Consider the following 57671-nt stretch of genomic DNA (forward strand, 5'->3'; position numbering starts at 1 on the left):
TCCACCACCGAACCCCCATCGACCCTGCTGGCCGCCACGGCCGCCAGCGATCAGTGCGCGGCCTGGAGCGCCGCTGCCGTCTACACGGCGGGCCAGTGCGCCGTGTATGACGGCAAGGTCTACCGCGCCAAATGGTGGGTGCAGGGCACGGCGCCGAACAACGACCAGTGGGGACCGTGGAGTCTCGATAGCAGCACTCCCACCCCGACGCCCACCCCGACACCGACGCCAACGCCAACGCCAACGCCCACCCCGACGCCCACCCCGACGCCAACGCCCGGCATCCCCACCAAGGCCCAGGCCGAGGCCAACGAGGCGGCGCTGACGAACAACGATTTCTTCCGCAAGGTCAAGGCGTCGATCCGCACCCTGGGCAACACGGCCGTCGAGGCCGTGCAGCCTGGTCTGGCCAGCAATCCGCTCAACGTCAAGCGGGTCGAGCGCCTGCTGCCGGCGGCAAAGTGGGATTACTATTTTGCCGCGCGCGACACCAGTTATACCTATCAGCGTTTCCTGCAAGCCGTAGCCAAGTTCCCCGCCGTGTGCGACGACTACAGCGACGGGCGCAATGCGGACGCCATCTGCCGCCACAGCCTGGCCACCATGTTCGCCCATTTTGTACAGGAAACGGGCGACCATAACGCCAGCAGCCCGCTGCCGCAATGGCGCCAGGGCTTGAAGTATTTGCGCGAGCTGGGCTGCGACGAGACGGGCGCCGGCTGCGGCTACAACGTCGAGTGCGCCGATCCCGTCTTCAACAAGGTCTGGACCTGCGGCAAGAACGCCGATGGCAGCTTCAAGAAGTATTTCGGCCGCGGCGCCAAGCAGCTGTCGTACAACTACAATTACGGCCCATTCTCGCAAGCCATGCATGACGGCGACCAGTCCGTGCTGCTGAAGAACCCGGACCTGGTGGCCTCGACCTGGCTGAACCTGGCCTCGGCCACGTTCTTCTTTGTCTATCCGCAACCGCCGAAGCCGTCGATGCTGCATGTGCTTGACGGCACGTGGGTGCCGAACGCGGCCGATACGACGGCTGGCGCGGGCAATAATTTCGCCACCACCATCATGATCATCAACGCCGAATGCGGGCAGGGCACGGAAAAGCAGGCCGCGCAAAACCGCATCGATTACTACAAGCAATTTGCCGCCGACATGGGCTGGGATTATTCCGGCGAACAATTGTCTTGCGCCAACATGCAACGCTTCACCCCGGCCAGTTCCGCTTCCTACAACATCTATTGGGAAAAGAACTGGAGCGCCGGTGGCGACAACCAATGCCAGCTGGTCAGCTATCAAACCCCGTACAGCGCCTTGCTGGCCGGGAACTACGTGAAATGCGTGGAAGCCAACTGGAATGTGAAGTTGCAGTAGCAGTAAATGCAGGAATAGCCGGCCAGGGATAACAGTTGACAAGAGCCCCTTCAGGGGCCTGCAACAGCTCACAACGTACAACCTGTACAACCATAACGGAGACCAATACAACATGAAATCGAATGCATTATTGATGGCCCTGCTCAGCGGCGTACTCGTCGCTTGCGGCGGCGGTGGCCAAGACGGTACGACCGCCACCCCGAACACCTTGCTCGCCGCCGTAGAAGCGTGCGCCGTCTGGGACGCCGCCACCGTCTACACGGGCGGCCAGTGCGTGCTCTACCAGGGCGTCACTTACAAGGCCAAGTGGTGGACGCAGGGCAATGTCCCCAGCGCCGCCGACCAGTGGGGCCCATGGGCCGTGACGGATACGCCAACCCCGACACCGACCCCTACGCCAACACCGACGCCGACGCCGACGCCGACGCCAACGCCAACGCCAACGCCAACGCCAACACCAACACCGACGCCGACCCCTACGCCAACCCCAACCCCAACGCCAACCCCAACGCCAACCCCGACGCCAACCCCGACGCCCACGCCCACGCCTTGCCGCCCGGATGGCTTGATCTCAGCCGTGCCGAATGTGCCGTATTGCAAGGTGTACGACGCGAATGGCCGCGAAGTGCTGAGCAATGGCTTGAACCGGCGCATCGTCGGCTACTTCGCCAGCTGGCGCACCGGTGTCGACGGCAGCCCCACCTATCTGGTAAACAATCTGCCGTGGGACAAGATCACCCATCTGAACTATGCGTTCGCTTCCGTCGATCCGGCAACCTCGAAAATCGCCATCGGCAGCGGCGCGGCCAATCCGGACACGGGCCTCACGTGGCCGAACGTGCCAGCCGCCGCCATGGACCCATCCTTGCCGTACAAGGGGCACTTCAACTTGCTGTCGCAATACAAGAAGAAGTATCCGGGCGTGAAACTGATGATTTCCGTGGGCGGCTGGGCCGGCAGCGGCGGCTTCTACACGGCCACGACGAATGCGGACGGCAGCATCAACACGGCCGGCATCAACACCCTGGCCGATTCCATGGTGGCCTTCGTGCGCCAGTACAACTTCTTCGATGGCGTCGATGTCGATTACGAACATCCGACCACCAATAATGAAGCGGGCAATCCGAACGACTTCGCCGTCTCGAAGCCGCGCCTGGCGGGCCTGATGACGAGCTACAACCTGCTGCTGAAAGTGCTGCGCCAGAAGCTCGACGAGGCGGCCGTGCAGGACAATAAATACTATCTGCTCACCATCGCCGGTTCCGCCTCGGGCTGGGTCTTGCGCGGGGAGGAAAACATGTCGGGATTGAAATATCTCGATTACGCCAGCCTGATGAGCTACGACTTGCACGGCGCGTGGAACCAGTATGTGGGGCCGAACGCGGCGCTGTTTGACGACGGCAACGATGGTGAATTGCGTGCCGGTAACGCCTACCAGTTCCAGAACATCGGCTACCTGAACACGGACTGGGCCTACCGCTACTACCGCGGTGCCATGCAGGCGGGGCGCATCAATATCGGCGTGCCGTTCTACACGCGGGGCTGGAAGGATGTGACGGGTGGCACGAATGGCTTGTGGGGCACGACGCCACTGATCAGTTCCACGGTCACCTGCGCCGGCACCAAGACGTGCGGCACGGGCGCCACCGGCATCGACAACGTCTGGTACGACCTGGACTCGCAGGGTAAACCCACGCCAGGCGGCGGCAACCCGATCTGGCATGCGTTGAACTTGCAGAACGGTATCGTGCCGAGCTACCTGGACGCCTATAAAGTCACGGACAAGGCCCTGGTGGGCACTTATGTGCCGCATTACAGCAGCACCATGGTGGCGCCGTGGCTGTGGAATGCGACCAAGAAAGTGTTCATTTCCACGGAAACCACGCAGTCGATCGCGGCCAAGGCCCAGTACATCGTCAACAACAATATCGGCGGCGTGATGATCTGGGAAATGGCGGGCGACTATGCCTGGGATGCCACGCGCAACGGCGGCAAGGGCGAGTATTTCATGGGCACCACCCTGACGGACGTGCTGTACCAGGCCTTCCGCACGGCTGGAGTGTATGGCAACAAGCGCGCCGAAATCGCCATGCCGGGCACGGCGGCCAACGTCAGCATCACTTTGGGCGGCTGGAAGCTGGGCGACAACAACTTCCCCATCAACCCGGTGATGACGGTGAAGAACAACACGGCCTCGACCCTGCCAGGCGGCACCGTGGTGGAGTTCGACTATCCCGTCTCGGCACCATCGGACATGAGCGACCAGTCAGGCTTCGGTTTGACGGTGATCAATGCCGGCTACACGGGGCCGAACAATATCGGCGGCTTCACGAAGAACTACAACCGGGCCCGCTTCGCGATTCCCGCCTGGCAATCGCTGGCGCCGGGCGGCTCCGTGGCGCTGACCTTGAATTACCGTTTGCCGATCTCGGGACCGGCCAACTACACGGTCACCGTGGGCGGCACCAAGTATGCGCTGACGCAGGAGTATCCGGAATTGCCGGTAGCCTTGCCATAAGTTGAATCCGGTAGTGTAAACAGCGAAGGGCGGAACCGTGGTTCCGCCCTTTTTAGTTTCTGGCGTTAGCTAAGCTGGCTTAAAACCAGGTTTCCACCTGGAAACCGTAAGATGTTCCGCTGGTATTGTTGTTGTAGATCGGGCCGCCGTTGTTCGACGCGTTGACCGAGGCGGTGGCCGCATCGTTCCATTTGCCGTAGGTCACGAAAGCGCGCAGTTCAGGACGCGACCACAGGCCAGGACCGGCCGAGATCGTCGGCGCGATGGTCAGCTTGGTCAGGCGCTTGGCTGGCTGGCCGCCCGACTGCGTCACGCGGTCCGTGCCCAGTTCGCCCACCAGCTTGAAGTTGTTGGTGAATGCGTACACGGGACGCACGCCAACGGAGGTCCAGGTCGAGGAACCGGTGGCTTTCGACTCGTCTTTTTGCCACAGGGCGACGAACTCCATGCCAAAGTTCGGCAACGGCTGGATCGCCATGTCATTGAACACGCGCGTGCGTTTCACGTCCGAACCGAAACCGGTGTCGCCCGAGGCGCCGAACTGCGCGCCCTTGCCCGTGCCGGGACCGACGCCGTACTGCACGCCGAAGGTATTGCCGCCACCGAAGACTTTGCCTTGACGGTGGAATGCCGACAGCTGCCAGCCATTGTGCTTCTGGCCATTCGCATCGTTGTCCTTGCCTTCACCGATGATGTAGGTCGCGGCCAGGTCCAGCGTGCCGTTTTCATTGACGGGAATTTCGCCGTAGATGAAGTTCTGGCGCACGGCAGACTTGGTGCTGACGACGCCGGTCGGCGACACGGTGTTGATGTCGTTGTCCTTGAAGAAGGCATACGAGAATTTACCGGGCCCCGCAGGAATGCGGTCCAGACCGGCGCCGGTGCCGTTCATGTTGATGTATTGCAGATCCAGCATGTGGATGTCAGGACGGTAGTAGAAGCGTTTACCGATCCAGGCCGTGCCGCCGTTCAGGAAATCTAGTCCCTGCGCTTCGACATAGGCCTTGACGATGCCCAGCTTGTTGTCGCCGAAATCCGAGTTTGGCGCGTAGGCGTTGACCCAGATGGTGGCCAGGTAGTTCACGCCGCCGGACTTGGCAACAGACTTGGTGTAGCCGAATTCCGTGTAGGCGTCGCACTCATTGCCCAGACGATATTTCATGGTATTGCCACCCAGGCCGAAGCAGCCTTGCGAACCGCCGTCGCCCGAAGTATTGCTGCCGGCGCCAGCGCGCAGGTAGCCATGGAAGCCTTCGGCGTCGCTTGGGTACATGGGGTCGGCCATGGCGGAAGCGCTGGCGATGGCCAGGATCAGGGCAGGTAAAGTTTTCAATGCAGTACGGTTCATGCGGTCTCCAGAAGAATGTAAGTGGTAGCGGTGGCGCCCCTGAAGGCGACCACCGCACGCGGTCTAATGCCGAAAACCAAGTCTAGCAGCGCTTTTTTAACCACCCTGATACAAAACGTGCAAGTGCTGATACTTTCTTTCAGAGTGTTGTTTTTGCTACATATCGATACTCTTGCGCATAGCGGGCTTGCAAAAGAGTATCGAATTGCGGTTTTGGAGTATCAGAAAGTATCAAAGTCCGGTGCTACATTGTGGTCGTGGTGCCAAGTACCTGAGCATTGCCAACGACAAAAACACTGGAGACATACAATGAAACGTTACGCCATCGCCGCGCTGTTCGCCGGCTGCCTCAGCTCGTCCGCTTTTGCCGCCACCGACCTGGTCATCGCGACTGTCAACAACGGCCACATGATCGAAATGCAAAAGCTCAGCAAGTTCTTCGAGCAAGCCAATCCTGACATCAAGCTCAAATGGGTGACTCTGGAAGAGGGCGTCTTGCGCCAGCGCATGACCACCGATATCGCCACCAAGGGCGGCCAGTTCGACGTGATGACCATCGGCCTGTATGAAACGCCTATCTGGGGCAAGAAAAACTGGCTGCTCCCCATCAAGCCGGACGCCAAATACGATATCGACGACTTGCTGCCGGCCATCCGCGAAGGGCTCTCCGGCGACGGCAAGCTGTATGCGTCGCCGTTCTATGGCGAAAGCTCGATGATCATGTACCGCAGCGACCTGGTCAAAAAGGCGGGCGTGACGATCGAGGACCGTCCGTCCTGGAACCAGCTGCGCGACGTGGCGGCCAAGCTGCACGATCCGGCCAACGGCGTGTACGGCATCTGCCTGCGCGGCAAGCCGGGCTGGGGCGACAACATGGCACTCATCACCACCATGGCCAATTCCTATGGCGGCCAGCTGTTCGACATGAAATGGAAGCCGCAATTTACCAGCAAGCCATGGAAGGACGCGGTCACCATGTATGTCGACCTGATGAAGAAATACGGCCCGCCGGGCGCGGCCGCCAACAGCTTCAATGAAAACCTGGCGCTGTTTAACCAGGGCAAATGCGGCATCTGGATCGATGCGACGATTGCCGCCTCCTTCATCACGGACCCCAAGCAAAGCAAGGTGGCCGACAAGGTGGCGTTTGCCCAGTCGCCTATCGGCGTGACGGAGCGGGGCGCGAACTGGCTGTGGATCTGGTCGCTCGCCATCCCCGCGAGTTCCAAGCACCCGAATGAAGCACAGCGCTTCATCAACTGGGCCACGTCGCCCGACTACGTGAAACTGGTAGCCAAGGAAACGAGCTGGGCCAACGTGCCGACCGGCACGCGCAAGTCGACCTATGCCAGCCCCGAGTTCCAGAAAGTGGCGAAATTTGCCGCCGCCGAAGGCAAGGCCCTGGCCACCACGCGCGCCGTGCAAAGCACCTTGCCGCCGTCGCCTTACGTGGGCGTGCAATTTGCCTCGATTCCCGAATTCCAGGTGATCGGCGTGGCAGCCGGCCAGCAGATGGCGGCAGCGCTGCTGGGCAAGGTGACGGTGGATCAGGCGCTGGAGTTGTCGCAGCAGACGGCGGAGCGGGAGATGCGCAAGGGCGGGTACTACAAGTAAGCCTGCTGCATAGTTTGCGTACCCCAACGGCATAAATCTGGGGTCGGACCCTGAGGGTCCGACCCCGGTACTTTAGCTTTGCGGGTTATCGGTTCACCTGTCCCAAGAGAACATTATGAAACGCATTATCCCCCGGACTTTGCTGACGCCGGCCGTGGTCGCCGTCTCCGTCATTTCCGTGATCCCCTTATTGATCACCCTGTATTACTCGTTCGTGCGCTATTCCATGCTCGATCCGAGCGGCCATCCTTTCCATGGCCTGGCCAATTTCCACTTTTTCTTTACGGATGCCTCGTTCCTGCCGGCATTGCAGAACACGTTTACCCTGCTGTTTTCCGTCATGCTGGTCACGGTGGTGCTGGGCACGGCGCTGGGCTTGCTGATCAATGAAGCGTTCCCGGGACGCGCCATCGTGCGCGTGCTCCTGATTTCGCCGTTTCTCATCATGCCGGCCGTGAATGCCCTGATGTGGAAGAACATGCTGCTCAATCCGATCTACGGCCTGTTCGCGCAAATCAGCATTTTCTTTGGCGCCACGCCCGTCGACTGGCTGTCGGCCCATCCCCTGTTTTCCATCATCATGATGGTCTCGTGGCAATGGCTGCCGTTCGCCTGCCTGATCTTCATGACGGCCCTGCAGTCGATGGACCGGGAACAGCTGGAAGCGGCGCGCATGGATGGCGCCACCTATCTGCAACAGCTGCGCTACCTCTATATTCCCCACCTGGGCCGCGCCGTCTCGGTGGTGCTGATGATCGAGATGATCTTTTTGCTGTCGATCTTTGCGGAAATCTTTACCACCACGGGCGGCGGTCCCGGCTTCGACACGACCACCATCACCTTCATGATTTACCAGCAGGCACTGCTGTCCTATGACGTGGGAGCGGCCTCGGCCGGTGCCCTGTTCGCCGTGCTCATCGCCAACATCGCCGCCTTCTTCCTGATGCGCGTCATCGGCAAGAATCTGTCGAAATAAGGAGACCTTGATGCATAGCAAACTCAATCTGTATGGCCGCACGGCCGCCGCCTGGCTGTTCGCGCTGCTGCTGTTCTTTCCCATCTTCTGGCTGGGCCTGATGGCCTTCAAGACGGAAGGACAAGCCATTTCCACGCCGCCGCTGCTGTTTTTCACGCCCACGCTCGACAGCTTCCGCGAAGTGCTGGCACGCGACAATTACTTCGGTTACGCGTGGAACTCGCTGTTTACCAGCGTGCTCTCGACGGCCATCGGCCTGTTGATCGCCATCCCGGCCGCCTATTCGATGGCCTTCTTTCCCACGGGCGGCACCATCGGCTTGCTGAAATTCATGCTCAGCTCGCGCTACATGCCCGGCGTGGGCGCCCTGATGCCGATCTATATCTGCTATCAGTACTTCGGCCTGCTCGACACGCGCATCGGCCTGACCATCATGTTCATGCTGATGAACCTGCCCATCATGATCTGGCTCCTGTACACGAGCATGAAGGAGCTGCCGCGCGAAATCCTGGAGGCGTCGCGCATGGATGGCGCCACCGTGTGGGACGAATTCCGCCACGTCGTGCTGCCCCTGTCCGTGGGCGGCATCGCTTCCACGGCCCTCGTGTGCATGGTGTGGTCGTGGAATGAGTCGTTCTGGTCGCTGAACCTGGGCGCCTCCAACGCGGGCACGCTGGCCTGGCTCATCGCCTCGTATTCCAGCCCGGAAGGCTTGTTCTGGGCGAAATTGTCGGCCGCTTCGCTGATGGCCATCGCGCCCATCATGGCGCTGGGCTGGTTCTGCCAGAAGCAGTTAGTCCAGGGTATGACCTTTGGCGCAGTCAAATAAACTACAGAATAGAGACACACATCATGGCTTACCTTCAACTGAGCAATATCGAAAAATTCTTTGGCGAGCACCGCGCCATCAAGGGCATCGACCTGGAGATCCGGCAGGGCGAATTCGTCGTCTTCGTGGGTCCGTCGGGTTGCGGAAAATCCACCTTGCTGCGCCTGATCGCGGGCCTGGAACCGATCGACGGCGGCAAGCTGTCGCTCGACGGGCGCGACATCACGGCGCTGCCATCGTCCAAGCGCGATCTGGCGATGGTGTTCCAGTCGTATGCGCTGTATCCGCACATGACGGTGTTCCAGAACATGTCGTTCGCGCTGAAACTGGCCGGCGTCGATCCGGCCATCATCCGCGAAAAAGTCGACAAGGCGGCCGCCATCCTCGACCTTGGCAAGTACCTGGAACGCACGCCCAAAGAATTGTCTGGCGGGCAGCGCCAGCGCGTGGCCATCGGCCGCGCCATCGTGCGCGACCCGAAAGTGTTCCTGTTCGACGAACCGCTGTCGAACCTCGATGCGGCCCTGCGCGTGCAGACGCGCATCGAGATCGCCAAGCTGCACCGCGAACTGGGCGCCACCACGATTTATGTGACCCATGACCAGGTGGAGGCGATGACCCTGGCGGACCGCGTGGTGGTGCTGCGCGACGGCCAGATCGAGCAGCATGGCTCGCCATTGGAACTGTATGACCGTCCCGCCAACCGCTTTGTCGCGCAATTCATCGGCACGCCCAGCATGAACGTGGTGCCCGCTGACGCGGCGCCGCAGCTGCTGGCACAGGCGGGCAGCGCGGCGCAGGCGGACGGCTTCGTCGGCATCCGCCCCGAACACGTGCACCTGGGCGCGGCGCAGCCGGGCAGCGTGCCCGTCACGGTCGACCTGGTGGAGTCCTTGGGCGTGGAAACCCTGACCTATGTGCGCTTGCCGAACAATGTGCAGGTGGTGTCGCGCGGGGCGGAGCGCAGCAGCCTGCAGCCGGGCCAGCAGACGCATTTGACGTTCGAGCCGGGCTTCGTCCATTATTTTGACCGCGCCGGCAAGACCTACGCGGCGGCGAAAGGAGCGCTGTAATGGACGCCATCGCATTGAACCAGGCGAACCTGGCCAAGCTGCCGGTGGACGCAGCCGTGCCCGCGTATGCGCGCGGCGCGCTCGTGCCCAGCATCGTGCACATCGGCGTGGGCGGCTTTTTCCGCGCCCACCAGGCCGTGTATCTCGATGATTTACTCGGACTGCAGGGCCAAGGCCAGCAGCACGCGCAGTGGGGCTATTGCGGCGTGGGCTTGCTGGCGCATGACGCGGCCATGCGCGACGCCATGCGGGCGCAGGATGGCTTGTACACGGTGGTCGAGCGCAGCGCGGCCGGCGACAGCGCGCGCATCATCGGCTGCGTCGGCGAATACCTGTATGCGCCCGACGAGCCGCAAGCCGTACTGGAAAAGCTGGCCGACCCTGGCACGCGCATCGTCGCGCTGACCATCACCGAGGGTGGTTACTATGTGAACCAGGGCACGGGCGAATTCGACGCCGGTCATGCCGATATCGTGTATGAACTGGCGCACCCGCAGGCGCCGCGCTGCTCGTTCGGCTATCTGGCGGCGGCGCTGGCCGTGCGCCATCAGCGGGGCCTGGCGCCGTTTACCATCATGTCCTGCGATAACCTGCAAAACAATGGCGACGTGACGCGCAAGATGTTGCTGGCCTTTGTCTCTCTGCGCGACGGGGAGCTGGCGCGCTGGCTGGCCACGCATGGCAGCTTCCCCAACAGCATGGTCGACCGCATCACCCCGGCCACCACCGATGAACACCGGGCGCTGGTGCGCGACAGCTTTGGCATCATCGACGCCTGGCCCGTCGTGTGCGAGCCGTTCCGCCAGTGGGTCATCGAAGACGACTTCCCGCAGGGGCGGCCGGCCTGGGAGCTGGTGGGCGCGCAGATGACGCACGACGTGCTGCCATATGAAAAGATGAAGCTGCGCCTCTTGAATGCCAGCCACCAGGCCCTGTGCTACATCGGCATGCAGCTCGGTTACACGTTTGCGCACGAAGCGATGAACGATCCTGGCATCCGCCTGCTCGTGCGCCAGATGATGGATGAGGAAGTGACGCCCTTGCTGGATGAAGTGGAAGGCATCGACCTGGAGCGGTACAAGGCCACCCTGATCGAGCGCTTTTCGAATCCGGCCGTGCGCGACCAGCTGGCGCGCATCGGCACGGAAGGTTCGGCGCGCATCCCGAAATTCGTGCTGCCATCCGTGCGCGAAGCGCTGGCCCGTGACGGCGCCATCAAGCTGCTGACGTTTACCGTGGCGTGCTGGTTTCGCTACCTGGAAGGCCACGACGAGCAGGGGCGCGAGATGCCCTTGAACGACCCGTATGCGGCGCGCCTGCGCGCACTGGCGCTGCAGGGCGGGGCGGACGCGACGGCCTTGCTGTCGCTGCGCGAGCTGTTCGGCGAGTTGAGCGACACGCCAGCCTTTACGCAGGCGGTGGGGCAGTCGCTGGCCAGCCTGTACGGGATGGGTGCGCGCGCGGCGCTGGAACAGATCGTCGCCTGACGGGGGAGGGCGCGCCATGCCACGCAAAGCCGATGCCTCACTGCCGCAGATGGAGCTGGAACAGCAGCGCGACGCCACGCCAGGCTTCGAGCCGAAAGGCAGTTTTGGCTTCATCCGCTACCTGGAGCACGGCTTTCCGAATTCGCTGGTGCGCTGGCATTACCACGACGAGTATGAACTGCACCTGATCGTCGAAAGCAGCGGCAAGGTCTTTGTCGGCGACTACATCGGCCAGTTCACGCCCGGCCACCTGGTGCTGACGGGACCGCGCGTGCCGCACAACTGGGTCTCGCTCGACACGCCGCCGGAAGGCGTGGCATTGCGCGACATGGTGGTCCAGTTTTCGCATGCGCCGCTGGCGTCGATGGCCACCGCCATTCCCGAATTGAAGGATATTTTTCCGCTGCTGCAGCGCGCCTTGCACGGCGTGGAATTTTTTGGCGTCAGCGAACAGTCGCTGCGGCGTTTCCAGCGCATCCGCGACAGCAATGGCCTGCCGCGCTTCATCGAATTTTTGACACTGCTGGGCGAACTGGCGCAGACCAGCGATTACCAGCTGCTGTCGACGGTGCCGATGCAGTCGAGCGACGACGACGTGGCCCTGGCGCGCATCAGTTCGGCCATCAACTTCATCGTGCACAATTACAGCAGCCAGTTTTCGCTGAAACAGCTGGCCGAGCAGGTGGACATGCCCGAGCGGACGTTTTCGCGTTTTTTTCGCAGCGCCACGGGCAACAGCTTTACGGACTTCGTCAACCGCCTGCGCATCAACAAGGCGTGCCAGCTGCTGATGGAGACCGAGCGCTATGTCAGCAACATCTGCTACGAGGCGGGATTCAATAACGTGGCCAATTTCAACCGGCGCTTCCTGGAATTGAAGGGCATGACGCCGAAGGAGTTTCGCCAGCAGGCGCTGGGCCGTTTTGGCGCCTGAGGCTTTTTGAGGTACATTGGATGGCACAGGCGGGGACAGCCTGGGAGAGACAAGCATGGAACACCTATGGCAGAAGGACAGCGAGCGCAAGGCGCCCGAGCTGGAACGGGAAAGCTATGATGGCATCATCAATTACCTGGAACACGGCTATCCCAGCTCGCGCGTGCGCTGGCACTGTCACGAGGAATATGAGCTGCACCTGATCGTCGCCACCAGCGGACGATTGTTCGTGGGCGACTATATCGGCGAATTCTCGCCTGGCCACCTGGTGCTGACGGGCCCGCGATTGCCGCACAACTGGATTTCCAACGTGATGCCCGAAGGCGGCGTGGCCTTGCGCGACATGATCGTGCAATTTGCCCATGCGCCGCTGGCCGGTGCCGCGCGCGTCATCCCCGAACTGCGCGAACTGCTGCCGCTGCTCGAGCGCTCCAGCTATGGCGTGGAGTTTTTCGACATGGGCCACGAGGCCGAGCAGCACCTGGCGCGCATCCGCGCCACGCATGGCGCCGAACGCTTCGCCGAATTCGTCCAGCTGATGAGCAAGCTGGCGCGCACGGCCAATTACCGTTTGCTGTCGACCGCCTCCCTGCGCTCGTACGACGATGACGCCACCCTGGCCAAGGTCAACTCCGTCCTCAACTACATCACGGACAATTACCGCGAGCCGATTTCGGCGGAAATGCTGGCCGATCAGGTGGGCATGTCGCTGAGTAAGTTCTCGCGCTTCTTCCGCAAGGCGACGGGTAACAGCTTCACGGATTTCATCAGCCGCCTGCGCATCAACAAGGCGTGCCAGTTGCTGATGGATACGGATCACTATGTGTCGAACGTCTGTTACGACGTGGGTTTCCAGAACGTGGCCAATTTCAACCGCCGCTTCTTGCAGGTGAAGGGCGTCACGCCCAAGGAATTCCGGCGCCAGGCAGATGGCCGCTTTGGCGGCATCGGCGGGCCCGTGGCGGATATGCCACAGGCCTGACGACTGTCACGGGCTTGTCACTTTGACTGGTTATGCTCCACGGTTATCCCACCCACCTTAGCCGAGGAATGCATGAACACTGCTGTAACGTCGATCCCGAAACTGACCCTGTTGGCCATCGCCGCCGGCCTGACCCTGGCCGCGTGCGGCGGCAGCGACAATCCGCCGGCGGAGCCTTCCAAGCCCGTGGCGCAGACGGGCGTGTTCCTCGATGGCGCGGTGGAAGGACTCGATTACGTGGCGGGCAGCGCGGCCAAGGCCAGCACCAATGCCAAGGGCGAATTCATGTGCAACCCGGGCGATACTGTCGCCTTCAGCGTGGGCGGCCTGGCCCTGGGTTCGGCGCCATGCGGCGCCGTCGTCACGCCGCTGGCGCTGGCCGCCAGCACCAACGTGGCGGACGACAAGGTCGTCAACCGCCTGCTGGCGCTGCAATTGCTCGATGACGACAGCGATCCGTCGAACGGCATCAAGCTGACGGCCGAAGTGAAGGCGGCGCTGGCCGGCAAGACGCTGGACTTTGCCGCCGCCCCGGCCGGCTTCAACGCGGCGCTGGCCGCGCACCTGGCAGCGGTGGGCGGGAAATTCGCCGGCCGCACGGTCGATGCGGAGCGCCGCGCCCTCGTGCGCGAGCATTTCGAAGACACCCTGGCCTCGAAAGCGGGCGCGCCCGTCAACGAGGCGCTGACGCAAGCCAATCCGGTTGGCGAAGTGAAAGTCACCGTGACGCGCTACCAGATACAGGCGGCCGATAAATTCTATGTGCCGTACGAAGGCGCCAACGCCAAGATCAAGAGCGAATTCCCGAACGGCTTCCTGCCGTCGTACGGCTCGGGCCTGGCTTACAAGGGCAAGAATGCGGCCGGCGACCTGGAATTCTATGGCTTGACGGACCGCGGCCCGAACGGCGACGGCCCGCTGGTGCCCGATCCATCAGGCAAGGGCACCATCGGCAGCAAAATCTTCCCTTCGCCCAGCTTCACGCCTTCGTTCGGGGTACTCACGGTGGGCAAGAACGGCGCCGTGCTGGCGTCGAGCACGCCCATCAAGGTGTCGGCCACCGTCAACAGCTCGGGCTTGCCCGTGCCCGTGGGCGCGGTCGGCAATTCGGCCGAGATTCCCGTCATGGATGCGATGAAGTTCGATGCAGCCGGCAAGGCTGTCTTCAACGCGGGCGGCCTCGATTCGGAAGCCATCGTCGTCGATGCGAAGCGCAATGCGCTGTGGGTCTCGGACGAATACGGCCCCTTCATCATCAAGATTGATGCGGCCACCGGCATCATCCAGGCCAAGTACGAACCGGGCAAGGGCTTGCCAACCCTGTTCGCCAAGCGCCGCGCGAACCGCGGCATGGAGGGCATGACCTTAGATACGAGCAACGACAAGCTGTACGCCTTCCTGCAAAGCCCCCTGTCCGACGGCACCGCGCCATACACGGTGACGAAGAAGAATGAGCAGGTCGAGCGCTTCGCCCGCTTCACGCGCTGGATCGAATTCGACCCGGTGACGGGCACCAGCGGCAAGATGTTCGCCTATCCGCTGAATGCGGCCGACTACCAGGATGGCCGCACGGGCAACGCCAAGCTGGGCGACATGGTGGCGCTGGGCGGCGGCAAGTTCCTCGTCATCGAGCAGGGCGCCGCACCGTCGGGCAAGGTGTTCAATAAATTGATGCTGGTCGAATTGAAGGGCGCCACGGACATTGCGGCCGCTGCCTTCAACGCGACGACCTCGGACCTGGAAAAAAGCAGCATGGGCGGCGCGGCCGTGAATGGCGCCGACTGGGCGGCCGTCACGCCGCTGAAGAAAACCCTGCTGCTGGACTTGAATGCCATCGGCTGGGCGGCGGAAAAGGCGGAAGGCCTGACCCTGATCGACGACTCCACCATCGCGCTGGCCAACGACAACGACTTCGGCCTGAAGACGAAGATCTTTGACGCGAACGGCGTGGAAGTGGCGGATGCCGACGTGACCAAGTGCACGGTCGATGCCAGCGGTACTATCGTCACCAGCGCCGCCGCCGGCTGCAATGCCGCCAACACCATCCGCGTGGCGCGCGGCGACGACCGCGAACGCCCAAGCCGCTTGTGGATCGTGAAGTTTGCCAAGGCGCTCACTGCGTATTGAACGATGGTGGATGTGTCGGATTACGCGGCGCGCGCGCCGCTAATCCGACCTATGCATGGAAAAAGCCGCGCGGTACTGGGATGCACCGTGCGGCTTTTTTGTTATGAAGAGCGAACGTAGGTCGGATTAGGCGGGGCCGCCGAGGCCAAAGGCCGTAATCCGAGATTCATCCGATTACTTCTTGGTGTAGGTATTGAGCCAGTCCAGCACCGTGTGATGCCACAGCAGCGAGTTCGCCGGTTTCAGCACCCAGTGGTTCTCGTCCGGGAAGACCAGCAGCTTGCTCGGGATGCCCTGGCGCTGCAGTGCCGTGAAGGTGCCCAGGCCTTGCGCGGTGGGGATGCGGAAATCCAGGTCGCCCTGGACCACCAGCATCGGCGTCTTCCAGTTCTTCACGAAGTTGACGGGATTGAACTGCTCGTGCTTGGCTGGCGCATCGTAGTACGGGCCGCCGTTTTCCCATTCCGTGAACCACAGCTCTTCCGTTGCGTAAGCCATGCCGCGGTTGTCGAACACGCCGTCGTGGTTGACCAGGCACTTGAAGCCGTCCGGCCAGTTACCGGCGATCCAGTTCATCATGTAGCCGCCGTACGACGCGCCCAGCGCGCAGCTGCGCTCGCGGTCCAGCCACGGGAACTTCTTGGTGGCCGCTTCCAGGCCCTTCTGCAAGTCGACCAGCGGCTTGCCGCCCCAGTCGCCGCTGATGGAATCCGTGAATTTCTGGCCATAGCCGGTCGAACCGTGGAAGTCGATGAAGACGGTGGCGTAGCCGGCGCCCGCATACACTTGCGGGTTCCAGCGGTAGCTCCAGCTATTGCCAAAGCTGCCTTGCGGGCCGCCGTGCACCAAAAAGGCGACCGGATACTTTTCGCCGGCCTTGGCGTTCCACGGCTTCATCACGTGGCCGTAGACGGTTTCGCCATTCGCGCCCGCGAACGAGAACTGTTCATATTCGCCGAAACGCACGTCGGCCAGGGCCGCCGCATTCTGCTTCGTCAGCTGGACCATCGGCGCGTTTTCCGACTTCGCGTCGAGCTTGCGCGTGTACAGCTGCGCGCCCGAGGCCAGGTTGGCTTGCGCCAGCACGATGGTATTGCCGCGCACGTCGAAGTCGCCCACGGCGCCCTTGCCCGTCAGCGCAGCGACCTTGCCGCTGGCCGCGTCGATGTGGAACAGGCGGTGCTGGCCCACGTCATCGGCGGCGACGAGGAAAGCCTTGCTGTCAGGCGTCCAGCGGAAGTCGGCCACGGAACGGTCCCAGTCGTCGGCCACGGTGCGCTTCTTGCCGGTGGCGACATCCATCAGCACCAGGTGGAAACGGTCTGCTTCGAAGCCAGGCTTTGTCATGGCGACATAGGCCAGGGTGCGGCCATCGGGCGAGTAGGTGGCTTTGGCATCCCAGGCCGGATTGTCGGCGGTGAGATTGCGCGGCGCCTGGCCGCCGGCGGCAGGAATCGTGTAGACGTCGAAGTTGGTCGACCACGATTCCGTGCGGCCGGCCACGCGCACGGAGAAGGCTACCGTCTTGCCGTCCGGGCTGAAGTGGTATTCGCCATTGTCGCCGAACGGTTTCGATGGGGCGTCGCCGTCGAGGGTGCCGCTCAGGCTCACGGGCGCGGCGCTGACCTTGCCGGTGGCGTCGATCGGCGCCGAGTACAGCGCATTGCGGCGGCCATCGGCCCAGGTATCCCAGTGGCGCACGAACATCTGGTCGTAGACCATGCCGGTCGCCTTGTTTTTCGCTTTTTCATCGAGGCGCTTCTTCGTGCAGGCGATGTCCGCGCAATCGAGGAAGACGCCCATGCTGAAGGCCAGGCGGTCGCCCTGCGGCGACAAGCGGTAGGTGTCGACATCCAGCGCCAGGTCGGTGACCTTGGCCGCTTCGCCGCCGGTCAGGGGCAGTTGCCACACTTGCGAGGAGCCGGAGCGGCCGGACAGGAAGTAGATGGCGTCGCCGTTCGGCGACCATTGCGGGTCGCTGGCGCTGGCATCGCCGCGCGTGAGCTGGCGCGGCGCCGCGTTCGGCGCGCGCAGGTCGATCATCCACAGCTGCGTGTTGCCGCGGTTTTTGTCCAGGTTGGTGGTGCGCACCGTGTAGACGACGCGCGTGGCGTCCGGCGACAGCACGGGGCTGCCCACCCGTTCCATGGCCACCATGTCTTCCACGGTGAAACCGCGCGGCGCGGCCAGGGCCGGCACGGCGGCGGTGGTGGCCATGGCGGCACTGAATGCTCCCAAGAGCAGCAGACGTAAACTCATTCAAACTCCCGATTCTTATGACGACGTTATCGATATGGTATTGACGTGGCCGGCTGTACCGCCGGCAGCCCGACATCATAGCAATAAAGACGCGCTTGCTGCGGGAGTTGACCGCCGGTTAGCCGGCCGGCAGTGCCAGTTGGTCGAGCGCCACATGGCCCAGGAAGCCGCCCTGGCTGGCGGCCGGCAAGCCCGCCTCGATGGCGTGGGCAAAGCGGATGCCGGGGTCTTGTTCCAGCGCGGCCAGCAGGCGCGCCACGTGCGGATAATCGGCCAGGCTGGCCAGCTGCAGCGGTTCGGCCCAGCGCGCCGTGGCGGCCAGGTAGGCGTCGGCGATGGTCGGTGCCGTGTCCGAGGCCAGCCAGGCGCGGCCGGCGAGCAGGCGCTCCAGGTGCGCCAGGCTTTTGCTCACCTTGTCGACGGCCATCTCGCGCCACACGGCTGCGCGCGCATCTTCCGGTGCCGCGCGCGATGCCTGGAAGGCCGGCATGAAGGCGGCGTGAAACGTCGTGTGCAGGAAAGAGAGCACGCTGTTCAGGCGGTCGTATTGCGGCGTGCCTTGCGCAAAGCACAGGCCTGTGTGCGGAGCGCGGGCGGCGATGTGCAGCAGGATCGCCATGCTTTCCAGCAGCGGCACGCCCGCGTGCGTGAGCAGGACCGGCGTCTGGCCCAGCGGATTGATGGCGAGAAAGGCCGGATGCTGCTTGCTGGCCGGGTCGCGCGCTTCCACGCGGGCAAGTTGGTACGGCAGGCCGCTCCATTCGAGGGCGGCGATGGCGGCAAACGAGCAGCCGAACGGCACGCTGTAGATCAGGGTGGTTTCCATGCTGGAGCTCCGGTGAGAGGAAAGAAGGGGAGTCTAATCGTGATGGTTCCTATTTGGAAGAAGGCAGAATAATGTGATATAGGTACATTTTTTATACCGAGTGGGAAGCCAACCATGAAAGACAATGTCTCCGGCTGCGCCGTGGAAGAAGCCATGCGACTGCTGGGCGGGCGCTGGCGCATCGTGCTGCTCAGCTATCTGATGGCGGGGCCGAAGCGCTTCAGCGAAATCCGCCGCGCCGTGCCGAATATCTCGCAGCGCATGCTGACCCTGGACTTGCGCGCGCTGGAAGAGGCGGGCTTGCTGACGCGCACGATCTACGCGGAAGTGCCCGTGAAGGTCGAGTACCAACTGACGGACGAGGGTCTGCGCTTGCGCGAGCTGGTCGAAATGCTGCGAACCATTGGCTTGCGGCTGCGCGGACAGGCGGACGCGGGCGGGGCCTTTCTCGCACCCGATGCCGTGGATAATTCCCTATAGAAACAGCTGATTTGATGCAAAGTGCTAGACTGCCGGCCTTTGATCACTACTCTCGACACCCATGCGCCTGACTTCCCTCGCCCTGACCGCCGCCGCCCTGTTTGCCGCCTTGCCGGCCCAGGCGGCCACCATGCCGACGCTCGAACAAATCCACGCCGCCGTGCAGGCGGGCGTAGCCAAGACCCAAGCCAGGATGCAATCGACTGTGCCGGTACCGATCGCCGTCAAGGTGACCAGCTTGACCGGCTGTCAGGATTCGCAGGAAGTGCCGGGCGAAGTGGTGTGCCTGGTCGCCATGAGCGCCGGCATGCGCGATGCTTTCATGGTGCTGCCGCTGCGTAACGAGAACGGTAGCTGGGTGGGCGTCGAGCGCAAGGACGCCAAGTTCGCGGGACCGTCGCCGGCCGAGGCGCAAGCCATGATCCGAAGCTGGGCCAAGGACGAAGTGGCGCGCAATCCGGAAGCGGCCAAGGATGTGCAGATGCAGGAAGCGCAGAGCACCATGCAGGTCAAGGCCATCAACGAGTGCGAGGTCAGGCGCAAGACGGGCTATCTCGTATGCGATACGGAATTGAGCGTGCCGAGCCGTCCGGAAGGCATCAAGACGGAACTGACCTTCATGCTGGAAAGCACCGGCTGGCGCTACGTGCCCCGCTAAACGCCGCCCTGTTTGCCGCCGGGACAGTCACGCTGTTCCGGCATCGCTCCCGCCATTCCCCAGCGGCCACGCCGCCATCTGCAATCTTTGCAGATTCGCAAGGCAATTTCGCCAGTAAAAATTGCCCATTTAAATTAATAATTAAATATTAAAATTAATGTATCGATGCGGACTGCCGCCGGCGCGGCGTTGTCCGGCGTTTTGCTTCTTTCCCGCTCCCGCACGGGCTACAGCCAAGGATACGACCATGCGACTCAATCTTCCCGTCAGTGATACCGAGATCAACCTGAGCGATACCGAGACCATCGTCTCGACTACCGACTTGCAAGGCAATATCACGTATGCGAACCCGTATTTCATCGCCGTCAGCGGCTACAGCGCGGAAGAATTGATCGGCGCGCCGCAAAATATCCTGCGCCATCCGGACATGCCGGTCGAAGCGTTCGCCGATTTCTGGGCCACCATCCGCTCGGGCCGCTCGTGGAGCGGCATGGTGAAAAATCGTTGCAAGAATGGCGATTACTACTGGGTGCTGGCGAACGTGACGCCGGTGGTGGAAGACGGCGTGGCCGTCGGCTACATGTCCGTGCGCACCAAGCCCACGCGCCAGCAGGTGGCGCAAGCGTCCGCCCTGTACGCGCGCATCAAGGCGGGGCAGGCCGATGGCATCGTCATCAGCCAGGGCGCTGCCGTGCGGACTGGCTGGCTGGCCGGGCTGGCCAGCTTGCGCGACCTGCCGCTGGGCAAGCGCATCGGCTGGAATTTGGGCTTGCTGAGCCTGGTATTGCTGCTGCAACTGGCGTGGAATGCGGGGGCGTTGCCGGCCGGCGCGGGCGGCTGGCTGACGGGCCTGTCCGTGGTGGCCCTGTGCGCGAGCTTGTATTTCTGGCACAGCTTGCACCGTGCCGTGCTGCAACCCTTGCAGCGGGCGCGCCAGGCCTGCGACGTGATGGCGGGCGGCGACCTGACGGGCGAGCTCGACACCACACGGCGTGACGAAATGGGGCAGTTGCTGCGCTCGCTGCGCCAGTTGCGCGTGAACCTGCATTCCATCGTTGGCGACGTGCGCGGCAATTTCTTGCGCATCAGTATGGCCAGCCAGGAAATCGCGGCCGGCAATATGGACTTGTCGGGCCGCACGGAAGCGCAGGCGTCGGCCCTGCAGCAGACGGCGTCGAGCATGGAGCAACTGGCGGCCACGGTGCAGCAAAACAGCGGCAACGCCGTGCAGGCCAGCGACATGGCGGGCAAGGTCCACGGCCTGGCAGGGCGCGGCGGCGAGATCGTCGGCCAGATGGTCAACATGATGGCGGACATCGACGCATCATCGAAGAAGATCGGCGACATCACGGGCATCATCGAAGGCATCGCCTTCCAGACGAATATCCTGGCCCTGAACGCGGCCGTGGAAGCGGCGCGCGCGGGCGACCAGGGGCGCGGCTTTGCCGTGGTGGCGGGCGAAGTGCGCAGCCTGGCGCACCGCAGCGCGGCGGCGGCGACGGAAATCAAGCAATTGATCACGGCGTCGCTGGCGCAGGTGCAGGCGGGCGCGAAGCTGGCGCAGCAGGCGGGCGCCAGCAGCGCCGAAATGCTGGGTGCCGTGCAGGGCGTGCATGGCATCATGGAAGAGATCGCCTCGGCTTCGCGCGAGCAAAGCCACGGCATCGGCCAGGTCAACATGGCCGTCACGCAGATGGATGAAGTGACGCAGCAGAACGCGGCGCTGGTCGAGGAATCGGCGGCCGCCTCGGCCTCGCTGCAAGACCAGACCTTGCAGCTGGAGCAGGCGATGGCCCTGTTCAAGCTGGAGCGGCGGCGCGGCGGCCCGGCTACGCCCGTGCGGGCGCCGGAGCGTCGCGTCGCCACCGCGCTACAGCAGCCGCTCTGACAGCGCCTTGAAGGGAACCTTGGGGACGAGAAAGGCGAACGGCTTCGAGACGGGTGGCAACTGCCCCAGCAAGCCGCAGTCGGCGCGCAAGGCCGTCAGCGCTTGCACTTGATCCACATCAACGGGCAAGTCGATTTCGCCGAAGACCAGCTTGCCGTTGCGCGGCACGTGCGCAATGGCCGCATCCTGGCAAGCGAGGAAGGCGACGGCGTCGCGCCAGTTGCTGAACAGCGCTTGCCAGTCGGCATCGAGGGTATGGTCGGTCACGATGTCCGCCTGCACGTCCAGCGATGGCGCGCTGCCGGCGCCGCCTGCAATGCTGCAGCGGGCTTGCGTGGGCGTAACTTCCAGCGTCATGCCGTCGGCCAGGTGGGTCGGCAGGATGTCGCTGAACAGCCGCGTGCCAAGTGCATGCGGCAAGCTGTCCATGATGTTTTTCAAAAAGTACACGCAGGGCACGGCCGGCGCGCCTGGAGGCGTGTGGTCCAGGTACAGGCGCCAGTTGCTTTGCAGGGGCGATGGCAGCAGCTTGCGCAGCGGACCCGGCAGGGCCGGACCGAAATGCCCGTGACGGTAGGTCAGCACGGTAAATGGCGTCTTGCCGTCGCGCTCCCACAAGGTTGCGCCGGCGGGCAGCAGTTGCTGCGCGGCAGCGGCGTCGACCAGCCAGCTCACGTAGACGACGTCGCGCACGTCGCTGTGCAGGGTCAGGAAGGGCAGGCGCGACATGACGGCCTGGCGCAGGTTGGCGAAACGCGTGGAATTGGCGAGCGCCGCAAACAGGCGCCCCGGCCAGCCCGTGCGTGGGTGGCGGTAAGTGTTGTCTTGCAATTGGGAACTTTCAGATGCGGTGGATGCAGGCGGACGGCGCCGCCTGCCGGAGACGCTACGTCTTATTGCATGTGCCAGCCGTGACTCACTACTATTGACTGGCCGCTCAGGGCGTTCGACGGGAACGCCGCCAGGAACACGGCCGTTTGCGCCACGTCGTGCGTCGTGGTGAATTCGCCGTCGATGGTGTCTTTCAGCATGACTTTCTTGATCACGTCTTCTTCGCTGATGTTGAGCTGGGCCGCCTGTTCGGGGATTTGCTTGTCGACCAGCGGCGTGCGCACGAAGCCGGGGCAGATGACGTTGGCGCGGATGCCGTCTTTCGCACCTTCCTTGGCCACCACCTTGGCCAGACCCAGCAAGCCGTGCTTGGCGGCCACGTAGGCGCTCTTGAATGGCGAGCCTTCGTGCGAGTGCACGGAACCCATGTAGATGATGGCGCCGCCGCGGCCGGCCTTGATCATTTCGCGCATGCAGGCGCGCGTGGTGAGGAAGGCGCCGTCCATGTGAATGGCCAGCATCTTTTTCCATTGATCGAACGGGTAGTCGACGACGGGGCTGATGATCTGGATGCCCGCATTGCTGATCAGGATATCGATGCCGCCGAAGTGGGCCGCCGCATCCGCCACGCCCTTGTCGACTTGTTCTTCGCTGGAGACATCCATGGCGACGGCAAACGCCTGGCCGCCCGACTGCTTGATTTCCTCGGCCGTCTTGCTGGCCGCTTCCAGGGCCAGGTCGGCGATGACGACCTTGGCGCCTTGTTTCGCGTATTCGATGGCCATTTCCTTGCCGATACCACTGGCGGCGCCGGTAATCAGTGCGACTTTATCTTTGAGTTGCATATTAATCCTTTGCATTGCGGGTTGGAGTGATCGTGGAAAACCTGACTGCGCCAGTATAGCGAGAAAACGGGCCGCGCATGCCCCGCGCACGCCTAAGGGGCTTGCTGCTTGTCAAGCCGCTTGTCAAGCATTTCCTGTAGCCGCCAGGCGCCGGGATTGGTGCCCGCCCAGGTGCGAAACGCGTGATTGAACGCGCTTTGTTCCTGGTAGCCGAGCAGGAAGGCGATGTCGACCAGCGACAAATCCGGCTCGCGCAGATAGTCGCGCGCCAGGCCGTACCTGGCCTGGTCCAGCACGGCCTGGAAGCTGGTGCCCGCGTCGGCCAGCTTGCGCTGCAAGGTGCGCGGCGTGACAGCCAGGGCGGCGGCAACGGCGGCCAGCCGCGCCGATCCCTGGCGCAAACCCGCCACGATGGCCGCGTGCACTTGCGCGTCGATGGCGCCGCCAGTGTCTGTTTCAGCTTCGCGCAGCGCCAGCAATTGTTCCGCATGCTGGCACAGCACGGGGTACAGGCTGACGTCGGCGTTCGGCACGGGCCAGTCCAGCAATTGCGCATCGAAGGTGGCCGTGTTGGCGGGGGCGTTGAAGGCGGGCAGGCTGCCCAGCACGCGTAGGTATTCGTCGCGGTGCGCCGCGTGGCGCAGCAGGTCGCCGCCGCCATCGTGGCTGAACGCCAGTTGGGCCGGCGGCAGCGGCATGCCCGCCAGCCAGTCGCCGCAGACGCGAATGCCGGCAAAGACGCTGTCGACCAGGTGCCGGCTGGCGCCCGGATAGTTGCTGGTCCAGCGGTAATGGGCGACGGCGCCATCGCGCTGCAGGGTCGAGCGGCCCAGGTCGTGCGCCAGCCGTTCATAGCGGGCCGTCTGTTCCAGCGCCTGGCCCACGTTGCTGCAACTGAGCAAAATCAAGCCATATGCGCTGTAGGTGCCCATGCGCACGCGCTGTCCCACGTGCAGGCCGAAATGCGCATCGCCCGCCAGCTGCGCGCCCGCATCGAGCAGGCGCACATAGTCGCGCGCGGCGAGGCTGGGCGCGGATGCTTCCAGGCTGTGCGGCGCCACGCCGGCCGCCTGCGCCAGGCTGGCAGGCGCGATGCCGTGCGCGCCGGCCGCTTCGAGCAGCGGCTGCAGATAGGCGCCGGCGACCCGGCCGTCAGTACTTGTCATGATGGAACAATGCGATTGTCATGAAAAACCAATACCCTTCGTCTGTGGCGGCATATGCTATTGATCTAGCAAGAAAATCAGGCAAGAACAGTATAGCAAGCCGCCGTGGCGCGCAACTGGCCGAACACAGGGGATATCGATGCAACGCTGGAATGGCTGGGGGGACGAGAGCATCACGTATGCGCTGAGCGAGGATGCGCTGGCTTTCTTGCGCGCGCGCCTGGGACCGGGCAGCGCCGTTGTCGACGCCACCTTCGACGATGCCTGTGCGCAAGTGCCCGCTTCGCGCCTGGCGCCGCATCCGCTGATCGACACCCAGCCTGCCACGCGCGTGCGCCATGCGCTCGGTCAAAGCCTGCCCGACTGGTTTAAATTACGCCATGGCCGCATCGGCGCAGTGCCCGATGGCGTGGCCTTTCCCGACAGCACGCTGCAGGTGCGCCAGCTGCTCGCGTATGCGCGCCAGGCGTGCGTGGCCGTGATTCCCCACGGTGGCGGCACCAGCGTGGCCGGGCATTTGACGGTGGCGGCGGGGCCGCGTCCCGTGCTGGCGCTCAGCCTCGGGCGCCTGTGCGCGCTGGGCCACCTGGACCGCGAGGCGCAGCTGGCCACGTTCGGCGCGGGTGTGTACGGCCCCGACCTGGAAGCGCAGCTGCGCGCACACGGCTACACCCTGGGCCACTACCCGCAGTCGTTCGAGTACTCGACCCTGGGCGGCTGGATCGCCACGCGCTCGTCGGGCCAGCAATCCTTGCGCTATGGCCGCATCGAGCAGCTGTTCGCGGGCGGCGAAGTGGAAACGCCGGCCGGCACCCTGAGCATCCCCACGTTTCCCGCTTCGGCGGCCGGCATCGACCTGCGCGAAATGGTGCTCGGCTCCGAGGGCCGGCTGGGCATCTTGACGCAGGCGACGGTGCGCGTCTCGCCGCTGCCCCCTTATGAAGCATTCCACGCCGTGTTTTTCACCGACTGGGGCCAGGCGCAGGAGGCCGTGCGGGCGCTGGCCCAGTCGCGCCTTCCTCTATGCCTGCTGCGCCTGTCGAATGCGTTGGAAACGCAAACCATGCTGACCCTGGCCGGGCACAAGAAACTGGTGGGACTATTGGAGCGCTATTTGTCCCTGCGCGGCTGCGGCGAGGGAAAATGCATGCTGATGGTGGGCGTCAGCGGAGAAGAAAAACCGGCGCGCGCGGCCCTGCGCGGCGCCCTGGCGCTGGCGCGGCGGCACAAGGGCGTGCACGTGGGACGCCACATGGGCGACAAGTGGAAGCAGGGGCGCTTTCGCAACGTCTACCTGCGCAACGGCGCCTGGGAACACGGCTATGTCATCGATACGGTGGAAACGGCCGTCGACTGGCCGCGCGTCACGGCGATGATGGCGGCGCTGGAGCAGGCGGGCGCCAATGCGCTGGCGCAGCATGGCGAGCAGGTGCACGCCTACACGCATTTGTCGCACGTGTATGCGCAGGGGGCCAGCGTCTACACCACGTATGTGTACCGGCTGGCGCCGACCTTTGAAGACAACATGGCGCGCTGGCGTACCTTGAAAGACGCGGCCAGCGCGGCCATCGTCGCCAACGGCGGCACCATCAGCCACCAGCATGGCGTGGGCACGGACCACGCGCCCTGGCTGGCGGCGGAAAAGGGAGAACTGGGCATCGCCGCCATGCGCGCGCTGCTGCGCCAGTTCGACCCGCAAGGCATGATGAACCCCGGCAAACTGCTGCCTGACGCCGGAGGCCCATCGTGAACAGGGGGGATTTGCCTGGGATCCTGGCGCGCGAGTGGGATATCTTGATCGTCGGCGGTGGTATCACGGGCGCCGGCATCCTGCTGGAAGCGGCGCGGCGCGGCTTGAAGGCGTTGCTGGTGGAGCAGCGCGATTTCGCCTGGGGCACTTCGAGCCGCTCCTCGAAGCTGGTGCACGGCGGCTTGCGCTACCTGAAGCAGGGCCAGTTCGCGATGACGCGCGAGTCGGTGCATGAGCGGCAAGCCTTGCTGACGGATGCGGCGGGGCTGGTCGAACCGCAGGGTTTTGCCTTTGGCGACTACACGGGCAGGAAGCCGGGGCGGCGCCAGTTCATGCTGGGCCTGGCCATCTATGACGTGATGGCGGGGCGGCGCGCGCGCCGCTATGTCGATGCGTCCGACTTTGCCATGCTGGCGCCGCACATCCGGCGCGACGGCCTGCAGGGCGGCATGCTGTACCAGGACGCCAAGACGGACGATGCGCGCCTGGTGCTGCGCGTGCTGCAGGAGGCGCGCCGCCATGGCGGCGTGGCCGTCAATTACCTGGGCGTGGCATCGCTGCTGCATGACGACGGCAAGGTCGCCGGCGCCACGTTGAACGATGCGCTCGATGGCACGGTATCCACCGTGCGCGCGCGCCTGGTGATCAGCGCCACGGGCGCCTGGGCCGACGCCTTGCGCGGCCAGGTGGGAGAAAAGCCGAAACTGCGGCCCCTGCGCGGCAGCCATCTGCTGCTGCCCGCCTGGCGTTTGCCGCTGGCGCAAGCCGTCAGCCTGATGCATCCGCACGACGGCCGTCCCGTGTTTGCGTATCCGTGGGAGGGCGTGACCCTGGTGGGCACCACCGATGTCGACCATGGCGCCAGCCTGGACCTGGAGCCGGCCATCACGCGCGGCGAACTCGCATATCTGCTGGCCGCATTGCAGTGGCAGTTCCCGCAGCTGGCGCTGGGCGAAGGCGACGTGCTGGCCACGTTTGCCGGCGTGCGTCCCGTGATCGGCAGCGGCCAGCTTGACCCGTCGAAGGAAGCGCGCGAACATGCGCTATGGCTGGAAAACGGCTTGCTGACGGTAGCGGGCGGCAAGCTGACGACGTTCCGCGTGATCGCCCTCGACGCCTTGCGCCGCGCGGCCCCGCTGCTGCCGGGCTGGCAGGCGGATTTGCGCCCCTTGCCGATTTTTGACGCCACGCCGCCCTTGTCGGGCAAGGCCCTGGCGCTCGACGGCGAGCAGCGCGAGCGCCTGCTGGGCCGTCATGGCGCGGCCGCGCAGGCGCTGTGCGATGCGGCGCAGGATGGCGAACTGGCGCCGATTCCCGGCACGCAGACCCTGTGGGCGCAGCTGCGCTGGGGCGCGCGCATGGAAGACGTGCAGCACCTGGATGACTTGCTGCTGCGGCGCACGCGCCTCGGTTTGCAGCTGGCTGGCGGCGCGCTTGCTATCATGCCGCGCCTGCGTGCCATCTGCCAGCATGAACTGGGCTGGGATGACGCGCGCTGGGAGGAAGAGCGGCAGCGTTACCTTGCCCTGTGGCGCCGCCATTACAGCGTGCCGCAAGGCGCATGAAGCAACGATAAAAACTATAAAAGAGGAGAACATCATCGAGACCACCCTGTTTGGCCAGTCCCTGGCGCTGGGCGACGCCCGCATCACTTACGACAGCCTGTCGCCGCTGGACTTGCGCCAGCCCGTGGATGTCCTCGCCGACGATCTGGGCGAAGACCTGCTGCAAATCACGTGCGCGAATGGCGACATCGTCGATGTGGGCTGGTATCCGGCATGGAGCGAGCAGGGACGCTTGCGCGTGGTGGCCGTGCGGGGACAGGACTGGGAAGCGCCCGTGTTCAGCGCGCAGCCTGACAAGGATCCGCAGGCGCTGCTGCAAGCGTTGCGCGCCGCGCTGGCCAGCGTGGCATAAGCCATGGCTTCCCTGGCGGACGATGGTCCGTATATCCTCTCCATCGATAATGGCACGCAAAGCGTGCGCGCGCTGCTGTTCGACCGGGACGGCAAGCTGGCGGCCAAGGCGCAAGTGTTCCTGGAAGCGTACTATTCCGACCACCCCGGCTGGGCCGAGCATGACGCCGACGGCTACTGGCAAGCCGTGTGCGAAGCATGCCAGCAGCTGTGGCGTGGCACGGACATCAATAGATCCTCGGTGGCCGGCGTGGCCGTGACCACGCAGCGCGGCACGGTCGTCAATGTGGATGAGGAGGGGCAGCCTTTGCGGCCCGCCATCACCTGGCTGGACCAGCGCAGCACGCGCGACATCCCGCAACTGGCGCCATGGTGGCGCGCCGCCTTCCGCGCCACGCGCCTCGATGGCACGATCGCGTACTTCCGCCGCGAGGCCGAGATCAACTGGATCAGCGCGCACCAGCCCGACATCTGGCGCCGCACGCACAAATTCCTGCTGTTGTCGGGTTTCTTGAACCATCGCCTCTGCGGACGCTACGTCGATTCGACCGGCTCGCAAGTGGCGTACATCCCGTTCGACTACAAGCGCCATGCGTGGGCCGGGCGCTTCGACTGGAAGTGGCAGGCGCTGGCGATCAAGCGCTCCATGCTGCCCGAGCTGGTGACGCCGGGCACGCGCATGGGCGCCATCACGGCATCCGCCGCCGCGGCGACGGGCATCCCGGAAGGTACGCCCTTGCTGGCGGCGGCCGCCGACAAGGCGTGCGAAGTGCTGGGCGCCGGCTGCGTCGAACCCCACGTGGCGTGCCTGAGCTACGGCACCACGGCCACGATCAACACGACCAACCGCAAGTACGTGGAAGTGACGCGCTTCATTCCGCCGTATCCGGCCGCCATGCCGGGCGCCTACAGCACGGAAGTGCAGATCTTCCGCGGCTACTGGATGGTCAACTGGTTCAAGGAGCAGTTCGGCGACCGCGAGCGGGCGGCCGCCGCCGAAGACGGCACGGGCCTGTCCGCCGAAGCGCTGTTCGACCGCCTGGTCGACGCCGTGCCGCCCGGATCGATGGGCCTGATGCTGCAGCCATACTGGAGTCCCGGCATCAAGGTGCCGGGCCCGGAAGCGAAGGGCGCCATGATCGGCTTTGGCGACGTGCACACGCGCGCGCACATCTACCGCGCCATCCTCGAAGGCCTCGCGTATGCGCTGCGCGAAGGCAAGGAGCGCATCGAGCAGCGCAGCGGCATCGCCATCACGGAGCTGCGCATCGCGGGCGGCGGTTCGCAAAGCGATGCGGCCATGCAGCTGACGGCCGACATCTTCGGCTTGCCGGCCGCGCGCGCCCACGTGTATGAAAGTTCGGGCCTGGGCGCGGCCATCGCCGCCGCCGTGGGCCTGGGCTGGCATGCGGACTTTCCCGCCGCCGTGCAGGCGATGACGCGCAAGGGCAAGGTATTCCAGCCGCATCCCGAGCACCGCAAGATCTACGAACAGCTGTACCGGCGCGTGTACCGCAAGATGTATGCGCGGCTGCAGCCCCTGTACCGCGAGATCGCCGACATCACAGGCTACCCGGAATAACTACGCATTAAATCGTATTGCGAATCATTCGCATTTTGATATATGATGTGTTCCGCATTTCACTAAGGCAACTTATTCCGGTGACTGCAATGCGCCGCCGGCCATGCGCCGGCGGCGTGTCCGCGCGGGCAGAGTTTCGCCGCAACGCTTCCTTCAACGCCGCCGCTTGATCGTGCACCGCCTTCCTCTGCCCCAGCATTTTTTCATTTCAGAAGCATCAAGCAGTAAGCAAACCCAGGCAAGGATAGCGATGAAGAGCAGCAAAAATGGATTGACCCCGCTGGCCGCCGCGCTGGCGCTGGCATTGGGCGGCGCGCACGGCCATGCGTGGGCGGTGGCAATGGCCGACAAGGCCGACAAGGCTGACGCCATGCAGATGCCCGCCATCAGCGTGTTTGGCGACGCCATCAGCGCCGGCACGGCCGGCCGTTCGTACATCAACAGCGCCGATATCGAACGCCAGCAGGCCGACAATGTCGCGTCCTTGCTCGACACCTTGCCTGGCGTGGACCTGGCCGGCACGGCACGTCCCAGCGGCCAGAGTCTCAATATCTGGGGCTTCAATAAAGTCCAGGACGTGAAAGTAATCCTCGACGGCGTGCCCAAGGGCTTTGAAAAATACCGCCAGGGTTCCATCTTCATCGAGCCGGAATTGATCAAGCAGATCGAAGTGAACAAGGGCGCGCATACGAGCTTGTACGGCAATGGCGGCTTCGGCGGCGTCATCACGGTCGAGACCAAGGATGCGCAAGACTTGCTGGAAGGCGGCGAGAAAGTGGGCGCCATGCTCAAGTACTCGCGTCATTCGAACAATGCGGAAAACGACGCCACCGTGGCCGTCTACGGCCGCACGGAAGATGGCCGCTTCGATGCGATGGCCTTCACCACGCAGCGCAAGTCCGACGATTTGCGCAAACCCGATGGCAAGCCATTCCGCTTTTCCGCCATCGACGCGCCATCGAGCCTGGCCAAGCTGAATATCCGTTTGACGCCGGAACAGCTCTTGACCCTGACGGCGATGAAGAGCGGCAGCACGGGCTGGGGCCCGTTCGCCGCCATGGGCGAGGACGTGCCCACGCCAACCGAGGCGGAGATCCGCAAGTACGGACTGGAAGAAGCGTGGCAGCGCAAGGCCGTATACCGCGACCAGGACGACGATACGTATTCCGTGAAGTGGCAGTACGCGCCGCAGGACAATCCATGGATCAAGCTGACGGCCAGCGCCGGCTATTCGCACACGGACCAGCATGACAAGCGCCTGCCGTCCGCTTCGCTGGGCTCCTACCTGGGATCCCTGGGCAACGAGAGCTGGGCCTCGTACGTGGACCGCATTGCGGAGGTGCGCAACGAAAGCGTGTTTACGACGGGGGCCATTTCGCACGTGCTGCTAACGGGCCTGCAATGGCACAAGAACGTGCGCGACACCCTGATGTACTACCCGTCGTCGACGGCGCTGAAGGATCCCAGCTACAACTACGGCTACTTCCAGCCCTACTACATGCCGGCCGGGCGCCAGGAAACCACGGGCCTGTATCTGCAGGATGCGATGACGTATGGCGACCTGACGGTGACGGCGGCGCTGCGCCACGACCGGGTCGTTTCCGAGGGCGTGCCGAACAAGGCGTCGCGCTACAACAGCCCGCTGGCGGCGGCTGGCCACGACTTCAGCGAAAAGGCGCACGAGGACTGGTCTCCCCGCCTGGGCCTGTTCTGGAAGGCGTCGGGCAGCGTGGCGCTGTTCGGCGACTTGAGCCGCACCTGGCGCGCGCCGACGATCGACGAGATGTATTCGAACGAATACTATGTGTCGTCCAGGCTCGGTTCATCGACACCGGGCACCAGCCGCGACCTGGCCGTCGAGCGGGTGACGGCCGTGCGCACGGGCGTCATGCTGCACCGGCAGAACGTATTCATGGAGCGCGACGACGTGCAGCTGCGCCTGACGGCGTACCGCAACAAGGTCAGCGACAATATCGGCCCGCGCCTGGGCATCCTGATCGAAGGCTATGCGCCGGGATCGGGCAAGGTGCCGCCAGCCCTGTCGTCCTACCGCAATCTGGCCGGTTTCCGCACGCAGGGCGTGGAAGTCGAGTCCTACTACAACTCGCCGCGCCTGTTTGCCAGCGCTTCGTTGTCGAAGCAGCGCGGCACGCGCACCGGTTCCCAGCGCGACCCGTGGGGCCAGGACGAACCCGTGTCGACCATCGCGCCGGATAAATTGATGGCGGGCCTGGGTTGGCGCATGCCCGACCTCGGGGCCAGCATCGGCTGGCAGGGCCGCTTCGTGGCGAAGCAGGAGCGCGTCCTGCCGGTGGGGAATGTCTACCGCCTGCCGCCATCGAAAGGCTATGCGCTGCACACCCTGTTCGCTTCGTGGCATGGCAGGCAGGGAGTGTGGCGCGGCACGGAAGTACGCTTGACGGTCGATAATGTCTTCAACCGCAACTACATGCCGTACCTGAGTGAAGCCGTGACGGGCGTGGGGCGCAATGCGAAACTGAGTGTGTCGAGAAAGTTCTAACGTAAAACGAGCGCCTTGACCGTTTCCCAGGCCGTGCTGCCCGACTGCGTGGCGCGAACCTGATTGCGCCCCTCTTCCTTGGCCACGTACAGGGCGCGGTCGGCGGCGACGAACAGCACCTTGCGGTCGTCCAGCTGGTGCGGGTGGATGGTCGCCACGCCGATGCTGACGGTGATCCATGGCGAGGTGCCAGATCGGGGGTGCGGCAATTGCAGTGCCTCGATGTGCGCGCGGATGGCTTCGGCCAGGTGCAGGGCGCTGTCGGCATCCGTGTCGGCGAACAACAGGACGAATTCCTCGCCGCCGTAGCGGGCCGCCAGGTCGCCCGGGCGGGCGGCGTGCGAGGCGATGGCTTGCGCCACCTGCTGCAGGCAGCTGTCGCCGGCCGGGTGGCCCAGGCTGTCGTTGTACAGCTTGAAGTGGTCGACGTCGAGCACCACCAGCGACAGGGCGCCGCCGCCGCGCACGGCGCGCTGCCATTCCTTTTCCAGGAAGCTGTCGAAATGCCGGCGGTTGGCGATTTTTGTCAGCGGATCGAGGTAGGCGGCGCGCTGCAAGGCATCTTCCGACTGCTTGTGGTGCGTGATGTCGTGCAGCAGGCCGATATACAGGGGCTGGCGCAGATACATGGGCGTCAGGGTCAGGTCCATGCACAGTGTCTCGCCGTTACGGTGGCGGATCGCCACTTCGCGCGTGCCGTGGTTGTGCGCCTTCTCGGGATTGGCCGCGTACATGGCGAAGTAATCGAGGTATTCCTGCGTCACCAGGGGGCTGAGCAGTTCGCCGATGGAGCGTCCGGCCAGTTCGTTTTCGCGGTAGCCCAGGTACTGGTCGCAAGCCGGGTTGGTGTACTGGATGCGGCCATCGGCTTCGATGATCAGCAAGCCCTCGGCCATGTTGTTGACGATGGTGCGCAGGCGCTCGGCCTGTTCCTGCTGGTTTTCATTGTTGCTGCGGATCTGCAGCTGGGCGCGCACGCGCGCGCACACTTCGGCCATGCGCAGCGGCTTGCTGATGTAGTCGACGGCGCCGCAGTCGAAGCCGGCCACCACGTCTTCCGTTTCCGTCTTGGCGCTCATGAAGATGACGGGAATGCGCTGCGTCAGCGGATGCTGCTTCAGGCGGCGGCACGTTTCGATGCCGTCCATCTCCGGCATCAGCACGTCGAGCAGGATCAGGTCCGGGTGGGCGCGCTGGGCGATTGCCAGCGCCCGCTCGCCGGACGTGGCGACATAGGTTTGATAACCCTGTTCGCTCATCAGCTTGCGCAGCAGCTCAAGGTTGGCCGGCGCATCATCGACAATCAAAATGGCGGCGTTGCGCCTCTGGGAATGCTCCACACTGCCTGGACTCATTGCTTCCGGCCTTCTCGATGTACTTTGCGATGCCAGCGTTTGCTGCACTTTAAGTGATGCTGACTGGGTTCAAATCGGATACAGCGGTCAAATCATACCGCTTTGCTAATTTTTTGGGTGGAAAAATCGATGGTGCACGAGGCGGTAAAATATTATTATTTTAATATTTTTATGAATAAATACACGCAGTTGCCATCGTGAAGGCGGTTTTTAGCGGAAAAGATGCGTGCCCCCTGGCGCCGGGGGCAGCAGTGACACGCCCCGCGGCAGCGGGGCGTGAAGAGGCGAGTTACATTTTTGCGGCGATCAGTTTTCCCAGGATGGCGATGCCTTCGCGGATGCGTTCCGGCGGCACCGTCACGAATGACAGGCGCAAGGTGTGCGTTTCCGGCGTGTTCGCGTAGAACGGCGCGCCCGGCACGAAGGCGACCTTGTTGGCGATGGCTTCATCGAGCAATGTCATCGCGTCGATGTGCTTCGGCAGGGTGACCCAGATGAACATGCCGCCTTCCGGTCTGGTCCACGTAACGCCGGCCGGGAAGTGCTCTTCCAGCGCCGACAGCATGGCCTGGCACTGGTTGCCGTACAGGCTGCGGATGCTGGGGATATGGCGGTCCAGGAAGCCATCCTTGATCACTTCATGCACGACCATCTGCGTCAGCTGCGACGTGTGCAGGTCGGCCGCCTGCTTGGCCAGTTCCAGGCGGCGCACCAGCGGCATCGGCGCCACCACGTAGCCGAGGCGGATGCCCGGCGTGAGCACTTTCGAGAATGAGCCCATGTAGATCACGCCGTCCGGATTCATGTTGATCATCTTCGGATACGGCTCGCCGCTGTAGCTCAGGGCGCCGTACGGATCATCCTCGATCAGCGGCAGGCCGTGGCGGGCGCAGGTTTCCACCAGCTCCACGCGGCGCGCCACGGACAGGCTGCGTCCCGTCGGGTTCTGGAAGTTCGGCAGTGCGTACAGCAGGCGCGCGCCATCGGCGACGGGGTTGACCGACGACGGCACCAGGCCTTCGTCATCGGTGTCGACGGAAACGAATTCGGGACGGTAGACGGAAAACGCCTGCAGGGCGCCCAGGTAGCTGGGGGTTTCCACCAGAACCTTGCTGCCTTCGTCGATCAGGACCTTGCCCAGCAAGTCCAGCGCCTGCTGCGAGCCGGACGTCATCAGCACCTGTTCCGGCATGATGGTGCTGCCGTTGCTGGAGAGCGAGTCGGCGATCCACTGGCGCAGCGGCAGGTAGCCGTCGGTCGGGCCGTATTGCAGGGCCACTTTGCCATTGTTCGACAGGACCTTGTCGAAGGCGGTCTTCATTTCTTCCACGGGGAAGGTGGCGGGCGAGGGCAGGCCGCCGGCAAACGAGATGATCTCGGGACGCTGCGTGATCTTCAGGATTTCGCGGATGAACGAGCTTTGCAGCTGTTCCGCGCGTTCGGCAAAGCGCCATTGGATCGGATTCGGATTTTCAATTTTCATACGAGTCTCACAGAAGATGCCGAGCTGCGCCGGCTGGATTTGTTGGCCCGCTTGTGGCGGTGCGTGCGCAAGCGGCGCCGGATAGGCGTCGCCATGGTGCTGCGGTATTGTACGGCTTGCACGCTGCTCTGCCCATCCGCACGCGCAACGGCGTTGCAAATGGGCGTCAAGGCACTTTACTTCAGCTTGCGTCCTATGCCTACGACGGCGATCACGGCGCCGGCAAACAGCAGGCTTTCACCCGTCAACGGCTCGTTCAGCAGCACGGCCGCGCCCACCAGGGTGAGGAAAGGCTGCAGCAGCTGCGTTTGTCCCACGCGCGCCACGCCGCCCAGCGCCATGCCCCGGTACCAGAAAAAGAAGCCGATAAACATGGAAAACACGGAAATGTAGGCAAAGCCCAGCCAGGCCGCGCCGCTGGCCTGCGCCATCAGCGCGCGCTGCGGCCAGGCATTCCACAGTACCACGGGCAAGACAAAAGGCACGGCCAGCAGCAGGGCCCAGGAAATCACATGCTGGCCCGGCATCGCTTGCGCCAGGCGCCCCCCTTCGGCATAGCCGAGTGCAGCCAGCAGGACCGCGGCAAAGATCAGCCAGTCGGCCAGGTGGAAGCTGCCGCCGCCCTGGCGCAGCGCGAAGGCCACCACCAGCGCCGTGCCGAGCAGGGCCATCAGCCAGAAACCCGGCGATGGGCGTTCCTTGCCGCGCAGCACGGCAAACACGGCGGTGGCCAGCGGCAGGATGCCCACCAGCACGGCGCCATGCGAGGCGGGCAGGCTGCGCATGGCGATCGAGGTCAGCCAGGGAAAACCCAGCACGCAGCCCAGCGACACGAGCGCCAGCGGCAGCCACTGTTCGCGGCGCGGCATAGGCGCGCGCTGCTGCCATAGCCACAGGCCGGCCAGGACGGCGGCCACCAGGGCGCGGCCCAGGGCGACAAAAGTGGGGTCGAGTTCGGCCACGGCCAGCCGCGTAAAGGGCAGGGTCAGGCTGAAGAGGGCGACGGCGATCAAGCCCAGCAACAGGCCTGTGCGGTCGGCGCCGAGGCGCGGGAGGGAACTGGGGGAGGTGGTGGCGTGCGATGGCATGGCTGTCCTGGTGCGGGTGGCGTGGAATAAAGACGGGCAGATGCGGATGAATGCGCCCGGTACTGCTATCCTAGGGCTCAATAGCAATACAGTACAAATACACTTTCACGCATAATTCCACATACTGTCATGGTCATATGAGCAATACACTTCCCTTGTTGTCACGCGCCTCGGGCGAAACCCTGATCGACCAGATCACGCGCTCGCTGGCGGCGCGCATCGACGACAAGCTGCTGCGCGGCGGCGCGCGCATGCCCTCGATCCGCCAGTGCGCCGCCAGCCTGGACGTGTCGTGCGCCACGGTGGTGGCCAGCTACGACAAGCTGGTGGCGCGCGGTTACCTGGAATCGCGGCGCGGCGCCGGCTTTTTCGTGCGCGAGCGCTCGCCCCTGAATACGCCGGCGCCGCCCGCTGGCGCACAGGAAGCGGTGGCGCAGCCGATGGACGTGGTGTGGCTGATCCGTAACATGTTCCGCCAGACGCCGGCCATCCCCGCGCCCGGCACCGGCATGCTGCCTGCCGAGTGGCTCGATGGCGACCTGGTGGCGCGCGCCTTGCGCGACGTCAGCCGCCAGCCTGGCAGTTTGCTGCTGGGCTACGGCACGCCGCAGGGTTTCCTGCCCCTGCGCCAGCAGTTGCAACTGAAGCTGGCAGGACTGGAAATCGCCTGTCCGCCCGAGCAGATCGTCACCACGGTGGGCGTGATGCAGGCGCTGGACCTGGTGGCGCGCGAGTTCGCCCGCCCCGGCGACACCATTTTCGTCGACGATCCCGCGTACTGGCTGATGTTCGGCGCCTTTGCCGCCATGGGCATGAACGTCATCGGCATCCCGCGCCTGGGTGACGGCCCCGATATCGCCGTGCTGGCCGAGCTGGCGGCGCTGCACCGTCCCAAGCTGTACGTGATCAACTCGGTGCTGCACAACCCCAGTTCGACCTCGCTGTCGGCGGCCAAGGCGTTCCAGGTGCTGCGCCTGGCCGAACAGCACGATTTCCTCATCGTCGAGGATGACATCTATTGCGACATGCACCCGGGCGCAGCCGGTCTGGTGCAGCCGGCCACGCGCCTGGCCGCGCTGGACCAGCTGCGCCGCGTGATTTACCTGGGCGGCTTTTCCAAGAGCCTGGCGGCGAACCTGCGCGTGGGCTTCATCGCCACGTCGCCGGAGCGGGCGCAGCGCCTGGCCGACCGCAAGATGCTGGCCACCTTGACCACCAGCGATATCGGCGAACGCGTCGTGTATAAGATCCTCTCGCAGGGGCTGTACCGCAAGCATGCGGAGCGCCTGCGCGCGCGGCTCGACAAGGTGCGCGAGGGTACGTACCGCAAGGTCGAACAGGCGGGCTTGCGTTTCGATCCCGCACCGGCCGGCATGTTCGTGTGGGCCGATGCGGGCTGCGACACGAATGTCCTGGCCGAGAAGGCGCTGGCCGAGGGGCTGGTGCTGGCGCCGGGCAGCCTGTTTTCACCACGCCAGCTGCCGTCGACCCGCATGCGCCTGAACCTGGCCACGGTGCAGGACGAGCGCATCTGGGCGTTTTTCGCCCGCGCACTGGGCTAAAACAGCACATTTACCGGGGGCTCTTGAAATCGCTTGTACCATCCCCAACTCCGTAGAATCCGTCCCATCCACAAGACTATGAGGTAAAAATGGCTGTCTCCGAAAAGCAAACCCTGGGTTTTCAGACCGAAGTGAAGCAAATGCTGCACCTGATGATCCATTCCCTGTACTCGAACAAGGAAATCTTCCTGCGCGAATTGATCTCGAACGCGTCCGACGCGGCCGACAAATTGCGCTTTGAAGCGATCGATAACGATGCCCTGTACGGCAACGATCACGAATTGAAGATCAAGGTCAGCTTCGACAAGGATGCGCGCACCATCACCATTTCCGACAATGGCATCGGCATGACCCGTGACGAGGCGATCTCGCACCTGGGCACCATCGCCAAGTCGGGCACCAAGGAATTCTTCGGCAAGCTGTCGGGCGACCAGCAGCAGGACGCGGCCTTGATCGGCCAGTTCGGCGTGGGCTTCTATTCGGGCTTCATCGTCGCCGACAAGATCACCGTCGAAACGCGCCGCGCCGGCGTGGACGCTTCCGAAGGCGTGCGCTGGGAGTCAAGCGGCGAAGGCGATTACAGCATCGAATCGATCGACAAGCCGTCGCGCGGCACGGACATCATCCTGCACCTGCGCGAAGGCGAGGACGAATTGCTGTCGAGCTGGAAGATCAAGTCCATCATCCGCAAATACTCGGACCATATCTCGCTGCCGATCGTGATGCAGAAGGAAGAGTGGGACGACGAGAAAAAAGAAACCGTCCTGAAGGACGAATTCGAAACCGTCAACCAGGCCAGCGCCCTGTGGGCCCGCAACAAGGCCGACATCACGCCGGAACAGTACGACGAATTCTACAAGCACGTGTCGCACGACTTCCAGTCGCCGCTGACGCACACGCACAACCGCGTGGAAGGCCGCAGCGAATACACGCAGCTGCTGTACATTCCGGCCAAGGCGCCGTTCGACATGTGGGACCGCAACAAGCGCGGCGGTATCAAGCTGTACGTCAAGCGCGTCTTCATCATGGACGATGCCGAGCAGCTGATGCCGACCTACCTGCGCTTCGTGCGCGGGGTGATCGACTCGGCCGACCTGCCGCTGAACGTGTCGCGTGAAATCCTGCAGGAGTCGCGCGACGTCAAGGTGATCCGCGAAGGTTCGACCAAGCGCGTGCTGGGCATGCTGGAAGAACTGGCGAACGCCGACGAGCAGGACAAGAAGGACAAGTACGCCGTATTCTGGAAGGAATTCGGCCAGGTGCTGAAGGAAGGCATCGGCGAAGACGCGGCCAACAAGGAACGCCTGGCCAAGCTGCTGCGCTTTGCGTCGACGGCCAACGACAGCGACGAGCAAATCACCTCGTTCGCCGACTACGTGGCGCGCATGAAGGAAGGCCAGGACAAGATTTACTACGTCACGGCCGACAACTACGCCGCCGCCAAGAACAGCCCGCACCTGGAAATCTTCCGCAAGAAGGGCGTCGAAGTGCTGCTGCTGACGGACCGCGTCGATGAATGGATGCTGTCGTTTATCCAGGACTTCGAAGGCAAGGAACTGGTCTCCGTCGCAAAAGGCGGCCTGGACCTGGGCGCGCTGGAAGACGAAGCGGAAAAGAAAGAGCACGAAGAAACGGAAACCTCGTACGCCGACCTGGTGGGCAAGATGAAGACCGTGCTGGCCGACAAGGCCAAGGACGTGCGCGTGACGTTCCGCCTGACCGATTCGCCAGCCTGCCTGGTGGCCGATGAAAACGAATTGTCGGGCAACCTGCTGCGCATGCTCAAAGCTGCGGGCCAGAGCGCGCCGGAGTCGAAGCCGATTTTGGAAATCAACCCGAACCACCCGCTAGTGACGCGCCTGAAATACGAAGATGCCGAAGGCGGCAAGTTCGGCGACTGGGCCAACATCCTGTTCGACCAGGCCATGCTGGCCGAAGGCGGTTCGCTGGCCGACCCGGCCAGTTTCGTGAAACGCCTCAACGAATTGCTGCTCAATTCGGCGAAGTAAACGCCTGGTTGTCGACGTAAGCAAGCCGGCCCTTTCTGCGTGAAAGGGCCGGCTTTTTTTATGCGTGATGTTCAGCGTCGCATGAGCGCGCTTCAAGCCCTGATGGCAGGTACTTGAGGCATAATTGCTTCTTGTTGAATTTAATCCGTCAATGGCCGGCATGGCCGTTGGCGCAGGAGCCTGTCATGTCAGTGAGTACCCGGGATGCCCTTTTGAAAAGTGCAGAGATCCACCTGCGTTCGAAAGGCTACGCCGCTTTCAGTTATGCCGATCTGTCGGAGGAGATCGGCATACGTAAGGCCAGTATTCACCATCATTTCCCCACCAAGGAAAACCTTGGCGTGGCCTTGATCACACAATATATCGAGGTGTTTACCGAGAAGCTGCACGCGATCGACGCGGCGCATGCCGATCCGGTCGAACGCCTGCGCGAGTTCGCCGGGCTGTTTCTGGCCAGCGCCAATGATCATTTGCTGCCGCTGTGCGGGGCGCTCGCGGCCGAAATGGCGGCGCTGCCCGAATCGTTGCAGGTCCTGGGCCGGCGCCTGATGGCGCAGCAGCTGGATTGGATGGAGAAAAATCTCGTGCAGGCGGCGCAGCTGCATGGCTGGACCTTGCAGAAACCTCCGAGGGATTACGCTTTTATGCTGCTCAGCGCCCTCGAAGGCGCCAGCTTTATCGGCTGGGCCCTGGGGCCATCGACCGATCCGCTGGCAGCTTTTCACTACATGCTCGACAATCTGGCGTGAGAATCCTGCGCCTAAATGGTGCAGCCGGCCACGCCACAGGCCTGGCCGGCAAATGCCGCCAGGTTCACCTGGGACCGGGCATGCATTTTTTCCAGCGCCTGCTGGAACACCTCTTGCGGCTGGGCGCCAGAAATAGGCGTGCCATTGCCAAAGACGAACAGCGGTACGCCGGAAGCCATGCGCGAGGCGCCGCGTTCATCGTCCTGCACCTGCTGGCGCAATTGCGGTGTCGACCATGCGCGCTTCACCATTTCGGCAGGCACTCCCGCTTGCGCCGCGAGTAGCGCAAGGGAGTCGCGGTCGAATAGCGACTTGCCATGCGAAATACTCTGCTCATAAAGCACTTCGACCAGGCGTTGTCGCAAGGCCTCGTCGTCGACTGCCTTGACGAGCATGTGCGCGTCTATGGTGTCGCCAAACAGCATGGTGTCGAAGCGGTAGTCCAGGCCTTCCGCCGCCCCATGCGATTGAACCGAATACATCATTCCTTCGGCGGCCATCGGATCGCGGAACTTTTTCAGCAAGGCTGCCTTGATCGGTTCGGCTTGATAGTCCGGCGCAATGCGGTAAGCGCGCAAGTTGACCTGCACTGCGTCTTTGTGTTCGAAAGCGGCAAGGGCCTTGTCGAAGCGGCGCTTGGCAATCCAGCACCAAGGGCAGACAAAATCGGACCAGATATCGACGACGAGCGTCGTTGTGTTGCTGTTCATGGTTTTTCCTTGAATGGCCGGCTTGGCACGCGTACATGCCAAGCCGGATGACGCGGCTGTATCAAGCCTTGTCGAAAGCGTCCAGCACGTGGGTGCTGTACACAACAGCGGCGCCTGCATTGAGGTTGATCGCCACCCCGAGCGCTTCGGCAATTTCTTCCACGGTCACGCCGAGTTTCTTGGCGGCGGCAGCGTGGAAAGCGATACAGCCATCGCAGCGCGTGGTGACGGCCACTGCCAGCGAGATCAGTTCCCGCGTCTTCGCATCGAGATGGTTGGTCTTGTCGCCAGCGCCGCCCAGTGCGGCGATGCCTTTCATGGTGTCGGGCGTCAGTGCATTGAGTTGCATCGCACGTGTGTTGATGTCCTGCCGAGCTTGTTTCCAGTCTTCCATAATTTCCTCGCTATGTATGCGCTTGCGCGCGGGTTGGTGGTCCGGCAACTCCCGGATGGGAATCAGGCCTCGATAATTTCCAGCTTGGGCAGCATGCGGATGGCCTTCGAGAAATTGGCCAGGTTGACCGAGGTCTTGGTCACGGCTTGGTGCAGCGCCTCGACGCGCTCGCGCGAGGCATCCGTGCGCAGCCGCACCACGTAGCTGACTTCGTCGTAGCCGGGATTGACGCTGTCGTCCAGGCCGAGGAAGCCGCGCAGATCCAGCTTGCCGTCCGTTTCGATCTCCAGGCTGTGCACGGTGATGCCCATGGAAGCCGCATTGGCGGCGTAACCCACTGAAAGGCAGGCGTTGAGGGCGGCCATCAGCAGCTCTTGCGGATTCGGCGCCGTGTTTTGGCCCAGTAATTCATGCGGTTCGTCGGAGGCGATCTCGAAATGGCGCGCATGCTTTTCACCGCCCAGGACATAGTGGCTGACGGTGGCCACGCTGCGCGTCTGATGTTGCCATTTGGTCTTGACGTTGAAGCGCGCTTCGCCCTTGTCTGGATGGTCTGCCACGCCTTGCGCAAATTGTTGCAATGCTTCCACGTTAATGCCATTGAGCATGTTGGCACTGGCAGCTGCACGGTAGGCGGGGTAGTCGGTGTAGCCCTGGGACAGGGCGCCGCTGACGCCGTAGTAGGTCGCGCGGTCGCTGTCGGCCAGCGGCCAGTTGTTTTGCATGCGCTCCACCAGATCCGGGTTGGCGATGAACGGCATGCCGAAGGCGATGAGGTCGAGGTCGCCTTTTTCCAGCTCGCTGCGCGCCACTTCCTGGGTGAAGCCGCCCGCGCCGATCAAGGTGCCGTGGTAGTCCTGGCGGAATTGCGCGCCAAAGCCGGGTGGCACTTCCGCCGCCGTGATGGTCGGCTGGTAGTTCAGGTGTACATAGGCCAGCTTCCTGGTATCGAGTGACTGTGCCACGCTGCGCCACACCTGCGCTTCATCGGCATAGGCGCGCATGTCATACAGGCGGCCGAACGGCGAGACGCGCACGCCGACTTTGGCGCTGCCGATGGCGGCCGACATGGCGTCTATCGTTTCAAGCAAAAAGCGCTGGCGGTTGGCTATGCTGCCGCCGTACTGGTCGGTGCGCGTATTGACGGCGCTGCTGAGGAACTGGTCGAACAGGAAACCGTTGGCCGCCATGATTTCGACGCCGTCGAAGCCTGCGGCCATGGCCACCTGCGCGGCATGTACGAAGTCGGCGGTCACGCGTGCAATGTCGTCAACCGTCAGCGCACGCGGCACGCTGGGCAGCACCGGTCCGGCCTGGCCCGGTTCGATCCAGGCATAGACGGTGGTGTTTTCCGCCGCCACGGTACTGGGGCCGACGGGCGCCACGTTGCCAGGCTGGATCGACACATGCGACATGCGGCCCACGTGCCACAGCTGGGCGAAGATCTTGCCGCCCTTGGCATGCACGGCATCGGTGACCTGGCGCCAGCCCTGTCCTTGCGCCGTGCTGTAAATGCCCGGCGTGTACAGGTAGCCGCGGCCCTCATCGGAGACCGGCAAGCCTTCGGTGACGATCAGGCCGGCCGAGGCGCGTTGTGCGTAATACAGTATGGTGAGCACATCGGGATTGTTTTCGAGGGTGCGCGTACGCGTCATCGGCGCCATGACGACGCGGTTGGCCAGGGAAATGCCGGACAGGTCATAGGGGGTAAACAGTTGATGCATGTGATGCCTCGCAAAGGGTCGAATGCGCCGTGGCGCGGAAGGATTGCCGGGTGAAATACCGGGTTTGAAATTAGTCTACCATCTAGTAGGTAGGCAAGTCAACCGATGGCATCTCCAACAAAATCGCTATGATGCGGCTTTGCACCAGACGATACGGATGATGACCATGAAAATTCGCCTGATGGCCGGCCTGGGCGCGCATACGCTGGGCTGCCTGCTGTTTATCGCATTGAGCTGGCTGGGGTTTTATTTGTACACGCAGCTGTTTGGCAGCCTGGGCTCGCGCGGCGTGGCCGGCGGTCTGGCCCTGCTGCTGGTGTTTTACGTGTATGCGGGCACGAATCTGTTGCTGGTGCTGCTGCCGCCCGGCTGGTGGAAGCCTGCGCTGTGCGGTCTGCTGGGTGCGGCCGTGCTCGCGTACCTGCTGCCCCACCATCCGCTGCGAGCCATCTACTTCAGCGTGTTGTCGGGCGGCGTGAGCTGGCTGGCCGTGCTGGCCAGCGCGCGTTTAAGCGGATACCTGCGCGGCTGACAGGCCCGCGAGAAAGGCGGTGACGGCGACGGCCGCCGCTTCCGGCGCCGCCTGCAGCAGCATGTGCGGCGCGGCGATGTCGGCCAGTTGCGCGTCGGGTGCCAGGCGCAGTATCTGCACGGCGTTCGCGGGCGGCACCAGGCGGTCGTGGCGGGCGCGCAGATACAGCACCGGCAGGCTGCCGCGCGCGAAGCTGCGCGAGGCATCGGTTTCCAGCACGGCGCGCAGGCGCTGGCGCAGCACGCTGGGCGGCACTTGCGCCAGCGCCGCTGCCAGTTCATCCTGCAACTGCAACTGCAACTGCGGCGTGGAGCAGGGCGCCAGCAGCGCCTGGCGCAGGGCGAAGCCGGGCATGGCGCCAAAGGGCACTAGGCCGAGCAGGTGGCGCAGCGGCGCCAGCATCGGGCGCGGATTGCGCACAAACGAACAGCACAGGACCAGGGCGCGCATGCCGGGCGGCGGCTCGGCGCGCAGGGCGGCGCCCAGCGGGCCCGAAAACGATTCGGCCAGCACGACGAAGGGGCGGTCCCGCGGCAAGCGCTCGCGCACGAATGCTTCCAGCGCCGCGTAATCGAGTGGCGCGGCCGGATAGGCGATGGCTTGGGTGTCGATGGCGGCCTGTGCGCGCAAGGCGGCGTCAAAACGGTGGAATAGCCGTGCCGTGCCATCCATGCCGGGCAGGAGGACAAGCAGGGGCGAGGCGTGGGTTGGTATCGTCATTGCGGCCATCATAACAGCCGCGCCGGCACACGCGCCGTCCGCCAGCCGCACCGCATGGGGACTGGCGCCATGCTAGAATCGCCGGCGCGCCATGCGTGGCCGGAATCGCGGTCAAATCACCGACAGACAGAATCATGCATATCATTTTATCGAATTACCGCACCCTGTGCGGCGCCTTGCTGGCAGCGGCATGCGTCCTTTCCCAGCCTGCCCGCGCCACGGCGGCACCCTCGGCGCCGGCCGGAAAAAGCCTGTCTTCCCTGTTGACAGGCGGCCCCTTGCCGCGCCTGAGCGAAGACCCGCAAGTGCGCGCGGCCCTGTTCGATTTCTTCGGTTACGCGCGCGGCAGCTACACGGAAGACGATGAACTGCTGCTGGCGCAGGCGCTTGAAGCGATCAGCGAAAAGCGCGACGCCACGCGCAGCGTGCTGGCTGATGGCCGCCAGTTGCTGGCCTCGATGAATGACCGCAAGCAGGGCCGCGAACGCGGCGCCATGCTGCTCGACAAGCGCGGCGGGATCATTGCCTTTGGCCTGGTCAACGGGCATTGCCGCCTGGAGGGGCAGCCGCTGGCGAAAGTCTGCAATCCCGATCCGAATGCGGTGCTGACGGTGTTCCACCGCAAGGGTATGCTGGTCGGGGATGCGGCGCCCTTGCTGGCCTGGGCCCGGCAATTGCCGCCCATGCTGGCGCTGATCGCGGGCGACAAGGAAGCGGGCGCCGACGGGCAGAAGATCGCCAGCGTCGAATATGTGCTGGCGCAGCCGGCCCTGCCGGGCTGGAACCGCGCCCAGCTGCCGCCCGCGTATCCGCCGGCGCTGCTGCCGCTGCTGCTCGATAAATCCACGGTGCTGACGTCGGCCGGCGCCGGCGTGTTTGCCTATCCGCTCACGCTGAAGGGCAAGAAACAGAACAATGTGCTGGACCATGCCGAAGGGCGCCCGCCGCGCGACCTGGAAGTGGCGCTGCGCAGCTATGCCAGCTTCGACACGGTGGTCGAGCGCTACCGCCAGCTGGCCAAGGGCGCCAGGCTGCAGCGCAATGAGCGCACGGCCTACCTCGATGGCGACATGGGGCAGGGCAGCTACCGCGTCTACATCCGCAACACGGGCGCCGATGGCGTGATGATCGACGTGGCGCTGTGGCAGCGCAAGCTGGTAGCCAGCCGCCAGGTCCGCTAGGTCAATACTGCGCGCGCGCTGTCGTAGCCCAGTTGCGCCAGCTGCGCGGCGATGGCGTCGTCGCGTGTTTTTTTGCCCGTGCGCAGGCGCACGTGCGTGAGGGACGCGGGCAAGCCGTGCGCCAGCAGTGCGTCGACGTCGAGCATGGTTTCGGATGCCGACAGCTGGCGCAGTGCGGGCAGGGCGGCGAGGCCGGGCAGGCTGTCGAGTGTCTTGCAGGTGTGCAGGTCCAGGCGTTCGAGCACGGGATTGGCCCCCAGCGTGATCTGCCGCAGCTTGATCTGGTCTTCCACCCATAGCGCCTGCAGCAGCGGGAAGCGGCCGATGTCGCCCAGCGTTTCCAGGCCGCGCACGCGTATCACTTCCAGTTTCTTCAACAGCGGCGCCTCGATGTGGGCGAGCGATTCGCGGCCGCCCAGCTGCAACAGCAGCCTGTCCAGGCGGTCCATCGCCGAGATGAAATCCAGCGGCACCTTGTTCTTGATGCGGTACAGCGACAGCTCGTGCAGCGCCGGCAGGCCGGCCAGGGTGTCGATATGCTTGCTGTGGCCCTCGAGGACCAGGCTGGCCAGCTGCGCGTAGTGGCGCAGGGGTGCCAGGTCGATATTGTTCTTGGCCGATTCGCCCAGGTTCAGGTATTCGAGGCCGCGCAAATTATCCAGCTGCAGGATGTCGCCCTCCGCCAGCTGGTAGATGCCCAGGCTCAGGCGCTTCAGATGGCGCAGCTCCCCCAGCACTTCCAGATGGATGGCTTGCCAGTGGCAATCGATGGACAGGCTGGCCACATGCGGCAGCGCGCGCAGGATGCGGGCATCGAACACCCTCGGGTCATAGCCGTAGATGCGGATGGTCAGCGCCGTGCCGCAGGTGACGGCCAGGGCGTCGAGGTCGGCCAGCAGCGGCCCCGGCTCGGCCAGGGTATCGAACTGCACCAGCACCTGCTGACCGCTGGCGATGGCGGCGCGGATCGCCGCGGCGTCGATGCGCTCAGGATTCTGGATGCACTGCGGCTGTCTTGTTTGCGTCATTGTCATAGTCCTATCGGGTAGTCCACCTTCCTGGGGGGCGGGCAGCCTTCCGGCCCGGGGAACGTCTGCTTGCCCGTGTCGTCGTAGCGCTTGCCGCACTCCACGAGCACGCGCTTGCGGAAGGTGTAGATGCTGGCCACCTTGCCGTTCGGGTGGTAGCAGATATTGTCGCCGTCGCGGTCGGCCGAAGCGTAGCTGATCATGGTCTGGCCATTCACCGTGCGCGTGCTGTGGCCGCTGCGCGGCTCCGTGCATTTGAGCTGGCCGCTTTCGTAATAGGCGTTGACGACGGAGGTGTCGGCGGCGCGGTCGACCAGCAGTTCATCCTTGCGCTTGCCGTTCGGGTAGTTCGAATAGCCTTCCTGGCGCTGGCCGTACTGGAATGCATAGTAATACTGCGGCTTGCCGTCCGGGTAGTACATGTGGTGGTACTCGCATACGTCGTCGCGCGTGCTGCCGTACTCCTTGAAGGTGCAGCGGTGGATGTCGTTGAGCAGCTGGCCGTCCTCATAGTACTCGCGCAGGTGCGTGAGCAGGCGGCCCTGGTCGATGACAGCCAGGCGTTCCGGCTTGCCGTTCGGGTAGTAGCGCGCGTCCAGGCCCTGCTTCTTGCCGTTGTCCCATAGGGTATCGAGGCGCAGGATCTTGCCGCTGTCGTCGAACGCCTGTTCGCGCCCATCGAGCTGGCCGTTGCGGTAGGTAGCCGTGTAGACCACGTATTCCTTGCCGGCCGGGCCCAGATAGCGGGTGCGGCTGCCATCGAGCACGCCCGCCTGGTAATGGTCGCGCACGCGCAGCGCGCCTTGCGCATCCTTGTCGAGGGCCTCGCCCTGTTTTTTGCCTTGCACGAAAGTGACGCTTTGCGTGACCTTGTCCTTGAGCTTGAGCTTCCACGGCCCGTCGCGCAAGCCGTCGATAAAGCTGCCGTCGCCGTCTTCCGTGATCCACGCGCCATGGCGCGTGCCGTTCACGTAGTTGCCGCGCGTTTGCAGCTTGCCGCCCATGCTGCGTTCGTGCGGGCCGTTCAGCTGGCCGCCCGCGTAGGTGTCGAAGCCCGTCACTTCCTCTGCATCGGCATAGTTGACGACGGTCCAGCGGCCTTCGCGCTTGCCGGCCCGGTACATGCCACTCTCGCTCTGCCTGGGATAATTGAAGTACCACATGCCTTCCTGCAGGCCGTTGACGTAATGGCCCTTTTCGCTGCCTTCGTGCATGCCTTCGCGTACCCACAGTCCCTGGCGCTTGCCTTTCACGTACTCGCCCCGCTCGACCACCGAGCCGTCGTCCCAGGCCAGGCTGTAGATGACGGACGGGCCATCTGCGCTGCCCGTGAACTGCTTTGGCGCCGTTTCCCACGTCACTTGCCACAGGCGGTAGTTGGGCAGGATGCCCGCGCCCGCATCGCTGTACAGGGTGTAGCTGGCGGTGAGAAAACGCTCGCCTTTCTTCTGGAAGGTTTTCTTGTAGGTGATGGCGTCCTTGCCGCCGGCCGCCACGGGCTTGCCGTCATCGCTGTAGTAGCCGACGATGCTGCCTTGCGTATGGTCGATGGCGTCGAAGTCCGCATTGCCGCTCTTGCCGCGCGGGACGCTGTAGTCCATCGGCGCCAGCTTGGCCAGCGCGGCCTTGATCTGGCCCGCGTTGGGAGCACTGCTTTGCGCCACGATGCGGTTCAAGGCTGGCTGCAAGCCATCGAGGCGCCGGTATTTGCCGGAGCTGCGGTGATAGCGGTAGGCGCGCAAGCCGTTCTTGTCGCCCTGGCGCAGCAGTACCAGCATGGTTTGCACGCTGTCGTCCGTCTCCTGGTCCAGCGACGCGTAGAAGACGGAACGGATGACGGCGTTGCCGAACTGGTCGAGCAAAATGGGTTTCGCGCTACCGCTCTTGCACTCGCAGTAATAGCCGTTGACGCCTTCTTTTTCCTTGAGGAAGGCGATATCGAGGCCGCTGTCCTGCGAGGCGCTGATGGCGGGATGGGCGAGGTTCTTGCCTTCATAAAAGGGCGCGCCGTGGGCGAGGGCGGAGCAGAGGAGCAAGGGCAGAAGCAGACGTTTCATCGTGGGGCTGGCGCCGGGGCGCCGCAATGGAAAGGCCACGATTCTGCCTGCGTTCTTACTTGTGGGCAAATACGCCCCTATCGTGCGCGCCCTGGTTCACGGCTGGTGCGCGGCGCAAAAATCCAGCAGCAGCTGTTCGCCGTCCGGCCAGGCGCCGTAGCCGGCGTCGCCGTTGATATGGCCGGCGTCGCCGATCATGGTGAAATCGCTGCCCCAGGCGGCGGCAAACGCGCGTGCCCGCGCGAAGCTGACGTAGGGATCATCGCCGCTGGCCACCACCAGGCTGGGAAACGGCAAGGCTTGCAGCGGCATCGGCGCAAAGCCCGTCGTGCCGGACGGGTAGGAGGGCGCTTCCACATCGCTGGGAGCGACGAGGAAGGCGCCGGCGATCTTGTGCGGCGAGCCGCTGGCCGCCCAGTGGGCCACCAGCGTGCAAGCCAGGCTGTGCGCGGCCAGCACGGGAGGGCGCTCGCAGGCGGCGATGGCGCGATCGAGTTCCGCCACCCATTCATCCTTGTCCGGCGTCTGCCATTCCCGGTGCGGCACGCGCGACCATTGCGGGTGGCGCGCTTCCCAATGGGTTTGCCAGTGCTGCGGCCCGGAATTCCACAGGCCGGCCAGGGTCAGGACGAGAGGCGACATCGATGCTCCTTAAAGTTCGGTACGCAAGGCGAATAACTCCGGGAACAATACCACGTCGAGCATCTTGCGCAAATAGCTCACGCCCGCCGTGCCGCCCGTGCCCGTCTTGAAGCCGATGATGCGCTCGACCGTCGTCACATGGCGGAAGCGCCAGAAGCGGAAGGCCGTTTCCAGGTCGACCAGCTTTTCGGCCAGTTCGTACAGGGCCCAGTGTTTCGACGGGTCGCGGTAGACTTCCAGCCAGGCCGCCTTTACCGACGCGTCGGAGGCGGTCGGCAGGGTCCAGTCGGCGTTCAGCCGCTCGGTGGAGATGGGCAAGCCGCTGCGCGCCAGCAGCTTGATCGACTCATCGTAGACGGATGGCGCGCGCAGGGCGGCGTCGAGCACTTTGTAGTTTTCCGGCGCCGTCGTATGCACGTTGAGCAGGGCGGCGTTCTTGTTCCCCAGGATGAATTCGATTTCGCGGTACTGGAAGGACTGGAAACCGGACGAGGCGCCCAGGTAGGGGCGGATGGCCGTGTATTCGGGCGGCGTCATGGTGGCCAGCACGTCCCAGGCATGCACCAGCTGGTCCATGATGCGCGCCACGCGGGCCAGCATTTTGAAGGCGGGCGCCAGGTCGCCGCTTTGCAGGTTGGCGCGCACGGCGTGCATCTCGTGCAGCATCAGCTTCATCCACAATTCGCTCGTCTGGTGCTGCACGATGAACAGCATCTCGTTGTGGTTCGGCGACAGCGGATGCTGGGCCGTGAGAATGCGGTCCAGCGCCAGGTAGTTGCCGTAGCTCATAGATTCGCTGAAATCCATCTGCGCGCCATGCCACTGCGCATCCTGGCCGCCGGCATGCATGGGGCAGCCGCTGGTGTTTTCCTTGTTCATATTCTTGTCGTCGCTCATGGGATGGCTCAGGTGACCGCATCGCGCTTGGCGGCGATGTCGTAGGCTAGTGTGTCGAGGATGTCGCGCAGGATTTCCACGGCATCCCACACGTCGGCAAAGCTCGTGTACAGGGGCGTGAAGCCGAAGCGCATGATGGCAGGTTCGCGGTAGTCGCCGATCACGCCGCGCGCGATCAGCGCCTGCATCACGGCATAGCCGTGCGGGTGCGTGAAGCTGACCTGGCTGCCGCGCCGCGCATGCTCGCGCGGGGTGACGAGGCCCAGCGGATGGCTGGCGCAGCGCTGTTCCACCAGCGCGATGAACAGGTCCGTCAGGGCCAGCGACTTGCGGCGGATGGCTTCCATGCTCGTTTGCGCAAAGATATCGAGGCCGCATTCGACGAGGGCCAGCGAGAGTATCGGCTGCGTGCCGCACAGGGCGCGGGCGATGCCGTCGGCGGGCGCGAAGCCCGGCTCCATGGCGAACGGCGTGGCGTGGCCCCACCAGCCGGACAAAGGCTGGCGGAAGCGCGCCTGGTGTTTTTCCGGCACCCAGATGAAGGCGGGCGAGCCGGGACCGCCATTCAGGTATTTATAGGTGCAGCCGACGGCCAGGTCGGCGCCGGCGCCGTTCAGGTCCAGCGGCACGGCGCCGGCCGAATGGGCCAGGTCCCACAGCGCCAGCGCGCCCTGCGCGTGGCAATGGCTGCTGATGGCGGCCATGTCGTGCTGGTAGCCCGTACGGTAATTGACGTGCGTGAGCATGGCGACGGCGCAATCGGCATCGATGGCTTGCGCCAGTTCATCGGGGCTGTCGACCAGGCGCAGCTCGTAGCCGCGGTCGAGCCAGGCGGCCAGGCCTTGCGCCATGTACAGGTCGGTGGGGAAGTTGCTGCGTTCGCTGACGATGATTCTGCGCGCGGCATGGGCAGGATCGCCGGCTTGCATCTGCAGGGCGGCGGCCAGGGCCTTGAACAGGTTGACGGAGGTGGTATCGGTGATCACCACTTCGCCCGTGCCGGCGCCCAGCAGCGGAGCCAGGCGATCGCCCAGGCGCTTGGGCAGGTCGAACCAGCCGGCCGTATTCCAGCTGCGGATCAGGTCCGTGCCCCATTCGGCCGCGATGACGTGCTGGGCGCGGGCCAGCGCCGCCTTCGGCCGCGCACCCAGGGAATTGCCGTCGAGGTAAATCACGCCCTGCGGCAAATCGAATTGCTGGCGCAGGGGCGCGAGGGGATCATCGAGATCGCGCGCGCTGCAGTCTTGTCGAGAAATCATGGTGGCTTTCATATTGATACTTGTCTGGATGGCATGATATTGCTTGAGGCTTAAAGTATCACGCGGAAGTGGCAGTGTAGCAAATCCTTGCCGCGAAGCGCGGTTCCGGGCATGGAAAGACGGCGAAAAATGCCCGCTTGTGGGGCGTCAACGAAAGAAATCACGATTTTTAAAAATATTTTCAAAAAACCCTAAAGTTCTGCGATTCGCCGCCGACAACACATACATGAACGCCGGTAATCGGTCAGGGCAGCGCTGGAAATATTTTAAATATTTTTTAAAAAAGCCCTAAAGTTCCTGTCAAGGCGGCCGTTATCTCAGTAGACAGGCTTGATTCTTATCAAGTTGTTGTAAAAAAGTGATATTTTTTACAGGCCAAAAGTCGGGCAAATCCGGCACAGTGCCAACCTCCTACATCCGCGCCATTGCTGGCGTGCGACCATGATCGAGCAGTGTTTGTCAGACAAACACCTACGATCCCATCCGCTATTCCCCGACCAAAAATACAGCGCTACGCCTCTGTTGCGTTTAATGTTGCTCCTGCAGAATGTATCTCACTGGCAACACACAACGCCAGCTGAATTCAACGGATTGAGGAGATGGAAATGACTGCTAACGACATGATGGCTGAGATTCGCGACGCTAACCTGAGCTACCTGATGCTGGCCCAGCAAATGATTCGTGCGGACAAAGTAACGGCCATCTTCCGTTTGGGCATTGCCGCCGAAATCGCCGAACTGATCGAAGGCATGAGCAATGCCCAGATCCTGAAACTGGCTGGCGGCAACATGATGCTGGCCCGCTTCCGCTTCGACGACAGCGCCATCCTGGGCATGTTGACGAACTACAATAAAGACCGCTCGCTGGCCCAGTCGCATGCCGCCATCCTGATGGCCGGCCAGGGCGTCGAAGAAATCGCCTAAGGTTCCCATCAAAACGTCCATGGCGGTGTTGCATTGCCTCGCCGTACATTCGTACTGTCGTCTGCAACGCGCCTTGCCCTGAACATTTTTCTGGCAACCTTGTTAGGCAGTATCAGTCAGTATCAGTCAGTAGTGGAGTACACAGCATGGCCAAAAAAAGTGTCGTATCGGAAGCGCAGGAAATCCAGCTGGCCATCGAATTGATACAGCTGGGCGCCCGTTTGCAACTGCTGGAGACGGAAGTCTCGCTGTCGCGCGAACGCCTGCTGAATCTGTACAAGGAATTGAAGGGCGTCTCGCCGCCCAAGGGCATGCTGCCATTTTCCACCGACTGGTTCATTACCTGGCAACCGAATATCCATTCCTCGCTGTTCATCAATATCCATAAATTCCTCGTCGACCACGCCGGCGCCACGGGCATCGAAGCCGTGATGAAGGCCTATAAACTGTATCTGGAACAAATGCCGCCCGAAGCGGGTGAAGAGCCGCTGCTGTCGCTGACGCGGGCCTGGACCCTGGTGCGCTTTTTCAGCAGCAAGATGCTGGACATGGCGCCCTGCGGCAAGTGCGGCGGCAAGTTTGTCGTCAACTGCCTTGACCTGAACGCCGATTATGTGTGCGGCCTGTGCCACATGCCTTCGCGTGCCGGCAAGACCAAGAAGGCGCGCGATGAAGCGGCCGCTGCCGTGCCGGGCGTGGTTGCCTGAGCCGTACATAGATAAGACAGAGAGCAAGCCGGAGCCGGTCGCCTGACCGCACTCCGGCTTTTTCATGCCGCTTTCGCTTACACTGGCGTTTTCCTCCTTTGGCTATTCCATGCTGCAACAGATCCTGCGCGCGCCCGCGCTCAAGGCCATCCTGATCCAGGTGCTGGCCTTTCCCTTGATGTTGCTATTGGTATATGGTTTGGCGCGCGCGGGCGTGGCCATGTCGCTGCCGGCCGTGGCGCTGGTGCAGGGCGTGCTGGCGGCTGTCATCACGTGGCGCGCGGGACTGGCGCGCTGGTGGTGCGCCATCGGCTTGCTGTTTGCGCCCGCCTTGCTGGCGGCCAGCTGGCTCGATTTGCCCCCGGCCGTGTTCCTGGTCGCCTTTGTTTTCCTGCTGAGTTTGTACTGGTCCACGTTCCGCACGCAAGTGCCGTTTTACCCGTCGGGGCCGAAGGTATGGCAGGCGGTGGCGGAGCTGATCGCGGACCGTCCCGGCGTGCGGCTGATCGATATCGGCAGCGGCCTGGGCGGCCTGGTGCTCGACCTGGCGCGGCGCCGCCCCGACGGACAGTTTTCCGGCATCGAGCTGGCGCCGCTGCCGTGGCTGGCAAGCCGCTTGCGCGCATGGCTGGCTGGCAGCCGCGCGCGCTTCCTGCGCGGCGACTACGAAGCGCTCGATTTCGGCCGCTACGACGCCGTGTTTGCCTACCTGTCGCCGGCGGCGATGGCGGCCCTGTGGAGCAAGGCGGAAAGGGAAATGTTGCCCGGTAGCATGCTTCTTAGTTACGAATTCCAGATTGCGGCACGCGTGCCCGATAAGACCATCGCCGCCACAGAGGGTGGCCCTTTACTTTACATATGGTGCTTTTAAGCAATTGTCTGCGTTATTTGCTTGCCCGTGGGGCAATCTCACGTTATTGTAGTTCCACACGGCATTTTCTCGGAATTGCATTGAAAAGCAGCGCATTTCAATTAACTTCCGGTTGCTTTTTTTTTGCCGCTGTCTCCGCCGGCGGCGCTGCCGCCAGAAGACAGGAACAGGTTTGAACATGCCGGGCACACAGCCCCGGCCATTATTGGGAGTCAGGGCACTTGTTAGTCATAATCGGATACATCATCGTCTGCGCCTCGGTCTTTGGCGGCTTCGCAATGGCCGGCGGCCATCTGGCGGCGCTGTTTCAGCCGCTGGAGTTGCTGATGATCGGCGGCGCCGCCCTGGGCGCCTTCCTTGTTGGTAACAATAACAAGGCCATCAAGGCAACGATCGCCGCCTTGCCCAGCCTGTTCAAGGGTTCGCGCTATACCAAAGAGCTGTACATGGAACTGATGTCGCTGCTGTTCGAAGTGCTCAGCAAGGTGCGCAAGGAAGGCTTGATGTCGATCGAAGGCGATATCGACAAGCCCGAAGAAAGCCCGCTGTTTTCCAAGTATCCGGCCGTGCTGGCCGACCACCATATCATCGAATTCATGACCGATTACCTGCGCCTGATGGTATCGGGCAATATGGATGCGTTCCAGATCGAAAATCTGATGGACAACGAAATCGAGACGCATCATCACGAAGGCGCCGTGCCGGCCCACGTGATCGCCAAGGTGGGCGACGGCTTGCCCGCTTTCGGTATCGTCGCCGCCGTGATGGGCGTGGTGCACACGATGGAATCGGTGGGCATCCCGCCAGCCGAGCTGGGCATGCTGATCGCGCACGCGCTGGTCGGCACCTTCCTCGGCATCTTGCTGGCCTATGGCTTCGTCGGCCCGCTGGCCAGCCTGCTGGAGCAGAAGCTGGAAGAGTCGAGCAAGATGTTCCAGTGCGTGAAAGTGACCCTGCTGGCCAGCCTGAACGGCTATGCGCCGGCGCTGGCCGTGGAGTTCGGCCGCAAGGTGCTGTTCTCGACCGAGCGCCCGACGTTCAATGAGCTGGAAGACCACATCAAGAAATCGAAAACGAAGTAAGCAGTGAATATACGCCTGGACACCATGAGTCATTTGCAGCACACGGAAGGGGGACGCCATGGCCGATGAAGGCATGCGCCCGATTATCGTCAAGCGTATCAAGAAGACGGCTGGCGGACACCATGGCGGGGCGTGGAAAATCGCCTACGCCGACTTTGTCACGGCCATGATGGCCTTCTTCCTGCTGATGTGGCTGCTGGGCTCCACCTCGAAGGGCGACTTGAACGGCATTTCCGAATTCTTCAAGACGCCCTTGAAAGTGGCAATGGCGGGCGGTTCCGGCAGCGGCGAAAGCAATTCCGTCATCCAGGGCGGCGGCCAGGACCTGTCGCGTCAGGATGGACAAGTGCGCAAGGCGCAGGAAGAGCAGCAGCGCAAATCGTTCGACCTCAATTCAGCCAAGGCCGCGCTCGAACGCGAGGAGGGCAAGCGCCTGCAGGCGCTCAAGGCGCGCATCGAAGCGACCATCGACGCCAATCCCCTGCTGAAAAAATACAAGAACCAGCTGCTGCTCGATATCACCAGCGAAGGCTTGCGCATCCAGATCGTCGACGAGCAGAACCGTCCGATGTTTGCGCTCGCCAATGCGAATCTGCAACCGTACACCAAGGAAATCCTGCACGCCATCGGCTTCGTGCTCAATGAAGTGCCGAACCGCATCGGCCTGTCCGGCCATACGGATTCGACGCCCTACATGAGCGATGCCGGCTACAGCAACTGGGAATTGTCGGCCGACCGCGCGAATGCGTCGCGGCGCGAACTGGTGATTGGCGGCATGAAGGAAGAGAAAGTATTGCGCGTGGTTGGACTGGGCTCGGCCGCCCACCTGGACAAGCTCGACCCCTTCAATCCGATCAACCGGCGCATCAGCATCATCGTCATGAACAAACGCACGGAAGAAAATGTCCTGCGCGATGGCTCGGCGATCGAGCTGCCGGTGACCGATGCCGCTTCCGCCGCTGTCGCTTCCGGGCTGGCGGCCGGTGCGCCCCCCGCGGCGGCACCAGCCCCCAGCCCGGTAGCGGCGAAAAAATAACACGCAAGGCTGTCGACGCGTGGTGTATTGAAACAATGAGACCTTTATGACAAGAAAGAAAATACTTGGCTCGCATGTAAAGCGCCTGCTGTCTGGCGTGTCGGACCATGGCCGCAAGCACTTGACGGAGGTGGAAACCGACCTGGTGCAGACCGGCATCTTGCTGGAAGAGGCGATCGAGAAGCTGTCCTTCAATTTCATGGCGATACACGCAGCCGTTGCTGCGCAGCAAGATACCATCGCCCTGTTGCTCGACGGCGGTATTCCAGCCGAGCAGCAGCGGGAAAAATTGCTGGCATTGCAGGATGAGGTGGGGGGCTATGTGAATGCCGCCATCACCAGCCTGCAGTTCCAGGACATGACCAGCCAGCTGATCGAGCGCACCTTGAAGCGGGTGACGGGCTTGCGGGAGTTCCTCGGAACCCTGGGCGAGCATGGCGCGGAGATGTTGCCGGAGAGCGACAATGAAGAAATTGTCGCCTTGCTGGGGCGGGTCAGCATGGCGCTGGCGATTCAAAGCCTGGAGTTGCGCAGCGTGCTGCGCAAGGCTGTCAGTCAACAGCATTTGGAAAGTGGCGACATCGAGCTGTTCTAGCATGCCAGTGCGGAACGCTTGTGGTTGCATGGATTGATTAATCAAATACTCGGGCAGGATGCCCGGAATAAGTGGGAGCAAAGATGGCCAAAACGATACTTGCAGTGGACGATTCCAGCTCATTGCGCCAGATGGTGGCGTTCAGCCTGAAAGCCGCCGGTTACCAGGTGGTGGAGGCCGTCGACGGCCAGGATGGACTGGAAAAAGCCAAGCTGCAAACCGTGGACCTGGTATTGACGGACCAGAACATGCCGCGCATGGATGGCCTGGAGCTGATCAAGCTGCTGCGCGAACTGCCGACCTACCAGAAGGTACCCATCCTGATGCTGACGACGGAGTCGTCGGACGAGATGAAGTCGAAGGGACGTGCCGCCGGCGCCAATGGCTGGCTGGTCAAGCCCTTCGATCCGCAACGCCTGATCGAAGTGGTCAAGAAGGTGATCGGCTGATGCCAGCCGCGCAGCACAACGATGCAATTGACGGAGTCACCCTATGACCATCGATATTAGCCAGTTTTTTCAGGTCTTTTTCGATGAGGCCGAAGAACTGCTGGCTGAAAAAGAACGGCTGCTGCTGGCCGTTGATATTGCGGCGCCCGACGCCGAAGACCTGAATGCCATTTTCCGCACCGCCCATTCGATCAAGGGCGGCGCATCGACGTTCGGCCTCTCCGACATGAGCGAGGTCACGCACATCCTCGAGTCGCTGCTCGACCGCATCCGCCAGGGCCAGATGGCTCTGACGGCGGAACATGTCGACGCCTTTTTGGCGGCCAAGGATATCCTCAAGATGCAGCTCGACGGCCATCGCCTGGGCAGCGCCGTCGATCAGGATGCCGTGGCCAATGTGCGCATGATGCTGCAGTCGTTTTCGCAGGATGTGCCCGTGGCCGCGCTCACGCCCGTCGCGCCAGCCTTCCATACGGCGGAAAAGGCCGCCGTCAGCCATGCCGGCGGCCATCGCATCCGCCTGGAACTGCCGGCAATGGAGCCGCGCGAAGTCGATGCGCTGGCGGCCGAACTGGGCTTGCTGGGCGACGTCGCCGTGTCCGCCTTGCCCGACGCGCGCAAGGTGCTGGAAGTG

At 63.5% G+C, this 57671-nt stretch carries 49 protein-coding genes and 1 pseudogene (2 of these 50 cut by a window edge); 31 read left to right on the forward strand and 19 right to left on the reverse strand.

The window, feature by feature from the left end:
- Window positions 1–1374 carry the 3' portion of a glycoside hydrolase family 19 protein gene (locus LSO07_RS10535; RefSeq protein WP_225317244.1) on the forward strand. The gene continues 84 nt to the left of window position 1, outside the view, so the window shows 1374 of its 1458 coding nt (coding positions 85–1458); its start codon lies beyond the left edge, outside the window; it ends in the stop codon at window positions 1372–1374.
- Window positions 1375–1486: 112 nt separating this feature from the next.
- Window positions 1487–3892: a chitinase C-terminal domain-containing protein gene (locus tag LSO07_RS10545; protein ID WP_151093789.1), complete on the forward strand. Its 2406-nt coding sequence runs from the start codon at window positions 1487–1489 to the stop codon at window positions 3890–3892.
- Between the two features lie 79 nt (window positions 3893–3971).
- Here the strand turns inward: LSO07_RS10545 and LSO07_RS10550 are convergent, their stop codons facing one another.
- The gene (locus LSO07_RS10550) at window positions 3972–5240 is read right to left on the reverse strand and encodes a maltoporin (protein WP_151093791.1); all 1269 of its coding nucleotides are present in this window, start codon (window positions 5238–5240) and stop codon (window positions 3972–3974) included.
- 309 nt (window positions 5241–5549) lie between these two features.
- Here LSO07_RS10550 and LSO07_RS10555 point away from each other — a divergent pair, with 309 nt between their 5' ends.
- From LSO07_RS10555 to LSO07_RS10590, 8 genes are all read left to right on the forward strand, one after another.
- Complete coding sequence (locus tag LSO07_RS10555; protein ID WP_151093793.1) at window positions 5550–6854, forward strand: ABC transporter substrate-binding protein; 1305 nt, start codon at window positions 5550–5552, stop codon at window positions 6852–6854.
- 115 nt (window positions 6855–6969) lie between these two features.
- The gene (locus LSO07_RS10560) at window positions 6970–7830 is read left to right on the forward strand and encodes a carbohydrate ABC transporter permease (RefSeq protein WP_034777943.1); all 861 of its coding nucleotides are present in this window, start codon (window positions 6970–6972) and stop codon (window positions 7828–7830) included.
- A gap of 10 nt (window positions 7831–7840) precedes the next feature.
- Complete coding sequence (locus LSO07_RS10565) at window positions 7841–8659, forward strand: carbohydrate ABC transporter permease (RefSeq protein WP_034777945.1); 819 nt, start codon at window positions 7841–7843, stop codon at window positions 8657–8659.
- A 23-nt stretch (window positions 8660–8682) separates the two neighbouring features.
- Window positions 8683–9732 (forward strand): ABC transporter ATP-binding protein, encoded by a 1050-nt coding sequence (locus LSO07_RS10570; protein WP_099664782.1) that lies wholly within the window; start codon window positions 8683–8685, stop codon window positions 9730–9732.
- Window positions 9732–11219: a mannitol dehydrogenase family protein gene (locus LSO07_RS10575; RefSeq protein WP_151093795.1), complete on the forward strand. Its 1488-nt coding sequence runs from the start codon at window positions 9732–9734 to the stop codon at window positions 11217–11219. Before LSO07_RS10570 ends, LSO07_RS10575 begins: the two co-directional genes overlap by 1 nt.
- A gap of 16 nt (window positions 11220–11235) precedes the next feature.
- On the forward strand, window positions 11236–12153 hold the full coding sequence (locus LSO07_RS10580) for a helix-turn-helix domain-containing protein (protein WP_070253872.1): 918 nt from the start codon (window positions 11236–11238) through the stop codon (window positions 12151–12153).
- Between the two features lie 55 nt (window positions 12154–12208).
- Window positions 12209–13135: a helix-turn-helix domain-containing protein gene (locus LSO07_RS10585; RefSeq protein WP_052139843.1), complete on the forward strand. Its 927-nt coding sequence runs from the start codon at window positions 12209–12211 to the stop codon at window positions 13133–13135.
- A gap of 72 nt (window positions 13136–13207) precedes the next feature.
- The gene (locus LSO07_RS10590) at window positions 13208–15262 is read left to right on the forward strand and encodes an esterase-like activity of phytase family protein (RefSeq protein WP_151093797.1); all 2055 of its coding nucleotides are present in this window, start codon (window positions 13208–13210) and stop codon (window positions 15260–15262) included.
- A gap of 174 nt (window positions 15263–15436) precedes the next feature.
- On the opposite strand, the gene LSO07_RS10595 is transcribed toward LSO07_RS10590, so the two are convergent.
- Entirely contained in the window at window positions 15437–17521 is a 2085-nt protein-coding gene (locus LSO07_RS10595; protein WP_151093799.1) for a S9 family peptidase, read from the reverse strand.
- A gap of 118 nt (window positions 17522–17639) precedes the next feature.
- The gene (locus tag LSO07_RS10600) at window positions 17640–18347 is read right to left on the reverse strand and encodes a glutathione S-transferase family protein (protein WP_151093801.1); all 708 of its coding nucleotides are present in this window, start codon (window positions 18345–18347) and stop codon (window positions 17640–17642) included.
- Window positions 18348–18461: 114 nt separating this feature from the next.
- Between LSO07_RS10600 and LSO07_RS10605 the strand changes: the two genes are divergently transcribed.
- From LSO07_RS10605 to LSO07_RS10615, 3 genes are all read left to right on the forward strand, one after another.
- The gene (locus LSO07_RS10605; protein ID WP_151093803.1) at window positions 18462–18827 is read left to right on the forward strand and encodes a winged helix-turn-helix transcriptional regulator; all 366 of its coding nucleotides are present in this window, start codon (window positions 18462–18464) and stop codon (window positions 18825–18827) included.
- Window positions 18828–18888: 61 nt separating this feature from the next.
- Entirely contained in the window at window positions 18889–19485 is a 597-nt protein-coding gene (locus LSO07_RS10610; RefSeq protein WP_151093805.1) for a hypothetical protein, read from the forward strand.
- Between the two features lie 247 nt (window positions 19486–19732).
- A complete protein-coding gene (locus LSO07_RS10615; RefSeq protein WP_151093807.1) occupies window positions 19733–21373 on the forward strand; it encodes a methyl-accepting chemotaxis protein in 1641 nt (546 codons plus the stop codon).
- Here the strand turns inward: LSO07_RS10615 and LSO07_RS10620 are convergent.
- From LSO07_RS10620 to LSO07_RS10630, 3 genes are all read right to left on the reverse strand, one after another.
- A complete protein-coding gene (locus tag LSO07_RS10620) occupies window positions 21356–22204 on the reverse strand; it encodes a DUF2071 domain-containing protein (protein ID WP_151093809.1) in 849 nt (282 codons plus the stop codon). The two genes, LSO07_RS10615 and LSO07_RS10620, sit on opposite strands and share 18 nt — an antisense overlap.
- Before the next feature lie 62 nt (window positions 22205–22266).
- Complete coding sequence (locus LSO07_RS10625) at window positions 22267–23049, reverse strand: 3-hydroxybutyrate dehydrogenase (RefSeq protein WP_151093811.1); 783 nt, start codon at window positions 23047–23049, stop codon at window positions 22267–22269.
- A gap of 92 nt (window positions 23050–23141) precedes the next feature.
- Entirely contained in the window at window positions 23142–24215 is a 1074-nt protein-coding gene (locus LSO07_RS10630) for an AraC family transcriptional regulator (RefSeq protein WP_151093813.1), read from the reverse strand.
- 139 nt (window positions 24216–24354) lie between these two features.
- On the opposite strand from LSO07_RS10630, the gene LSO07_RS10635 reads away from it, so the two are divergent.
- The 5 genes from LSO07_RS10635 (at window position 24355) to LSO07_RS10655 (ending at window position 31984) form a co-directional block, all read left to right on the forward strand.
- Window positions 24355–25965 (forward strand): FAD-binding oxidoreductase, encoded by a 1611-nt coding sequence (locus tag LSO07_RS10635; RefSeq protein ID WP_151093816.1) that lies wholly within the window; start codon window positions 24355–24357, stop codon window positions 25963–25965.
- 11 nt (window positions 25966–25976) lie between these two features.
- Window positions 25977–27530, forward strand: a complete 1554-nt coding sequence (locus tag LSO07_RS10640; RefSeq protein ID WP_225317245.1) for a glycerol-3-phosphate dehydrogenase/oxidase — start codon at window positions 25977–25979, stop codon at window positions 27528–27530.
- Window positions 27487–27882 carry a hypothetical protein gene (locus LSO07_RS10645; protein ID WP_151093820.1) on the forward strand — a complete coding sequence of 132 codons (396 nt, stop codon included), beginning with the start codon at window positions 27487–27489 and terminating at the stop codon, window positions 27880–27882. The genes LSO07_RS10640 and LSO07_RS10645 overlap by 44 nt, the downstream gene beginning before the upstream one ends.
- Window positions 27883–27885: 3 nt before the next feature.
- Window positions 27886–29463 (forward strand): FGGY-family carbohydrate kinase, encoded by a 1578-nt coding sequence (locus LSO07_RS10650; protein ID WP_191909618.1) that lies wholly within the window; start codon window positions 27886–27888, stop codon window positions 29461–29463.
- Between the two features lie 250 nt (window positions 29464–29713).
- A complete protein-coding gene (locus LSO07_RS10655) occupies window positions 29714–31984 on the forward strand; it encodes a TonB-dependent hemoglobin/transferrin/lactoferrin family receptor (protein WP_191909619.1) in 2271 nt (756 codons plus the stop codon).
- On the opposite strand, the gene LSO07_RS10660 is transcribed toward LSO07_RS10655, so the two are convergent.
- From LSO07_RS10660 to LSO07_RS10670, 3 genes are all read right to left on the reverse strand, one after another.
- Window positions 31981–33339, reverse strand: coding sequence for a diguanylate cyclase domain-containing protein (locus LSO07_RS10660; RefSeq protein WP_151093823.1), 1359 nt, complete (start codon window positions 33337–33339; stop codon window positions 31981–31983). The genes LSO07_RS10655 and LSO07_RS10660 overlap by 4 nt on opposite strands.
- A gap of 289 nt (window positions 33340–33628) precedes the next feature.
- The gene (locus LSO07_RS10665) at window positions 33629–34822 is read right to left on the reverse strand and encodes an aminotransferase-like domain-containing protein (RefSeq protein ID WP_070278801.1); all 1194 of its coding nucleotides are present in this window, start codon (window positions 34820–34822) and stop codon (window positions 33629–33631) included.
- Window positions 34823–34998: 176 nt separating this feature from the next.
- Window positions 34999–35910, reverse strand: a complete 912-nt coding sequence (locus LSO07_RS10670) for a DMT family transporter (RefSeq protein WP_151093826.1) — start codon at window positions 35908–35910, stop codon at window positions 34999–35001.
- A 137-nt stretch (window positions 35911–36047) separates the two neighbouring features.
- Here LSO07_RS10670 and LSO07_RS10675 point away from each other — a divergent pair, with 137 nt between their 5' ends.
- The 3 genes from LSO07_RS10675 (at window position 36048) to LSO07_RS10685 (ending at window position 40230) form a co-directional block, all read left to right on the forward strand.
- Window positions 36048–37472 (forward strand): aminotransferase-like domain-containing protein, encoded by a 1425-nt coding sequence (locus LSO07_RS10675; RefSeq protein ID WP_225317246.1) that lies wholly within the window; start codon window positions 36048–36050, stop codon window positions 37470–37472.
- Between the two features lie 89 nt (window positions 37473–37561).
- A complete protein-coding gene (gene htpG / locus LSO07_RS10680; protein ID WP_034777993.1) occupies window positions 37562–39481 on the forward strand; it encodes a molecular chaperone HtpG in 1920 nt (639 codons plus the stop codon).
- Window positions 39482–39666: 185 nt separating this feature from the next.
- Complete coding sequence (locus tag LSO07_RS10685) at window positions 39667–40230, forward strand: TetR/AcrR family transcriptional regulator (protein WP_151093828.1); 564 nt, start codon at window positions 39667–39669, stop codon at window positions 40228–40230.
- Window positions 40231–40241: 11 nt separating this feature from the next.
- Here LSO07_RS10685 and LSO07_RS10690 read toward each other — a convergent pair whose 3' ends face one another.
- From LSO07_RS10690 to LSO07_RS10705, 4 genes and pseudogenes are all read right to left on the reverse strand, one after another.
- Window positions 40242–40940, reverse strand: a complete 699-nt coding sequence (locus tag LSO07_RS10690; protein ID WP_151093832.1) for a DsbA family oxidoreductase — start codon at window positions 40938–40940, stop codon at window positions 40242–40244.
- Between the two features lie 61 nt (window positions 40941–41001).
- Window positions 41002–41334, reverse strand: coding sequence for a carboxymuconolactone decarboxylase family protein (locus LSO07_RS10695; RefSeq protein ID WP_121668995.1), 333 nt, complete (start codon window positions 41332–41334; stop codon window positions 41002–41004).
- A gap of 62 nt (window positions 41335–41396) precedes the next feature.
- A complete protein-coding gene (locus tag LSO07_RS28420; RefSeq protein ID WP_225317270.1) occupies window positions 41397–41942 on the reverse strand; it encodes an OsmC family protein in 546 nt (181 codons plus the stop codon).
- Between the two features lie 21 nt (window positions 41943–41963).
- Window positions 41964–43058, reverse strand: a pseudogene (locus LSO07_RS10705) (alkene reductase); the annotation flags it as partial.
- Window positions 43059–43224: 166 nt separating this feature from the next.
- Between LSO07_RS10705 and LSO07_RS10710 the strand changes: the two are divergent.
- Window positions 43225–43590: a hypothetical protein gene (locus tag LSO07_RS10710; protein ID WP_151093836.1), complete on the forward strand. Its 366-nt coding sequence runs from the start codon at window positions 43225–43227 to the stop codon at window positions 43588–43590.
- Here the strand turns inward: LSO07_RS10710 and LSO07_RS10715 are convergent.
- A complete protein-coding gene (locus LSO07_RS10715; protein WP_151093838.1) occupies window positions 43567–44310 on the reverse strand; it encodes an alpha/beta fold hydrolase in 744 nt (247 codons plus the stop codon). The two genes, LSO07_RS10710 and LSO07_RS10715, sit on opposite strands and share 24 nt — an antisense overlap.
- A gap of 134 nt (window positions 44311–44444) precedes the next feature.
- Here LSO07_RS10715 and LSO07_RS10720 point away from each other — a divergent pair, with 134 nt between their 5' ends.
- Window positions 44445–45491, forward strand: a complete 1047-nt coding sequence (locus tag LSO07_RS10720; protein WP_151093840.1) for a hypothetical protein — start codon at window positions 44445–44447, stop codon at window positions 45489–45491.
- On the opposite strand, the gene LSO07_RS10725 is transcribed toward LSO07_RS10720, so the two are convergent.
- From LSO07_RS10725 to kynU, 5 genes are all read right to left on the reverse strand, one after another.
- Window positions 45488–46519 carry a hypothetical protein gene (locus tag LSO07_RS10725; protein ID WP_151093842.1) on the reverse strand — a complete coding sequence of 344 codons (1032 nt, stop codon included), beginning with the start codon at window positions 46517–46519 and terminating at the stop codon, window positions 45488–45490. The two genes, LSO07_RS10720 and LSO07_RS10725, sit on opposite strands and share 4 nt — an antisense overlap.
- Before the next feature lie 2 nt (window positions 46520–46521).
- Window positions 46522–48576, reverse strand: coding sequence for a toxin-antitoxin system YwqK family antitoxin (locus tag LSO07_RS10730; protein WP_151093844.1), 2055 nt, complete (start codon window positions 48574–48576; stop codon window positions 46522–46524).
- A gap of 96 nt (window positions 48577–48672) precedes the next feature.
- A complete protein-coding gene (locus LSO07_RS10735) occupies window positions 48673–49218 on the reverse strand; it encodes an RBBP9/YdeN family alpha/beta hydrolase (protein WP_151093846.1) in 546 nt (181 codons plus the stop codon).
- A gap of 9 nt (window positions 49219–49227) precedes the next feature.
- The gene (gene kynA, locus LSO07_RS10740; protein ID WP_151093848.1) at window positions 49228–50115 is read right to left on the reverse strand and encodes a tryptophan 2,3-dioxygenase; all 888 of its coding nucleotides are present in this window, start codon (window positions 50113–50115) and stop codon (window positions 49228–49230) included.
- Window positions 50116–50123: 8 nt separating this feature from the next.
- The gene (kynU, locus tag LSO07_RS10745; protein WP_151093850.1) at window positions 50124–51374 is read right to left on the reverse strand and encodes a kynureninase; all 1251 of its coding nucleotides are present in this window, start codon (window positions 51372–51374) and stop codon (window positions 50124–50126) included.
- Between the two features lie 605 nt (window positions 51375–51979).
- Here kynU and flhD point away from each other — a divergent pair.
- The 8 genes from flhD to cheA all read left to right on the forward strand — a co-directional run.
- On the forward strand, window positions 51980–52297 hold the full coding sequence (flhD, locus tag LSO07_RS10750; RefSeq protein WP_034758381.1) for a flagellar transcriptional regulator FlhD: 318 nt from the start codon (window positions 51980–51982) through the stop codon (window positions 52295–52297).
- Window positions 52298–52443: 146 nt separating this feature from the next.
- Entirely contained in the window at window positions 52444–53004 is a 561-nt protein-coding gene (flhC, locus tag LSO07_RS10755) for a flagellar transcriptional regulator FlhC (RefSeq protein WP_034778011.1), read from the forward strand.
- A 109-nt stretch (window positions 53005–53113) separates the two neighbouring features.
- Window positions 53114–53875: an SAM-dependent methyltransferase gene (locus tag LSO07_RS10760; protein ID WP_151093852.1), complete on the forward strand. Its 762-nt coding sequence runs from the start codon at window positions 53114–53116 to the stop codon at window positions 53873–53875.
- Window positions 53876–54096: 221 nt separating this feature from the next.
- Entirely contained in the window at window positions 54097–54957 is an 861-nt protein-coding gene (gene motA / locus LSO07_RS10765; RefSeq protein ID WP_034778015.1) for a flagellar motor stator protein MotA, read from the forward strand.
- A 58-nt stretch (window positions 54958–55015) separates the two neighbouring features.
- Window positions 55016–55993: a flagellar motor protein MotB gene (motB, locus tag LSO07_RS10770; protein WP_034778017.1), complete on the forward strand. Its 978-nt coding sequence runs from the start codon at window positions 55016–55018 to the stop codon at window positions 55991–55993.
- A 46-nt stretch (window positions 55994–56039) separates the two neighbouring features.
- Complete coding sequence (locus LSO07_RS10775) at window positions 56040–56588, forward strand: hypothetical protein (protein WP_034758366.1); 549 nt, start codon at window positions 56040–56042, stop codon at window positions 56586–56588.
- An 83-nt stretch (window positions 56589–56671) separates the two neighbouring features.
- Window positions 56672–57037, forward strand: a complete 366-nt coding sequence (locus tag LSO07_RS10780; protein ID WP_034758362.1) for a response regulator — start codon at window positions 56672–56674, stop codon at window positions 57035–57037.
- Between the two features lie 43 nt (window positions 57038–57080).
- A protein-coding gene (cheA, locus tag LSO07_RS10785) for a chemotaxis protein CheA (RefSeq protein WP_151093854.1) crosses the window boundary here: on the forward strand, window positions 57081–57671 show its beginning. It continues 1611 nt past the right edge of the window; 591 of the gene's 2202 nt are visible here — the first part of the coding sequence; the start codon lies at window positions 57081–57083; the stop codon falls past the right edge of the window.

Source organism: Janthinobacterium sp. PLB04, assembly GCF_021165895.1.
GTDB classification, from domain to species: Bacteria; Pseudomonadota; Gammaproteobacteria; order Burkholderiales; family Burkholderiaceae_D; genus Janthinobacterium; species Janthinobacterium lividum.

Coding starts and splice junctions, on each gene's coding strand:
- LSO07_RS10545 (WP_151093789.1), top strand. CDS start 1,487: ATGAAATCGAATGCATTATTGATGGCCCTGCTCAGCGGCGTACTCGTC.
- LSO07_RS10550 (WP_151093791.1), bottom strand. CDS start 5,240: ATGAACCGTACTGCATTGAAAACTTTACCTGCCCTGATCCTGGCCATC.
- LSO07_RS10555 (WP_151093793.1), top strand. CDS start 5,550: ATGAAACGTTACGCCATCGCCGCGCTGTTCGCCGGCTGCCTCAGCTCG.
- LSO07_RS10560 (WP_034777943.1), top strand. CDS start 6,970: ATGAAACGCATTATCCCCCGGACTTTGCTGACGCCGGCCGTGGTCGCC.
- LSO07_RS10565 (WP_034777945.1), top strand. CDS start 7,841: ATGCATAGCAAACTCAATCTGTATGGCCGCACGGCCGCCGCCTGGCTG.
- LSO07_RS10570 (WP_099664782.1), top strand. CDS start 8,683: ATGGCTTACCTTCAACTGAGCAATATCGAAAAATTCTTTGGCGAGCAC.
- LSO07_RS10575 (WP_151093795.1), top strand. CDS start 9,732: ATGGACGCCATCGCATTGAACCAGGCGAACCTGGCCAAGCTGCCGGTG.
- LSO07_RS10580 (WP_070253872.1), top strand. CDS start 11,236: ATGCCACGCAAAGCCGATGCCTCACTGCCGCAGATGGAGCTGGAACAG.
- LSO07_RS10585 (WP_052139843.1), top strand. CDS start 12,209: ATGGAACACCTATGGCAGAAGGACAGCGAGCGCAAGGCGCCCGAGCTG.
- LSO07_RS10590 (WP_151093797.1), top strand. CDS start 13,208: ATGAACACTGCTGTAACGTCGATCCCGAAACTGACCCTGTTGGCCATC.
- LSO07_RS10595 (WP_151093799.1), bottom strand. CDS start 17,521: ATGAGTTTACGTCTGCTGCTCTTGGGAGCATTCAGTGCCGCCATGGCC.
- LSO07_RS10600 (WP_151093801.1), bottom strand. CDS start 18,347: ATGGAAACCACCCTGATCTACAGCGTGCCGTTCGGCTGCTCGTTTGCC.
- LSO07_RS10605 (WP_151093803.1), top strand. CDS start 18,462: ATGAAAGACAATGTCTCCGGCTGCGCCGTGGAAGAAGCCATGCGACTG.
- LSO07_RS10610 (WP_151093805.1), top strand. CDS start 18,889: ATGCGCCTGACTTCCCTCGCCCTGACCGCCGCCGCCCTGTTTGCCGCC.
- LSO07_RS10615 (WP_151093807.1), top strand. CDS start 19,733: ATGCGACTCAATCTTCCCGTCAGTGATACCGAGATCAACCTGAGCGAT.
- LSO07_RS10625 (WP_151093811.1), bottom strand. CDS start 23,049: ATGCAACTCAAAGATAAAGTCGCACTGATTACCGGCGCCGCCAGTGGT.
- LSO07_RS10630 (WP_151093813.1), bottom strand. CDS start 24,215: ATGACAAGTACTGACGGCCGGGTCGCCGGCGCCTATCTGCAGCCGCTG.
- LSO07_RS10635 (WP_151093816.1), top strand. CDS start 24,355: ATGCAACGCTGGAATGGCTGGGGGGACGAGAGCATCACGTATGCGCTG.
- LSO07_RS10650 (WP_191909618.1), top strand. CDS start 27,886: ATGGCTTCCCTGGCGGACGATGGTCCGTATATCCTCTCCATCGATAAT.
- LSO07_RS10655 (WP_191909619.1), top strand. CDS start 29,714: ATGAAGAGCAGCAAAAATGGATTGACCCCGCTGGCCGCCGCGCTGGCG.
- LSO07_RS10660 (WP_151093823.1), bottom strand. CDS start 33,339: ATGAGTCCAGGCAGTGTGGAGCATTCCCAGAGGCGCAACGCCGCCATT.
- LSO07_RS10665 (WP_070278801.1), bottom strand. CDS start 34,822: ATGAAAATTGAAAATCCGAATCCGATCCAATGGCGCTTTGCCGAACGC.
- LSO07_RS10670 (WP_151093826.1), bottom strand. CDS start 35,910: ATGCCATCGCACGCCACCACCTCCCCCAGTTCCCTCCCGCGCCTCGGC.
- LSO07_RS10675 (WP_225317246.1), top strand. CDS start 36,048: ATGAGCAATACACTTCCCTTGTTGTCACGCGCCTCGGGCGAAACCCTG.
- htpG (WP_034777993.1), top strand. CDS start 37,562: ATGGCTGTCTCCGAAAAGCAAACCCTGGGTTTTCAGACCGAAGTGAAG.
- LSO07_RS10685 (WP_151093828.1), top strand. CDS start 39,667: ATGTCAGTGAGTACCCGGGATGCCCTTTTGAAAAGTGCAGAGATCCAC.
- LSO07_RS10690 (WP_151093832.1), bottom strand. CDS start 40,940: ATGAACAGCAACACAACGACGCTCGTCGTCGATATCTGGTCCGATTTT.
- LSO07_RS10695 (WP_121668995.1), bottom strand. CDS start 41,334: ATGGAAGACTGGAAACAAGCTCGGCAGGACATCAACACACGTGCGATG.
- LSO07_RS28420 (WP_225317270.1), bottom strand. CDS start 41,942: ATGCTCAATGGCATTAACGTGGAAGCATTGCAACAATTTGCGCAAGGC.
- LSO07_RS10710 (WP_151093836.1), top strand. CDS start 43,225: ATGAAAATTCGCCTGATGGCCGGCCTGGGCGCGCATACGCTGGGCTGC.
- LSO07_RS10715 (WP_151093838.1), bottom strand. CDS start 44,310: ATGACGATACCAACCCACGCCTCGCCCCTGCTTGTCCTCCTGCCCGGC.
- LSO07_RS10720 (WP_151093840.1), top strand. CDS start 44,445: ATGCATATCATTTTATCGAATTACCGCACCCTGTGCGGCGCCTTGCTG.
- LSO07_RS10725 (WP_151093842.1), bottom strand. CDS start 46,519: ATGACGCAAACAAGACAGCCGCAGTGCATCCAGAATCCTGAGCGCATC.
- LSO07_RS10730 (WP_151093844.1), bottom strand. CDS start 48,576: ATGAAACGTCTGCTTCTGCCCTTGCTCCTCTGCTCCGCCCTCGCCCAC.
- LSO07_RS10735 (WP_151093846.1), bottom strand. CDS start 49,218: ATGTCGCCTCTCGTCCTGACCCTGGCCGGCCTGTGGAATTCCGGGCCG.
- kynA (WP_151093848.1), bottom strand. CDS start 50,115: ATGAGCGACGACAAGAATATGAACAAGGAAAACACCAGCGGCTGCCCC.
- kynU (WP_151093850.1), bottom strand. CDS start 51,374: ATGATTTCTCGACAAGACTGCAGCGCGCGCGATCTCGATGATCCCCTC.
- flhD (WP_034758381.1), top strand. CDS start 51,980: ATGACTGCTAACGACATGATGGCTGAGATTCGCGACGCTAACCTGAGC.
- flhC (WP_034778011.1), top strand. CDS start 52,444: ATGGCCAAAAAAAGTGTCGTATCGGAAGCGCAGGAAATCCAGCTGGCC.
- LSO07_RS10760 (WP_151093852.1), top strand. CDS start 53,114: ATGCTGCAACAGATCCTGCGCGCGCCCGCGCTCAAGGCCATCCTGATC.
- motB (WP_034778017.1), top strand. CDS start 55,016: ATGGCCGATGAAGGCATGCGCCCGATTATCGTCAAGCGTATCAAGAAG.
- LSO07_RS10775 (WP_034758366.1), top strand. CDS start 56,040: ATGACAAGAAAGAAAATACTTGGCTCGCATGTAAAGCGCCTGCTGTCT.
- LSO07_RS10780 (WP_034758362.1), top strand. CDS start 56,672: ATGGCCAAAACGATACTTGCAGTGGACGATTCCAGCTCATTGCGCCAG.